Source organism: Lutimaribacter degradans, assembly GCF_023703375.1.
Classification (GTDB): domain Bacteria; phylum Pseudomonadota; class Alphaproteobacteria; order Rhodobacterales; family Rhodobacteraceae; genus Lutimaribacter; species Lutimaribacter degradans.
The window spans coordinates 1-54,910 of sequence record NZ_JAMQGO010000009.1; the positions used below are offsets into that span (position 1 = coordinate 1).

59 protein-coding genes and 1 pseudogene (1 of these 60 cut by a window edge) are annotated in these 54,910 nt (G+C 64.0%); 23 read left to right on the forward strand and 37 right to left on the reverse strand.

Annotated features, from left to right (window positions below):
* A pseudogene (locus M8744_RS12850) lies at positions 1–84 on the forward strand (IS5/IS1182 family transposase); the annotation flags it as partial.
* Here M8744_RS12850 and M8744_RS12855 read toward each other — a convergent pair.
* From M8744_RS12855 to M8744_RS12900, 10 genes are all read right to left on the reverse strand, one after another.
* On the reverse strand, positions 68–931 hold the full coding sequence (locus M8744_RS12855; RefSeq protein WP_251418289.1) for an amidohydrolase family protein: 864 nt from the start codon (positions 929–931) through the stop codon (positions 68–70). The pseudogene M8744_RS12850 and the gene M8744_RS12855 overlap by 17 nt on opposite strands.
* Positions 932–1,021: 90 nt before the next feature.
* A complete protein-coding gene (locus M8744_RS12860) occupies positions 1,022–2,803 on the reverse strand; it encodes a feruloyl-CoA synthase (RefSeq protein ID WP_251418293.1) in 1,782 nt (593 codons plus the stop codon).
* Between the two features lie 3 nt (positions 2,804–2,806).
* Positions 2,807–3,259 (reverse strand): MarR family winged helix-turn-helix transcriptional regulator, encoded by a 453-nt coding sequence (locus M8744_RS12865; protein WP_251418296.1) that lies wholly within the window; start codon positions 3,257–3,259, stop codon positions 2,807–2,809.
* 4 nt (positions 3,260–3,263) lie between these two features.
* Positions 3,264–4,028 (reverse strand): crotonase/enoyl-CoA hydratase family protein, encoded by a 765-nt coding sequence (locus M8744_RS12870; RefSeq protein ID WP_251418298.1) that lies wholly within the window; start codon positions 4,026–4,028, stop codon positions 3,264–3,266.
* Positions 4,029–4,114: 86 nt separating this feature from the next.
* On the reverse strand, positions 4,115–5,437 hold the full coding sequence (locus M8744_RS12875; protein ID WP_251418301.1) for a TRAP transporter large permease: 1,323 nt from the start codon (positions 5,435–5,437) through the stop codon (positions 4,115–4,117).
* On the reverse strand, positions 5,434–6,018 hold the full coding sequence (locus M8744_RS12880; RefSeq protein ID WP_251418304.1) for a TRAP transporter small permease: 585 nt from the start codon (positions 6,016–6,018) through the stop codon (positions 5,434–5,436). The genes M8744_RS12875 and M8744_RS12880 overlap by 4 nt, the downstream gene beginning before the upstream one ends.
* A gap of 76 nt (positions 6,019–6,094) precedes the next feature.
* Positions 6,095–7,135 carry a TRAP transporter substrate-binding protein gene (locus M8744_RS12885; RefSeq protein WP_251418307.1) on the reverse strand — a complete coding sequence of 347 codons (1,041 nt, stop codon included), beginning with the start codon at positions 7,133–7,135 and terminating at the stop codon, positions 6,095–6,097.
* A gap of 200 nt (positions 7,136–7,335) precedes the next feature.
* A complete protein-coding gene (locus M8744_RS12890; protein ID WP_251418310.1) occupies positions 7,336–8,028 on the reverse strand; it encodes a fumarylacetoacetate hydrolase family protein in 693 nt (230 codons plus the stop codon).
* Positions 8,029–8,276: 248 nt separating this feature from the next.
* On the reverse strand, positions 8,277–8,783 hold the full coding sequence (locus tag M8744_RS12895; RefSeq protein ID WP_251418311.1) for a MarR family winged helix-turn-helix transcriptional regulator: 507 nt from the start codon (positions 8,781–8,783) through the stop codon (positions 8,277–8,279).
* A gap of 179 nt (positions 8,784–8,962) precedes the next feature.
* Positions 8,963–10,219 carry a glycerate kinase type-2 family protein gene (locus tag M8744_RS12900; protein WP_251418314.1) on the reverse strand — a complete coding sequence of 419 codons (1,257 nt, stop codon included), beginning with the start codon at positions 10,217–10,219 and terminating at the stop codon, positions 8,963–8,965.
* Between the two features lie 179 nt (positions 10,220–10,398).
* Here M8744_RS12900 and M8744_RS12905 point away from each other — a divergent pair, with 179 nt between their 5' ends.
* A complete protein-coding gene (locus M8744_RS12905) occupies positions 10,399–11,790 on the forward strand; it encodes an aminotransferase family protein (RefSeq protein ID WP_251418317.1) in 1,392 nt (463 codons plus the stop codon).
* 90 nt (positions 11,791–11,880) lie between these two features.
* Here M8744_RS12905 and M8744_RS12910 read toward each other — a convergent pair whose 3' ends face one another.
* Positions 11,881–12,228, reverse strand: coding sequence for an antibiotic biosynthesis monooxygenase family protein (locus tag M8744_RS12910; RefSeq protein ID WP_251418672.1), 348 nt, complete (start codon positions 12,226–12,228; stop codon positions 11,881–11,883).
* A 171-nt stretch (positions 12,229–12,399) separates the two neighbouring features.
* Here M8744_RS12910 and pdxR point away from each other — a divergent pair, with 171 nt between their 5' ends.
* The 7 genes from pdxR to M8744_RS12945 all read left to right on the forward strand — a co-directional run bounded on the left by pdxR (position 12,400) and on the right by M8744_RS12945 (position 21,284).
* Positions 12,400–13,854, forward strand: a complete 1,455-nt coding sequence (gene pdxR / locus M8744_RS12915) for a MocR-like pyridoxine biosynthesis transcription factor PdxR (RefSeq protein ID WP_251418319.1) — start codon at positions 12,400–12,402, stop codon at positions 13,852–13,854.
* 141 nt (positions 13,855–13,995) lie between these two features.
* Positions 13,996–15,768: a sulfoacetaldehyde acetyltransferase gene (gene xsc / locus M8744_RS12920; RefSeq protein ID WP_251418322.1), complete on the forward strand. Its 1,773-nt coding sequence runs from the start codon at positions 13,996–13,998 to the stop codon at positions 15,766–15,768.
* 142 nt (positions 15,769–15,910) lie between these two features.
* Positions 15,911–16,660, forward strand: coding sequence for a TSUP family transporter (locus tag M8744_RS12925; protein ID WP_251418338.1), 750 nt, complete (start codon positions 15,911–15,913; stop codon positions 16,658–16,660).
* A 31-nt stretch (positions 16,661–16,691) separates the two neighbouring features.
* Entirely contained in the window at positions 16,692–19,502 is a 2,811-nt protein-coding gene (locus M8744_RS12930; protein WP_251418340.1) for a molybdopterin oxidoreductase family protein, read from the forward strand.
* On the forward strand, positions 19,499–19,651 hold the full coding sequence (locus M8744_RS12935; RefSeq protein WP_251418348.1) for a hypothetical protein: 153 nt from the start codon (positions 19,499–19,501) through the stop codon (positions 19,649–19,651). Before M8744_RS12930 ends, M8744_RS12935 begins: the two co-directional genes overlap by 4 nt.
* Entirely contained in the window at positions 19,648–20,409 is a 762-nt protein-coding gene (locus M8744_RS12940; protein WP_251418350.1) for a 4Fe-4S dicluster domain-containing protein, read from the forward strand. Before M8744_RS12935 ends, M8744_RS12940 begins: the two co-directional genes overlap by 4 nt.
* Positions 20,410–20,414: 5 nt before the next feature.
* Positions 20,415–21,284, forward strand: coding sequence for a dimethyl sulfoxide reductase anchor subunit family protein (locus M8744_RS12945; RefSeq protein WP_251418352.1), 870 nt, complete (start codon positions 20,415–20,417; stop codon positions 21,282–21,284).
* A 166-nt stretch (positions 21,285–21,450) separates the two neighbouring features.
* Here the strand turns inward: M8744_RS12945 and M8744_RS12950 are convergent, their stop codons facing one another.
* From M8744_RS12950 to M8744_RS12960, 3 genes are all read right to left on the reverse strand, one after another.
* Positions 21,451–22,095 carry a DUF1523 family protein gene (locus tag M8744_RS12950; RefSeq protein WP_251418354.1) on the reverse strand — a complete coding sequence of 215 codons (645 nt, stop codon included), beginning with the start codon at positions 22,093–22,095 and terminating at the stop codon, positions 21,451–21,453.
* Between the two features lie 13 nt (positions 22,096–22,108).
* Positions 22,109–22,375, reverse strand: a complete 267-nt coding sequence (locus tag M8744_RS12955; RefSeq protein ID WP_251418356.1) for a hypothetical protein — start codon at positions 22,373–22,375, stop codon at positions 22,109–22,111.
* A gap of 137 nt (positions 22,376–22,512) precedes the next feature.
* A complete protein-coding gene (locus tag M8744_RS12960; RefSeq protein WP_251418358.1) occupies positions 22,513–22,779 on the reverse strand; it encodes a hypothetical protein in 267 nt (88 codons plus the stop codon).
* A 189-nt stretch (positions 22,780–22,968) separates the two neighbouring features.
* Between M8744_RS12960 and M8744_RS12965 the strand changes: the two genes are divergently transcribed.
* On the forward strand, positions 22,969–23,961 hold the full coding sequence (locus tag M8744_RS12965; RefSeq protein ID WP_251418361.1) for a P1 family peptidase: 993 nt from the start codon (positions 22,969–22,971) through the stop codon (positions 23,959–23,961).
* A gap of 4 nt (positions 23,962–23,965) precedes the next feature.
* Here the strand turns inward: M8744_RS12965 and M8744_RS12970 are convergent, their stop codons facing one another.
* A complete protein-coding gene (locus M8744_RS12970) occupies positions 23,966–24,757 on the reverse strand; it encodes a hormone-sensitive lipase (protein ID WP_251418363.1) in 792 nt (263 codons plus the stop codon).
* 103 nt (positions 24,758–24,860) lie between these two features.
* Between M8744_RS12970 and M8744_RS12975 the strand changes: the two genes are divergently transcribed.
* Positions 24,861–26,342, forward strand: a complete 1,482-nt coding sequence (locus M8744_RS12975) for an NAD-dependent succinate-semialdehyde dehydrogenase (protein ID WP_251418365.1) — start codon at positions 24,861–24,863, stop codon at positions 26,340–26,342.
* Between the two features lie 92 nt (positions 26,343–26,434).
* Here M8744_RS12975 and M8744_RS12980 read toward each other — a convergent pair whose 3' ends face one another.
* The 6 genes from M8744_RS12980 to M8744_RS13005 all read right to left on the reverse strand — a co-directional run bounded on the left by M8744_RS12980 (position 26,435) and on the right by M8744_RS13005 (position 32,740).
* Positions 26,435–26,908: an Hsp20 family protein gene (locus M8744_RS12980; protein WP_251418367.1), complete on the reverse strand. Its 474-nt coding sequence runs from the start codon at positions 26,906–26,908 to the stop codon at positions 26,435–26,437.
* A 146-nt stretch (positions 26,909–27,054) separates the two neighbouring features.
* On the reverse strand, positions 27,055–27,882 hold the full coding sequence (locus tag M8744_RS12985; protein WP_251418369.1) for a trypsin-like serine peptidase: 828 nt from the start codon (positions 27,880–27,882) through the stop codon (positions 27,055–27,057).
* A gap of 1 nt (position 27,883) precedes the next feature.
* Positions 27,884–28,693 carry a trypsin-like serine peptidase gene (locus tag M8744_RS12990; RefSeq protein WP_251418378.1) on the reverse strand — a complete coding sequence of 270 codons (810 nt, stop codon included), beginning with the start codon at positions 28,691–28,693 and terminating at the stop codon, positions 27,884–27,886.
* A gap of 43 nt (positions 28,694–28,736) precedes the next feature.
* Entirely contained in the window at positions 28,737–30,080 is a 1,344-nt protein-coding gene (gene glcF, locus M8744_RS12995; RefSeq protein ID WP_251418380.1) for a glycolate oxidase subunit GlcF, read from the reverse strand.
* Positions 30,080–31,237: an FAD-binding protein gene (locus tag M8744_RS13000; RefSeq protein ID WP_251418674.1), complete on the reverse strand. Its 1,158-nt coding sequence runs from the start codon at positions 31,235–31,237 to the stop codon at positions 30,080–30,082. The genes glcF and M8744_RS13000 overlap by 1 nt, the downstream gene beginning before the upstream one ends.
* 69 nt (positions 31,238–31,306) lie before the next feature.
* Positions 31,307–32,740 (reverse strand): FAD-linked oxidase C-terminal domain-containing protein, encoded by a 1,434-nt coding sequence (locus tag M8744_RS13005; protein WP_251418389.1) that lies wholly within the window; start codon positions 32,738–32,740, stop codon positions 31,307–31,309.
* A 138-nt stretch (positions 32,741–32,878) separates the two neighbouring features.
* On the opposite strand from M8744_RS13005, the gene M8744_RS13010 reads away from it, so the two are divergent.
* Positions 32,879–33,598, forward strand: a complete 720-nt coding sequence (locus M8744_RS13010; RefSeq protein ID WP_251418391.1) for a DUF599 domain-containing protein — start codon at positions 32,879–32,881, stop codon at positions 33,596–33,598.
* A gap of 79 nt (positions 33,599–33,677) precedes the next feature.
* Entirely contained in the window at positions 33,678–34,004 is a 327-nt protein-coding gene (locus M8744_RS13015) for a hypothetical protein (protein ID WP_251418393.1), read from the forward strand.
* Here the strand turns inward: M8744_RS13015 and M8744_RS13020 are convergent, their stop codons facing one another.
* From M8744_RS13020 to def (M8744_RS13045), 6 genes are all read right to left on the reverse strand, one after another.
* The gene (locus M8744_RS13020; protein ID WP_251418396.1) at positions 34,005–34,247 is read right to left on the reverse strand and encodes a GlsB/YeaQ/YmgE family stress response membrane protein; all 243 of its coding nucleotides are present in this window, start codon (positions 34,245–34,247) and stop codon (positions 34,005–34,007) included.
* An 8-nt stretch (positions 34,248–34,255) separates the two neighbouring features.
* A complete protein-coding gene (locus tag M8744_RS13025) occupies positions 34,256–34,492 on the reverse strand; it encodes a hypothetical protein (RefSeq protein WP_251418398.1) in 237 nt (78 codons plus the stop codon).
* A gap of 4 nt (positions 34,493–34,496) precedes the next feature.
* Positions 34,497–35,408, reverse strand: a complete 912-nt coding sequence (gene fmt, locus M8744_RS13030; RefSeq protein WP_251418400.1) for a methionyl-tRNA formyltransferase — start codon at positions 35,406–35,408, stop codon at positions 34,497–34,499.
* A gap of 76 nt (positions 35,409–35,484) precedes the next feature.
* A complete protein-coding gene (def, locus tag M8744_RS13035) occupies positions 35,485–35,982 on the reverse strand; it encodes a peptide deformylase (RefSeq protein WP_251418402.1) in 498 nt (165 codons plus the stop codon).
* A complete protein-coding gene (def, locus tag M8744_RS13040) occupies positions 35,979–36,476 on the reverse strand; it encodes a peptide deformylase (protein ID WP_251418405.1) in 498 nt (165 codons plus the stop codon). The genes def (M8744_RS13035) and def (M8744_RS13040) overlap by 4 nt, the downstream gene beginning before the upstream one ends.
* Complete coding sequence (gene def / locus M8744_RS13045) at positions 36,473–36,991, reverse strand: peptide deformylase (RefSeq protein ID WP_251418415.1); 519 nt, start codon at positions 36,989–36,991, stop codon at positions 36,473–36,475. Before def (M8744_RS13045) ends, def (M8744_RS13040) begins: the two co-directional genes overlap by 4 nt.
* Before the next feature lie 259 nt (positions 36,992–37,250).
* On the opposite strand from def (M8744_RS13045), the gene M8744_RS13050 reads away from it, so the two are divergent.
* Positions 37,251–38,420, forward strand: coding sequence for a MalY/PatB family protein (locus M8744_RS13050; protein ID WP_251418417.1), 1,170 nt, complete (start codon positions 37,251–37,253; stop codon positions 38,418–38,420).
* 98 nt (positions 38,421–38,518) lie between these two features.
* Here M8744_RS13050 and M8744_RS13055 read toward each other — a convergent pair whose 3' ends face one another.
* Positions 38,519–38,878: a hypothetical protein gene (locus M8744_RS13055; RefSeq protein ID WP_251418419.1), complete on the reverse strand. Its 360-nt coding sequence runs from the start codon at positions 38,876–38,878 to the stop codon at positions 38,519–38,521.
* 78 nt (positions 38,879–38,956) lie between these two features.
* Positions 38,957–39,781, reverse strand: coding sequence for a molybdopterin guanine dinucleotide synthesis (locus M8744_RS13060; RefSeq protein WP_251418421.1), 825 nt, complete (start codon positions 39,779–39,781; stop codon positions 38,957–38,959).
* Between the two features lie 104 nt (positions 39,782–39,885).
* On the opposite strand from M8744_RS13060, the gene M8744_RS13065 reads away from it, so the two are divergent.
* From M8744_RS13065 to M8744_RS13085, 5 genes are read left to right on the forward strand one after another with little or no spacing between them, the layout of a single operon-like run.
* Positions 39,886–40,860 carry a glutathione S-transferase family protein gene (locus M8744_RS13065; protein WP_251418423.1) on the forward strand — a complete coding sequence of 325 codons (975 nt, stop codon included), beginning with the start codon at positions 39,886–39,888 and terminating at the stop codon, positions 40,858–40,860.
* 60 nt (positions 40,861–40,920) lie between these two features.
* A complete protein-coding gene (gene cobD, locus M8744_RS13070; protein ID WP_251418432.1) occupies positions 40,921–41,925 on the forward strand; it encodes a threonine-phosphate decarboxylase CobD in 1,005 nt (334 codons plus the stop codon).
* Positions 41,922–42,818, forward strand: coding sequence for an adenosylcobinamide-phosphate synthase CbiB (gene cbiB, locus M8744_RS13075; RefSeq protein WP_251418440.1), 897 nt, complete (start codon positions 41,922–41,924; stop codon positions 42,816–42,818). Before cobD ends, cbiB begins: the two co-directional genes overlap by 4 nt.
* Before the next feature lie 60 nt (positions 42,819–42,878).
* Positions 42,879–44,057 carry a lytic murein transglycosylase gene (locus tag M8744_RS13080; RefSeq protein ID WP_251418442.1) on the forward strand — a complete coding sequence of 393 codons (1,179 nt, stop codon included), beginning with the start codon at positions 42,879–42,881 and terminating at the stop codon, positions 44,055–44,057.
* Positions 44,054–44,602, forward strand: coding sequence for an MOSC domain-containing protein (locus M8744_RS13085; RefSeq protein ID WP_251418444.1), 549 nt, complete (start codon positions 44,054–44,056; stop codon positions 44,600–44,602). Before M8744_RS13080 ends, M8744_RS13085 begins: the two co-directional genes overlap by 4 nt.
* Here M8744_RS13085 and M8744_RS13090 read toward each other — a convergent pair.
* Positions 44,599–44,934, reverse strand: coding sequence for a hypothetical protein (locus M8744_RS13090; RefSeq protein ID WP_251418446.1), 336 nt, complete (start codon positions 44,932–44,934; stop codon positions 44,599–44,601). The genes M8744_RS13085 and M8744_RS13090 overlap by 4 nt on opposite strands.
* Positions 44,935–45,013: 79 nt before the next feature.
* Entirely contained in the window at positions 45,014–48,469 is a 3,456-nt protein-coding gene (locus tag M8744_RS13095; RefSeq protein WP_251418448.1) for a chromosome segregation SMC family protein, read from the reverse strand.
* A 207-nt stretch (positions 48,470–48,676) separates the two neighbouring features.
* Between M8744_RS13095 and M8744_RS13100 the strand changes: the two genes are divergently transcribed.
* The gene (locus M8744_RS13100) at positions 48,677–49,132 is read left to right on the forward strand and encodes a GNAT family N-acetyltransferase (protein WP_251418450.1); all 456 of its coding nucleotides are present in this window, start codon (positions 48,677–48,679) and stop codon (positions 49,130–49,132) included.
* A 56-nt stretch (positions 49,133–49,188) separates the two neighbouring features.
* On the opposite strand, the gene M8744_RS13105 is transcribed toward M8744_RS13100, so the two are convergent.
* Positions 49,189–49,542 (reverse strand): hypothetical protein, encoded by a 354-nt coding sequence (locus tag M8744_RS13105; protein WP_251418452.1) that lies wholly within the window; start codon positions 49,540–49,542, stop codon positions 49,189–49,191.
* A 183-nt stretch (positions 49,543–49,725) separates the two neighbouring features.
* On the opposite strand from M8744_RS13105, the gene M8744_RS13110 reads away from it, so the two are divergent.
* Together M8744_RS13110 and M8744_RS13115 are read left to right on the forward strand one after the other, a co-directional pair.
* Entirely contained in the window at positions 49,726–50,940 is a 1,215-nt protein-coding gene (locus M8744_RS13110; RefSeq protein WP_251418454.1) for a TsoY family (seleno)protein, read from the forward strand.
* Between the two features lie 276 nt (positions 50,941–51,216).
* Positions 51,217–51,984 (forward strand): FadR/GntR family transcriptional regulator, encoded by a 768-nt coding sequence (locus tag M8744_RS13115; RefSeq protein ID WP_251418456.1) that lies wholly within the window; start codon positions 51,217–51,219, stop codon positions 51,982–51,984.
* Positions 51,985–52,049: 65 nt separating this feature from the next.
* Here the strand turns inward: M8744_RS13115 and M8744_RS13120 are convergent, their stop codons facing one another.
* From M8744_RS13120 to M8744_RS13140, 5 genes are all read right to left on the reverse strand, one after another.
* The gene (locus M8744_RS13120; RefSeq protein ID WP_251418459.1) at positions 52,050–52,607 is read right to left on the reverse strand and encodes a F0F1 ATP synthase subunit B; all 558 of its coding nucleotides are present in this window, start codon (positions 52,605–52,607) and stop codon (positions 52,050–52,052) included.
* A 4-nt stretch (positions 52,608–52,611) separates the two neighbouring features.
* A complete protein-coding gene (locus tag M8744_RS13125; RefSeq protein WP_251418461.1) occupies positions 52,612–53,148 on the reverse strand; it encodes a F0F1 ATP synthase subunit B' in 537 nt (178 codons plus the stop codon).
* A gap of 92 nt (positions 53,149–53,240) precedes the next feature.
* On the reverse strand, positions 53,241–53,465 hold the full coding sequence (locus M8744_RS13130) for a F0F1 ATP synthase subunit C (RefSeq protein ID WP_090027589.1): 225 nt from the start codon (positions 53,463–53,465) through the stop codon (positions 53,241–53,243).
* 109 nt (positions 53,466–53,574) lie between these two features.
* Positions 53,575–54,330 carry a F0F1 ATP synthase subunit A gene (locus tag M8744_RS13135; protein WP_251418463.1) on the reverse strand — a complete coding sequence of 252 codons (756 nt, stop codon included), beginning with the start codon at positions 54,328–54,330 and terminating at the stop codon, positions 53,575–53,577.
* 2 nt (positions 54,331–54,332) lie between these two features.
* On the reverse strand, positions 54,333–54,665 hold the full coding sequence (locus M8744_RS13140; protein ID WP_251418465.1) for an AtpZ/AtpI family protein: 333 nt from the start codon (positions 54,663–54,665) through the stop codon (positions 54,333–54,335).
* Positions 54,666–54,898: 233 nt separating this feature from the next.
* On the opposite strand from M8744_RS13140, the gene M8744_RS13145 reads away from it, so the two are divergent.
* On the forward strand, positions 54,899–54,910 hold the 5' portion of the coding sequence (locus tag M8744_RS13145) for an ArsR/SmtB family transcription factor (protein WP_251418480.1). The gene runs 318 nt beyond the window's last position; the window shows 12 of its 330 coding nt (coding positions 1–12); its start codon is at positions 54,899–54,901; the stop codon falls past the right edge of the window.

Below are 54,910 nucleotides of genomic sequence, written 5' to 3' on the forward strand. Positions count from 1 at the left end.
CGTGTGGCGACCCGATACGACAGATGCCCAAAGGTCTTCCTCTCCGCCATCGCACTCGCGGCGCTCGTCATTTATTGGCTATGAGTCCTGAGCCTAGAATATCGGGGCGGATCTCTTCCTTGATATCGATCTTCTCGAAATCTGTCAGCCAACGCTCGGGCGTGATCATCGGCCAGTCTGACCCGAAAAGCACCTTTTTCTTAAGGATCGAGTTGCAGTAGCGCACGAGAATGGGCGGGAAATACTTGGGCGACCAACCCGACAGGTCGATATAGACATTCGGTTTGTGCTGGGCCACAGCAAGCGCCTCTTCCTGCCAGGGAAAGCTGGGATGCGCCATGATGATCTTCATGTCGGGGAAATCGACCGCCACGTCGTCCAGGTACATCGGGTTGGAAAATTTCAGCCGTATCCCGTTGCCGCCGCGCATACCGCTGCCCACGCCGGTCTGGCCGGTGTGGAACAAACCGATGCAACCGTGTTCGGCCAGCAATTCGTAGAACGGGTAGGCCATGCGATCGTTGGGATAAAAGCCCTGCATGGTCGGGTGGAACTTGAACCCCTTGATCCCGTGTTCCTCAATCAGGCGGCGTGCCTCGCGCACGGCCATCTTGCCTTTCCACGGGTCGATCGAGGCAAAGGGGATCAGCACGTCACTGTTTTGCTTGACCAGGTCGATCACCTCGTCGTTGGAATAACGGCGGTAGCCGGTTTCTCGCTCGGCATCGACGGGAAAGATGACCGCCGCGGTGTTCTGCGCACGGAAATGGGCGGCCGTTTCGGGGATGGTCGGCGGATGTTTCCACGGCGCCCCGAAATAGCTGGCCATGGTGGATTGCAGCTCGTCATACCCATCGTCGGAATGGCAGCCGCAGGGCTCCTCGGCATGGGTGTGGATGTCGATGGCACGGATCTTGTCCAGGGCGATCATGGGTTTCCTTTCAGGCGGTGCGCTGGTTGAGAGTGCGGAAGCGAGGGGCCAGCCCCTCGCACTCCCCGGGATATTTCGGGAGAGAGGAAATCATACGCGGATCACGGCCGGGTCGGTGTCGTCATGAAGCCGGGCCACCAGGCCGGCCCGGCGGGTCAGCACGCGGCGGGTGTTGAGGTTGCCCTTGGCCGTCATTTCCTGTGCTTCAAGGCTGGGCGGTTCGCTCAAGATCAAGGCGCGGCAAACGCGGGTGGACGAGCCGGTGGCATTTGCCGCCAAGGGCCCAAGACGGTTGGCGACGCTTTGCATCAGAACGGGGCCGACACAGGCGCCATCGCCGGCGACGGTTGCGGCAGGAAAGATCAGCACGCCCAGGTCGGCCCGGTCATGCCCGGTAATCACGATATCGGCGGCCAGCCCCTCAAGCGCCGTCATCAGCCGCCCACGCAGCGCGGCCACGCGCACCCATGTGCCCGAGGACAGCTTGAAATCCTCTGATATACGCCCATCGAAGCGCAGGCCACGGTCGGGCGCGTCCTCGTTCACGAAACGCACCGCGTCGCCGGTGATCAGGAAGCCTTCGGCATCAAAGGCGGCGCGGGTTTTGTCGTCGTCCTCGAAATATCCGGGCATGACGTTGGGGCCCTTCACGCGCAGCTCGAACCGGCTCTCGTCCTCGGGAATCAGCTTGACCGTCGTGCCTGCCACCGGCGCGCCGACAATGCCCGATTGGTCGATGCGTTCATGCGTCAGCAGGACGGCGGGCGCGGTCTCGGTCATTCCCCAGGAACTGACCATCAACGGCACCTCGCCCGTCACCGCGCGAGCCATGTCCCCCAGCGCATCCCAGATCTCTTGCGGCAGGGAAGCCCCGGCATAGAAGGTAAAGTGCAGCCCTTCAAAGAACCGCCGCCGCAGGCCGGCATCGGCACGCAGGGCGCTCACCAGACGCGCATATCCAACCGGCACGTTGAACGACAGCGTGCCGGTGTGCATGGACAGGTTTTCAAGCGTGCGGGCGAACAGCGCCTCGGTGGGTTTGCCGTCGTCAATGTAAAGCGCGCCGCCATGTGCCAGCATCATGTTGAAGTTATGCGACCCGCCGAACACGTGATTCCACGGCAGCCAATCCAGGATCCTTGGCCGTTCGGATCGCAGCACCGGAAAGGCATCGGCCAACTGTGTCTGGTTCACGCACATCATGCGATGCGTCGTCAACACCCCCTTGGGGTGGTCGGTCGAGCCCGAGGTGAACAGGATCTTGCCCACCGTGTCGGGCGTTACCCGCGCATGGGCAGTGGCCACGTCGCCGGTGCCCCCTGTCAGCGCCCTGGCCATCGGCATGACCGCGCGCGGGGCGCCTTCGGGCCGGCTGGCGAGCACCGGGATATCCGCCAGTTCCGGCAGGGCCAGCGCCTTTGCGTAGCGCGCGGCGTCGTCGACGTAGATCAGCGCGGGGCGCAGTTTCCTGACGATATGGATCAGCCGGTCTTGGGCGCCGGGTATCAACGAATACTGCTCGGCCACCGGCACGTTTGCGCGGCCTACATACTGCGCGGCCAACGCCAGCAACCCGTGATCGATCGAGTTGCCCGAGATCATCATGACCAGGCCCTGTTCGGGCTGGTCCAGCAACCACGCCGCCAAAGCCTGCACCTGCTCCAGCGCCTCGGCATAAGTCACCTCGCGCCAGCCGGCACCCGAACGTTCGGCCAGGAATACCGCCGCAGGCGTCTGCGCCGCCCAATCGTGCAGCCACGCGCCCGTGGTTTCAGCCACCGGCCCAAGCGTATGGCGCGAGGTCAGCAACACGGCACCATCCTCTCGGATGCTGCGGGCCACGGATTGCGGGGCGGTTTTCGCAACTGTCATGGTTCAGACCTCGATTTTCGACAGCAATTTCACAAGGTCACGCCGCTCTGCCGCAGTAAGCCCCGCGAAGAGCCTGTCTTCATGCGCCAGAAGGGCCAAGCGGGCCTGTTTCTGGCGCGCCAGCCCCACGGTGGTGGGCCGCAGCGCGATGGCGCGCCGGTCGGTCGATTTGCGTTCACGGGCGATCCATCCGGCCTTTTCCAGCTTGTCGATCACTGCCACGCTGTTCGACCGCTCCATTCCAAGGGCAGCGGCCAGTTCGGTCTGGCGTACGCCGGGGCTGTGACAGATCACGCTGAGCGCCGAGAAGGTCGTGATGCGCAGGCCCATCGGCTCCAGCACGCGGGCAGCATCGGCCGTAACGGCACTAGTGGCCCGTTTCATCGTGTACCCGACAAATTCGCGCAGGCCGGCATCCAGGCCGGCGGCGAACGGGCTGTCTGGCAAATCGTTCATGATGTCACCGGAACCGTGGTTGTCGTTTTTCAAGGAAGGCGCGCAGCCCCTCTTGCGCGTCGGGGCTGGTCTGGGTCAGCGCGGCGCAAAGCGACTCGGTGAACAGGCCGTCTGCCTTCGACATGTCCTCGATCCGGCTGAGCGCGTGGATCATCACGTAGTTCGAAAGCGACGCATTCTGCGCGATCTTGCCCGCAAGGTCCATTGCCAGGCCCAGGGCCTCGCCCTCATCCACGGCATAGTGGCACAAGCCCAAGCGCTCGCCCTGTTCGGCGTTGTACTTGCGGCCGGTCAGCATCATCTCGATCATACGGTCGGCGCCAAGGATGCGCCCCACCCTAACCGAGGCTCCGCCCCCCACGTAGATGCCGCGCCGGCCCTCGGGCAATTGAAAGATTGTGCTGGGCTCGGCAATGCGCACATGGGTGGCGGTCGCTAGTTCCAGGCCGCCCCCGATCACCGCACCGAACATGGCCGACACGACCGGCAGGCCGGAATACTGGATCTTGTCCATGACCGCGTGCCAGCCGCGGCTGTGACGCATAGTGCCCTCGGCATCGCGTTGCGCCTGTTCCGACAGGTCAAGACCCGAGCAGTAATGCCCCTCCGTGCCGGTCAGAACCACGACCTTAACCCCCTCTGGCGGGGCGGAAAAGAATGCGTCCAGCGCCGCCAAAAGCGCATCGTTCATGGCATTGCGCTTGTCAGGGCGGTTCATCGTCAGCACCGCGATCGGCCCGTCGATGCGGGTTTGCAGGATATCGGTCATCTTCTCTCCTCGGGCATTTTGTTATATGTCATAACAAAAATGGTGCAACGAAACCAGCCGCGAAATCCCCGGCGCCGGGGCACGTGTCAGTGCAGCAGGCGCAAAAGGCCCAGCGTTATCACCGGAAAGGCCACGAGGATCACCACGCGAATGATGTCGGAGGCCACGAAGTACAAGACCGCCTTGTAGGTCTCGACCATCGGGGTCATGCGATCCATCGAGTTGATGACAAACAGGTTCATCCCGACGGGCGGCGTGATCAGCCCCACCTCGACCACGATAAGAACGATGATACCGAACCAGATCGCCGTTTCCTCGGGCGTCAGGCCGAAATCCAGCATCGAGATGATCGGGAAAAAGATCGGAATGGTCAGCAGGATCATCGAAAGGCTGTCCATGACGCAGCCAAAAACAAGGTAGAGCGACAGGATGATCGCCAGGATAAGCCAAGGCGAATAGCCCAAGCCGCCGACCCATGCGGCCAATTCCTGCGGCACCTGGGTCATTGCCAGGAACCCGTTATAGAAGGCCGCCCCAAGCACGATGAAAAAGATCATCGCGGTGGAACGCGCGGTCGACAGGAAGCTCTCGGACAGGCTGCGCCGAGTCATGCCGCCGTTGAACAGCGCGATCAACCCGGTTCCCAGCGCACCCACGGCTGCGCCCTCGGTGGGGGTGAACCAGCCCAAGTAGATACCCAGAACCACCAGCAGGAACACGATCAGCACCGGCCACACCTTGAACAGCGCCGCGAAACGCTCGGAATAGGGCATGGGCGGGCGCACACCGGCGCTGTCGGGGTGCAGCCGCACATAGATCGAGATTGTCAGCATATAGCCGATGGCGGCCAGGATACCGGGGATGAACGCGGCCAGGAACAGCTTGGCGATGTTCTGTTCCGTCAGGATGGCATAGATCACCAGGATCACCGAGGGCGGGATGAGGATGCCCAGCGTGCCGCCCGCCGCCAGCGTGGCCGTGGAAAACCCGCCCGAATAGCCATAGCGGCGCAGCTCGGGCAGGGCCACCTGGCCCATCGTGGCGGCGGTGGCCAGGGAACTGCCACAGATCGCGCCAAACCCGGCACAGGCCCCCACCGCCGACATGGCAACCCCGCCACGGCGATGGCCCAGCCATGCCTCGGCAGCCTTGAACAATGCGGTGGACATGCCACCCAACGTGGCGAACTGCCCCATCAAAAGGAACATTGGCACGATAGACAGCGAATAGCTGGAAAAGGTGGAGTAGCTTTCGGATTTCAGCTTGGCCAGCGCCACGGTCCAGCCGTCCGTCACAAAGTAAAGCCCGCCAAGTCCCACCAGGAACATCGACAAGCCAATGGGCACGCGCAGAAAGATCATCAACAGCAGAACCGGAAAAGAGGTCAGCCCGATTTCAAGGTTGCTCAATGGTCGGCCCCCCCGGCGGGCACGATGATCACGCGGCCCGTGAAAAACTCGACCGTGCGCACCACGGCCATGTACACCCCGGCGACCGATGCCAGAAATGCCGCCACCAGCGACGCGGCATAGGCCCACCAGATCGGGAACTGGAGCAGAAAGGTCGTTTCGTTGTAGCGCATTTTCGACAGCATCCCGTCATACAACCGCCATGCGATCAGGATCAGCACCGCCGCGAATACGATTTCCACGACCATCTGGATGAACCTGTTGGCCCCAACGCCCAGTTTCGACGTGAAAATATCCACCGTCGCGTGACCATTCGTGATCTGGCAGAATGGCAGGAAGGCGAAGATCGCAAAGGCTATCCCAGCCTCGACCAGTTCGAAATCGCCCAGGATCGGCCCCACCCCGGTATCCAGCAGCGTCTTGGTCATGCCGCCCAGCAACGCCTCGCCCAGGCCACTATGCAAAAAAGTGTTCATGCCACGCCCGAAGACCGAAATGCAGGTCAACAGGATCAGCATGGTCAGAACGACCCCGCCGACAAGCGCCATGACGCGGGCCAGTTCGTTCATCAAACGATGCATGGGCACCCCTCGTACCGGGATTGAAACACAGGGCCGCGCGGGTTTCGCCGCGCGGCCCATCATACCAGTAATAGCCTTACTGGCTGTACTTTTCCATCAGCGCGCGGGCCTGGTCGATGCGGGCCTGGCCGTCGATGCCCAGCTCTTCCATTTCGGCGATCCAGTTGGCATAAACCGGATCCGCGGCTTCGCGCCAGGCGGCGGTCTGCTCTTCGTTCAGCGTGATGATGTTGTTGCCAAGGTCAATGGCGGCCTGCCGTGCGGGTGCGTCGGCCTCTTGCATGATGCGCCCGCCCATAGCTGAGAACTCCATGCCGGAATTGGCGTCGATCACCGCCTTCAGATCGTCGGGCAGGCTGTCATATTTCGCCTTGTTCATGGCAACGACGAAAGTGATGTTGTAAAGTGCGCCGCCCGTGAACTCGGTATGGTTATCGACCAGCTCCGCGACTTTCAGCGACGATGTCACCTCCCACGGGATGGTGGTTGCGTCGATCACGCCTTTCGAAAGCGCCTCGGACACCGCCGGAACCGGCATCCCGACAGGGGTTGCGCCCAACTGGCTGAGGAGCTGGTTGACCACGCGCGATCCGCCGCGGATCTTCACGCCGTTCATGTCAGAGGTCTCTGTGATCGGGTCCTTGGAATGGATCAGGCCGGGCCCGTGAACCCAGGTTCCCAGCACCTTTACGTCGCTAAACTCGGTGTCGCGCATATGCTCGTTGAACATGTCCCAAAGCGCGCGGCTAGCCGGTTCGGCCCCGTTCGTGATGAAGGGCAGTTCGAACACCTCGGTCGAAGGGAAGCGGCCGGGCGTGTAGCCCACCACGGTCCAGACAATATCTGCAACGCCGTCGATCGCCTGGTCGATCAGCTCGGGCGGGCGACCACCAAGTTGCATCGAGGGATAACGCTCGATCTTGATGCGGCCATCGCTTTCGGCCTCGATCTTGTCGGCCCAAGGGTCCAGCACCTGGCTGGGCACCGGGGCTTGCGCGGGCAGGAACTGGTGCAGCCGCAGCGTCACCTCCTGTGCATGTACCGGGCCTGCAACAAGGCCCATTGTGGTCATCGCCGCACCGGCGGCCAGCGCAAGGAACGCGCGTCTCTTGGTCATGGTCTTCCTCCCTGGAATCGGCACCCGCCCCTGGCGGCGGGCCTGAACGGTCATTCGTGGCAATATTCAGACATTAGCTGATTGGCTGCGTCAATCATTTCTTGGTCTTGCCCGCCCCCCGTGACGGCGCGGTGATCGGGCTGCCAAAGCCCCCGTGCGTTTGGTTCTTTCCTGCCCTTCAAGCCGCCACAAGGCACGTCCTATTCGGCATCCCCCAAGGTCAGGGCCACGGGCGGCAGGCCGTCGATTGTTCCCACGATCTGATCACCCGCGACGACGGGGCCAACACCCGACGGTGTCCCTGTATAGATCAGGTCGCCGGGTTCCAGGTGATAAAAACGCGACAGATGGGCAATGATTTCCGGCACCGACCAGATCATGTCTGACAGCGTGGCATCCTGCTTCGTCTCGTCATTCACGGCAAGCGCGATGTGCTGGCCCGCGATATCGAACTCGGCCGCCGGGGTGATGGGGCCAATGATGGCACTGTTCTCGACATCCTTGCCCAAGTCCCAGGGGCGTTGCTTTTCGCGGGCGGCCTGTTGCAGGTCGCGGCGGGTCATATCCAGGCCGCAGGCATAGCCAAACACCGCATCCATCGCGTCATCGGTGCTGACGCGGAACGCTGGCCTGCCAAGCGCCACCACGAATTCCATCTCGTAGTGATAGTTCGCCGTCTCCAGCGGATAGGGTATGGTTGCACCGCTATGGCAAATGGCCCAAGGCGTCTTGGTGAAATAAAACGGTGCCTCGCGGTCCACCTCGACACCCATTTCGGCGGCATGGGCGGCATAGTTGCGCCCGACGCAAAAGACGCGACGCACCGGGAAAGTCATGTCGCTGCCCGCCACCGGCACCTGCGGCAGGGGCGGAAGGTCAAAAAAGCTGCTCATCTTGCGATCCTCGTAGTATCCCAATGTTTCGTGCGGCGGCAGGCAGACACCCGAACCGGCAAGCCAGGGTCACCACCCATTCCATGCGCAATCCCGGCAAGGACAGTGGCCGCGAAAGTTACCCGCTTTTCCCATGTGACGGCATTTCCATCAATCATGGAATCACGCTGTCCCCGCTCAAGCGGGGCAAGGCACCCTCGCGTCTCGACAAAAGGTGCAACCGAGATTTGGCCCACAGGCCATCTGTGTCACGCGTGCTCTTGCGTGACCAGAAGCCGCTCGTTGTGGTCAATCAGACGGCCAAGCATATCCAGAAGGTCCGCACATTCCTTCGCGCTCAGAACTTCGGTCATCACTTCGTTGCGATAGGCGATGTAGGACAGCGCGCGATCATGAATCGCGCGACCCTCAGCGGTGGGAACGAGGTCAACCTGTCGTCCATCTTCAAGCGAGGGATAACTTTTCAGCAAACCACGCTCGACAAGGGTGCGCACGACGCGGCTCAATTGCCCCTTGTCGATCAGCAATTGTCCGCGGACCTCGGAAAATGCCGCGGTACCCGCAGCCGTGACAAGCCCAAGAACACGCCACTCGTTGACCCGCAGCCCAAGCTCTTCTTGAAAAAACAAGCTGCCCACGCGTTCATTGATCGCCGCCATCCGCGCAATGCGGAAACTCAACGCGTCACGGATAGACCGGATCGGGGGATGCAACCGCTTCGCCGCGATTCCTGACCTTGGGATCGTTTTCCGCATTCTTACCTTCCTTTTTCCGGCAAGGGATAGGCCAATTGTTGACCACGTCTACTATTTTTAATGATTATTAAAAATGGAATGAATGCATCAAGAAAAAATCACCAGCGCTGCGAGGCTCAAGGAATGATCCGCGCATGCCCGACGCATACTTTCAATGAGATAACCGAACGGGTCAGGGCCTATCGTACAAGGATGGCGCGGAAATCGTTCACATTCGTGCCCGTGGGGCCGGGGGCAAACAACGCGCCGATGGCCGCGAAGGCGCTGTAGGCGTCATTGTCGGCCAATGCCTGGGCCGGGTCGATCCCGGCCGCCCGCATGTCGGCAGCCGTGCGGCCATCGGCAAAGGCACCGGCGTTATCCTCCGAGCCATCGATACCGTCGGTATCGGCCGCCAGCGCGGTGAGTCCATCACAACCCTCTATCGCCATTGCAAAGGCGAGCAGAAATTCGGTATTTCGGCCACCACGCCCGTTGCCGCGCAAGGTGACGGTGGTTTCACCACCCGAAAGGATCAGCGCGGGCCGGGCAAAGGGGCGCCCCTTGCGCGCAACCTCTTTCGCGATGGCCGCATGAACTCGGGCCACCTCGCGCGCCTCACCCTCGATCGCATCAGACAGGATGTGCGCGGCAAGCCCGTGATCGGCGGCCAAGGCCGCCGCTTCAAGCGATTGCGCGGCGGAGGCAATCACCGTCACGCGGTCGCGCGCGAAAGCCGGGTCATCGGGCTGCGGGGCGTCTTCGGGCGACTCCGCGATAAATTTCGCCAGCCGGTCAGGCAGCGCGATGGAATAATCGCGCAGCGCCGCGCGGGCGCTGTCTCGGTTGGCGGTGTCGGGCACGGTGGGGCCGCTGGCCACCTGCGCCGGGTCGTCGCCCGGCACGTCAGACACGATCAGGCTGACAACCTGCGCGGGGTGGGCTGCCGCGGCAAGCCGCCCGCCTTTCAGGCGCGAAACCTGTTTGCGAATGGCGTTCATCGCGCCGATCGGTGCGCCGCTGCGCAGCAATGTCTCGTTCAGCGCCTGCTCGTCTTCCAGTGTCAGCCCGTCCGGCGGGGCCGGCAACAGGGCCGAACCGCCACCACAGATCAGCGCCACCACGAGGTCGTCAGGGCCAAGCCCCTGCACCGCGTCGAACAGCGCCTGGGCGGCCTTCATGCCGGCGGCATCGGGCACCGGGTGCGCCGCCTCCAACACGCGAATGGCCCGTGTGGGGCAGGCATAACCGTATCGGGTGACAACCACGCCTTCGCAGGGGCCATCCCATAGGGTTTCGAACGCCGCGGCCATCTGCGCGGCACCCTTCCCGGCGCCCACCACCACCGTGCGACCCCTTGGCGGTCGGGGAAGATGGGGGCGCAACGCGCGGGCCGGGTCGGCCGCGGCCACGGCTGCCTCGAAAAGGCGTGTCAGCAAAGCGCGATCATCTGTCATGCACGCACCCTAGCGGCATGGGCATCCAGGGGCCAGAACATGCGTAGACAAACAGAACTGGCTTCATGCGACAGGGCAATCTGGACCTATTTTTATCTGTCCGGGCAAGATGTGATACGATAAAGCCGAAAACGCGCGGATGGCGCGCGACCACCCTTCTGATATTGCCGGAGCGCCAAATGGACGGAACCTTTGACAACGACCTTTCGAAAATCGTCGACATGGATCGCGCCCATGTCTGGCACCACCTGACCCAGCACAAACCGTTCGAGACAGGCGCACCGCGCGTGATCGTCGAGGGCAAGGGCATCCATGTCTGGGACCAACACGGCAAGAAACATCTCGATGCCGTTTCGGGTGGCGTCTGGACTGTGAACGTCGGCTATGGCCGCGAATCAATTGCCGATGCCGTGCGCGACCAGCTGATCAAGATGAACTATTTCGCGGGCTCGACCGGCTCGATCCCCGGGGCGCTTTTTTCCGAGCGACTGATTGCAAAGATGCCGGGCATGAGCCGCGTGTACTACACCAACTCGGGCTCAGAGGCGAACGAGAAGGCGTTCAAGATGATCCGCCAGATCGCGCATAAGCGGTATGGCGGGAAAAAGCGCAAGATCCTGTATCGCGACCGCGATTACCACGGCTCGACCATCGGCGCGATGAGCGCGGGCGGCCAGGACGAGCGGAACGAACAATACGGCCCCTTCTCGCCCGATTTCATTCGCGTGCCGCATTGCATGGAATATCGCAAGCATGAACAGGATGGCGCCCCCGACGAGAACTATGGCGAATGGGCGGCCGAGCAGATCGAACAGGTCATTCTGCGCGAAGGCCCAGACACCGTGGGCGGACTGTGCCTTGAGCCGGTGACCGCCGGCGGCGGTGTCATCACTCCGCCCGAAGGGTATTGGCAGAAGGTGCAGGAGATTTGCCGCAAATACGACATCCTTCTGCATATCGACGAGGTGGTGTGCGGCGTGGGCCGGACCGGCACGGAATGGTTCGGCTATCAGCATTACGGGGTTCAGCCCGACCTGGTGACCATGGCCAAGGGCGTTGCCAGTGGCTATGCCGCCATCGCGTGCTGCGTCACCACCGAGGCGGTGTTCGAAATGTTCAAGGACGACGCTGCCGACCCGATGGATTACTTCCGTGACATATCCACCTTTGGCGGCTGCACGGCCGGGCCCGCCGCGGCGCTGGAAAACATGCGCATCATCGAGGACGAGGGCCTTTTGGAAAACACCACAGCGATGGGCGACTACATGCTGGACCAGCTTAACGTGCTGAAGGAAAAGCACAAAGTGGTCGGTGACGTGCGCGGCAAGGGCCTGTTCTTGGGCGCCGAACTGGTGGCCGACCGTGACACGAAAGAGCCGGTGGATGAAAAGCTGGCGCAAAAGGTGGTGGCCGAATGCAACGCCCAGGCGGTGATCATCGGCGTGACAAACCGCTCGATCCCCGGCAAGAACAACACGCTGTGCTACAGCCCGGCGCTGATCGCCACCAAGGACCATATCGACGAAATCATCGCCGCGACTGACACGGCGCTGACCCGCGTTTTCGGCTGAGACTTTACCTCTTCCAGCCATCCTGCCCGCCGTGCCACTGCACGGCGGGCTTTTTCTTGCGCGACCTCAACCAACTGTTTTCAAACAGATCTACACACCATGCGCTTCGCGGCTGTCTGCGGGGGCCTGTGCCCGCTCTTCCATCCCGTAATCTCGGATGACACCGGCCACGCGCAGGCGGTAGCCCGCGAACATCACGTCGCGCCCGGCCTGCTGTGCGCCGCGGTGCTGCGGCAGGTTGCGCCATGCCTCAAGCGCTGCCTCGTCTTCCCAAAAGGATAGTGACAGCAACTTGCCGGGCGTGGTCAGGCTTTCGAACCTTTCGACGCTGATGAAGCCCGGGATGCTCTCTGCCAGGGGCCGCATCTTGGCGGCCATGTCCAGGTATGGGTCGAGCTGGTTTTCGGCGGGGTGTACTTCGAATATGACGGCGATCATGTGTCCCTCGGGGTTGGTGGCAGTGCCAGTGTGGGAAAGGGCCACCTGATCAGCAACCATATATTTATACAACTCGTAAATATGCAGAAACCGCGCGTTTTCCGGCACAAACCGCGCACCGTGTTATAATGCCAGTTTACCGCACGAATATATCCAGTTAGCGTGCCACGCATGGCGATCTCGGTGGAAAATTTCTTTCTTGATCCGCGCAGCGACGCGACGCTGCAATCGCGCATCCAGCAGATGATCGCGCAAGGCATCCTGTCGGGCCGGTTCCGGCGCGGCGAAAAGCTGCCGTCAAGCCGCAAGCTGGCCGCCCACCTGGGCGTGAGCCGGATCACCGTTACCCTGGCCTATACCGAGCTTGTCGCCTCGGACTACCTGACCGCGCGGGGGCGTTCGGGCTATTACGTGTCGGAGAACGCGCCCGAGCCACTGCCCCCCACCCAGTCAATGGTGGTCGAGGATCGTGTTGACTGGGTGCGCGCCATCGGCCAGCGGTTTACCGGCGGGGCAGCCCCGGAAAAACCGCAGGACTGGGCGCGCTACCGCTATCCGTTCATCTATGGGCAGACGGATTCCACGCTGTTCGATCACGCCAACTGGCGTCTTTGCGCGGTGCAGGCGCTGGGGCAAAAGGATTTCGCCGCCCTGACGGCAGACCAGTATGACCAGGACGATCCGAAACTGGTCGAGTTCATCGCCCGCCACACCTTGCCCCGGCGCGGCATCATCGCGGAACCTGCACAGATTCTTGTAACGATGGGCGCGCAGAACGCGCTGTGGCTGGCGGCCCAGGTGCTGCTGACGCAGCGCCGGCGCGCCGCGGTCGAAGACCCCTGTTACCCCGCCCTGCGCGATGTGCTGATGCAGTCACGTTGTCACATGTCGCCGGTGCCGGTCGATGCGGACGGGTTGCCGCCCGACCGCGTCCCCGACGGCACCGACGTGATTTTCACCACGCCCTCGCACCAGTCGCCCACGTCGGCAACCATGCCGCTGGCCCGCCGCCACGCATTGCTGGAACGTGCCCGCGCGATGGACGCGCTGATCGTCGAGGATGACTACGAGTTCGAGATGGCCTTTCTGCGCAAACCTTCGCCCGCGCTCAAGTCGCTGGATCGCGACGGGCGCGTGATCTATGTCGGCAGCTTTTCCAAGTCGCTGTTTCCGGGGTTGCGGCTGGGTTATCTTGTGGGGTCGGCCCCGTTCATCCGCGAAGCACGCGCCCTGCGCGCAAGCGTGCTGCGCCATCCGCCGGGGCTGATGCAGCGCGCGGCGGCCTATTTCCTGTCGCTGGGCCATTACGACGCGCTGATCCGGCGCACCGCCCACGCCTATGCCGAACGCCGCCGCGTGATGGAGGCGGCGATGGCCGAGCATGGCCTGTCTATCGCCGGGCGCGGCGCGCATGGCGGATCTAGCTTCTGGATGGAGGCGCCCGACGGGGTGGACACCGCCCGGCTGGCCGCAAGGTTGCGTGACAATGATGTGCTGATCGAACCGGGGCAGCCCTTTTTTGCCAGGGATGACCCGCCGCGCAACTTTTACCGGCTGGCCTATTCCTCGATTCCCGCGGCGCGCATCCCCGAGGGCGTGGCACGAATTGCCGCAGCCATAAGATAGGCCATGCCAGTACCGGCGCCCGCCCGATCTGGCCATATCCCGCCACACCATCTGGCCCTATCACACCCCCCGCCAGCCGTTACCCTGTGCGCCAGCCGGGCGCAGTGCCCGAATCCCACGACCCCAGCCGGAGACCAGCCGATGAAGATGACCACCGAAGAAGCCTTTGTGAAAGTGTTGCAGATGCATGGGATCGAACATGCGTTCGGCATCATCGGCTCGGCCTTCATGCCCATTTCCGATCTCTTCCCACGCGCCGGCATCACCTTCTGGGATTGCGCGCATGAAGGCTCGGGCGGGATGATGGCCGATGGCTATACCCGCGCATCTGGCAAGATGAGCATGATGATCGCCCAGAACGGCCCCGGCATCACCAATTTCGTGACCGCCGTGAAAACCGCCTACTGGAACCACACGCCGCTTTTGCTGGTCACACCGCAGGCCGCCAACAAGACCATCGGCCAGGGCGGGTTCCAGGAGGTCGAACAGATGAAACTGTTCGAGGACATGGTCGCCTACCAGGAAGAGGTGCGCGACCCGTCGCGCGTGGCCGAGGTGCTCAACCGCGTGATTCTCAATGCCCGCCGCGCCAGCGCGCCCGCGCAAATCAACATGCCGCGCGATTTCTGGACCAGGGTGATCGATATCGACCTGCCCGAGATCGTCGAATTCGAGCGGCCCGCGGGCGGTGAAACGGCGCTCGAAAAAGCGGCCGCGCTGCTGGAGGGAGCGAAATTCCCGGTGATCCTGAACGGCGCGGGCGTGGTACTGGGCGGCGCGATCCCCGCCACCATCGAACTGGCCGAGAAACTGGGCGCGCCGGTTTGCGTGGGCTACCAGCACAACGACGCCTTTCCCGGCAGCCACCCGCAATTTGCCGGGCCGCTGGGGTATAACGGGTCGAAGGCTGGGATGGAACTGATCGCGCAGGCCGATGTCGTGCTGTGCCTTGGCACCCGGCTCAACCCGTTTTCGACCTTGCCGGGCTATGGCATCGACTATTGGCCCAAGAAGGCCGAGATCATCCAGGTCGATATCAACCCCGACCGTATCGGCCTGACGAAAAAGGTTGGCGTGGGTATCGTGGGTGACGCCAAGAAGGTGGCCGAGGCGCTGAACGCCAGGCTGCCCGAGGCCGACGACGCCGCGAAACGCGACAGGCTGGCGCTGATCGGCAAGACGAAATCGGCCTGGGCGCAGCAACTGGCCAGCATGGACCACGAAGAAGACGACCCCGGCACCACCTGGAACCAGCGCGCCCGAGATGCGAAACCGGACTGGATGAGCCCCCGCATGGCGTGGCGGGCGATACAGTCGGCGCTGCCGCGCGAAGCGATCATTTCCAGCGACATCGGCAACAACTGCGCCATCGGCAACGCCTACCCCGCCTTCGAGGAGGGCCGGAAATACCTGGCGCCCGGCCTGTTCGGCCCCTGCGGCTATGGCCTGCCGTCGATCGTCGGCGCCAAGATCGGCTGCCCCGACGTGCCGGTGGTGGGCTTTGCGGGCGACGGCGCCTTTGGCATCGCGGTGACCGAGCTGACGGCCATCGGCCGCCCCGAATGGCCCGCGATCACGATGGTCGTGTTCCGCAACTACCAGTGGGGCGCGGAAAAGCGGAACTCGACCTTGTGGTATGACGACAATTTCGTGGGCACCGAGTTGGACGACACCGTGAGCTATGCCGGAATCGCCACGGCCTGCGGCCTGCAAGGCGTGCAGGCGCGCACGATGGACGAGCTGCAGGCGGCATTGTCAAAGGCCATCGACAACCAGATGAACCATGGCAAGACCACGTTGATAGAAGCGTTGATCAACCAGGAACTGGGCGAGCCGTTCCGCCGCGACGCGATGACCAAGCCGGTTGAAGTGGCGGGCATCGACCCCGCCGACATGCGCCCGCAAACGGTTTGAGGGGGGCAAACTCCATCAGGATGGAGTTTGCGCGCGTTTCCTTGAAAGAAACGCGCGTTTTCGCCGTTTCCAGCGTCAATGGCCAGGCTCCCAGGGTTTGGGTGGCCCGGAGCACGCGGCTGGAACGGCGGGGCATTGCGCGATGATGGCGCAGCTTGATCTTTCAAGCGGGTTGCTGACCTGGTTGGTGGTGGTCGTGTTTCTTGCCGGCATGGTACGCGGGTTCACGGGCTTTGCCGCCTCGGCCACGATCATGGCGTTGGCGACCGTCTGGATCGCGCCGATCGACCTTATTCCGATCTGCCTGCTGCTGGAGCTGACGGCCTCGGCGTTGCTGATGCGGGGCGGGTTTGGCGATGCCGACAAGCCGCTGGCCCTGACGCTGGTGGGCATGGGCCTTGTGGGCGTGCCGCTGGGGCTGGCGCTGACAAAGACGCTGGACCCGGATGTTTCACGCATGATCGCGCTGGCGCTGGTGGCGGTGCTGGCCACGATGCAACTGCTGCGAATCCCGTTGCCGATTGGCCGGGGCCGCGCGGGCGCGGCGGCGGTGGGCCTGCTGGCCGGCGTGGTAAACGGGCTGGCCTCGATCGGCGGGCTGGTGCATGCGCTATACATCATGGCGCGCAACCTGCCGCCCCGCAGCATGCGCGGCACGATGATCGTGATCATCACCATCGGCGGGACGATCACGTTTTTCTGGCAGGTCGTGCTGGGCATCCTGACGACACAGGCAACGCTGCGCTACGGCGTGCTGCTGGTGCCGTTCGTGGCCGGTCTGGCGCTGGGGCGGCATTATTTCACACCCGAGACCGAACAGCATTACCGGCCCGTCTGCCTGACCCTCCTGGTGGTTTTGGCAGCACTCGGGCTTGTTCGCCAGGTCATGTGACGCGATAGTGCCGGGGAACAGGGAGAACATCATGAACCAGCCCAAACTTGATACCTCGCCAAAGGTATCGGACGAGGTGCGCCGGACCACCTGCTACATGTGCGCCTGCCGTTGCGGCATCAATGTGCACATGAAGGATGGCAAGGTTGCCTATATCGAGGGCAACCGCGACCACCCGGTGAATCGCGGCGTTCTGTGTGCCAAGGGCAGCGCGGGAATCATGCAGGTCAACGCGCCCTCGCGTCTGCGCGCGCCGCTGAAACGCGTGGGGCCGCGCGGCTCGGGCGAGTTCGAGGAAATCTCGTGGGACGAAGCGTTGGAGATGGCGACGGGCTGGCTGAAGCCGCTGCGCGACAACGCCCCGGAAAAGCTGGCCTTTTTCACGGGCCGCGACCAGTCGCAATCCTTCACCGGCTGGTGGGCGCAGCAATTCGGCACGCCGAATTTCGCCGCGCATGGCGGCTTTTGCAGCGTCAACATGGCGGCGGCGGGCATCTACACGATGGGCGGCGCATTCTGGGAGTTCGGCCAGCCCGACTGGGACCACACCAAATTGTTCATCCTGTTCGGCGTGGCCGAGGACCATGACAGCAACCCCATCAAGATGGGTATCGGCAAGATCAAGGCCCGCGGCGCGCGGGTGGTGGGGGTGAACCCCATTCGCACCGGCTATAACGCCGTGGCGGACGATTGGCTGGGCATCACGCCGGGGACCGATGGGCTGCTGATCCTGTCGCTCGTGCACGAGCTGCTCAAGGCGGGCAAGATCGACCTCGATTACCTTGCGCGCTATACCAACGCGCCCGTGCTGATGAACAGCGATCCACGGTCGGACGAATACGGGCTGTTCCTGCGCGACGAGCAGGGGCGCGAACTGGTGATCGACCGCGGAACCGGGCAACCGACGCCCTTTGACCAGCCCGGCGTGCGGCCCGACCTTGCCGGCACCCATCGCCACGCCGGCGTGACCCACCGCCCGGTGTTTCACCTGCTGGCCGAGCGCTACCTTGACGAGCGTTACGCCCCCGAGGCCGTGGCCGAGGAAACCGGCATCAAGCCCCAAAAGATCCGCGCGCTGGCCCACGAGATTGCCCGCGTCGCCTTTGACGAGGCGGTCACGCTTGACCGCGAGTGGACGGATTTCCGCGGCGAGACACACAAGACGATGACGGGCCGGCCTGTCAGCTTTCATGCCATGCGCGGCATCAGCGCCCATTCCAACGGGTTTCAGACGGCGCGCGCGCTGCATGTGCTGCAAATCCTGATCGGGGCGGTCGAAACGCCGGGGGGCATGCGGTTCAAGCCGCCCTACCCCAAACCCGCCACTGCGCATCCGAAACCCCATTGTGGCGTCACGCCCGGCGCGCCGCTGGATGGCCCGCACCTGGGCTATGTCCAGGGGCCCGACGATTTGTGCCTGAAGGATGACGGCACCGCCGCGCGGATCGACAAGGCTTATACCTGGGAAAACCCGATGTCGGCCCACGGGTTGATGCACATGGTGATTTCCAATGCCCATGCGGGCGACCCGTACAAGATAGACACGCTGTTCATGTACATGGCCAACGTGTCGTGGAATTCGTCGATGAACACGGGCGGCGTGATGAAAATGCTGACCGACACCGATGAGAACGGCGATTACGTTATTCCGCACCTCATCTATTCGGATGCGTATAGTTCCGAAATGGTCGCCTATGCCGACCTGGTTCTGCCCGACACCACCTATCTTGAGCGGCACGATTGCATCAGCCTGCTTGACCGTCCGATCTGCGAGGCCGACGCCGCCGCCGACGCGATCCGCTGGCCGGTGGTCGCGCCCGACCGCGATGTGCGCGGGTTCCAGTCGGCACTTCTGGACCTGGGCGCGCGGATGGGCCTGCCGGGAATGGTGGATGACGACGGCGCGCCGAAATACGCCGATTATGCCGATTACATCGTCAACCACGAACGCAAACCCGGCATCGGACCGCTCGCGGGGTGGCGCACGGGCGGTGACGGGCGCGGCGCCCCGAACCCCGACCAGATGCAACGCTATATCGACAATGGCGGGTTTTGGGTCGGGCATATTCCCGAAGATGCCGCCTATTACAAACCCTGGAACGCGGCCTACCAGGATTGGGCGGTCGAGCTGGGCCTTTACGACAGCCCGCAACCTTACCTTTTCCAGCTATATGTCGAGCCCTTGCGCCGGTTCCAACTGGCGGCCGAGGGACATGGCGACCGCCAGCCGCCCGATCACCTGCGCGAGCAGATCAAGACCACGCTCGACCCGCTGCCCATCTGGTATCCGCCCTTCGAGGACGGCCATGCCGACCCGGTGGAATACCCGGTTCACGCGCTTACGCAGCGACCGATGGCGATGTATCACAGCTGGGGCACGCAGAACGCGTGGCTGCGGCAATTGCACGGGGTCAATCCGCTGTATCTGCCCACGAAACTTTGGCAGGCGCATGGTTTCGAAGATGGCGACTGGGCGCAGGTCAGCTCGGTGCATGGCACGATCACGGTGCCGGTGGCGCATATGGCCGCGCTGAACGAAAACACGGTCTGGACGTGGAATGCCATCGGCAAGCGCAAGGGCGCCTGGGCGCTGGATGAAAACGCCCCCGAGGCGCGCAAGGGCTTTTTGCTGAACCACCTGATCCACGAATTGTTGCCCGCGCGCGGCGACGGGATGCGCTGGTCGAACAGCGACCCCGTCACCGGCCAGGCCGCATGGTTCGATCTGCGCGTCAAGATCGAAAAGGTTCCTGCCCCGGACCAGGCGCAACCGGCCTATCCGCCGATCAAGTCGCCGGTGGGCCAGGGCCCTGAAACGCTGGCATGGAAGGTGGGCAAATGACACGGGCCATGAAGTTGACCCTGGCGGCCATCGCCTGCTTTTTCCTTGCCGTGGCGGGCAGTTTCATCTGGTTCGTCGCGACCTGGGACAGGGATGCCGAACAGCAGGTCGGACAGATCACGCAGCAACAGAAGGACCGTCTTGCATGACCGAGCTTCCTACCGCGACAGACCGCAAGCTGGGCCTGGTCATCGACCTTGATACCTGTGTCGGCTGCCATGCCTGCGTGATTTCCTGCAAGGGCTGGAACACCGAGAATTACGGCGCGCCGCTATCCGATACGGACCCGTATGGCGCCGACCCGTCGGGGACGTTCCTGAACCGCGTTCACAGCTACGAAGTGCAGCCCGAGGACGGCGCGGCGCAGCTTGTGCATTTCCCGAAATCCTGCCTGCATTGCGACAACGCCCCCTGCGTCACCGTCTGCCCGACCGGCGCCAGCTACAAGCGCGTCGAGGACGGTATCGTTCTGGTCAACGAATCCGACTGTATCGGCTGCGGACTTTGCGCCTGGGCCTGCCCCTACGGCGCACGCGAAATGGACGCGGTTGAAAAGGTGATGAAGAAATGCACGCTATGCGTCGACCGGATCTATAACGAGAACCTGCCGGAGGAAGACCGCGAGCCCGTCTGCGTGCGCACCTGCCCCGCCGGCGCACGGCATTTCGGCGATCTTGGCGACCCGGACAGCGAGGTAAGCCAATTGGTGGCCGCGCGCGGTGGGATGGACCTGATGCCCGAGCAGGGCACCGCCCCGGTCAACAAGTACCTGCCGCCCCGCCCCCGCGACCAGCTGGACCAGGTCGATGTGCTGGCGCCCTACCTGGAGCCCGTCGCGCAAGAGCCGCGCGGCTTTCTGGGCTGGCTCGACCGCGCGCTCGATCAAATGCCTGGCGGCAAGGAGTAACGCCGATGCACCCTGCCCCCTCTATCATCCTGTTCACCACGCTGTCCGGGCTTGGCTTTGGCTTGCTGGCCTTTCTCGGCCTCGGCATGCCGGGCGCGACCGGCTGGGTGGCATTTGCCTTTTTCGCGATCGGGTTTGCGCTGGCGGGGGGCGGGCTCGTTGCCTCGACCTTTCACCTGGGCCACCCCGAACGCGCGCTCAAGGCGTTCACCCAGTGGCGCACAAGCTGGCTGAGCCGCGAAGCGTGGACCAGCCTGGCCACCCTGTCGGTGATGGGCCTTTATGCGATCGGGCGGGTATTCTTTGACGCCAGCTGGCAACCGCTGGGCTGGCTGGGCGCGGCATTGTCGGTGGCGACGGTCTATTGCACGGCGATGATCTACACCTCGATCAAGGCCGTGCCGCGCTGGAACACGGGGCTGACCCCGCTGCATTTCCTGACCCTGTCGGCCGGCGGCGGCGCCCTTCTGGCCGGGGAGGTCAGCCTGGCCGCGCCACTGCTGGCGCTGGCCGCGGCGGTGCAGGTGCTGGTGTGGATGCAGGGCGACGGCGCGCTGGCCCGATCGGGCACGACAATGGCCAGCGCCACGGGGCTGTCATCGGGTGCGGCGCGGGCCTTTGAGCCACCCCATACCGGCACCAACTACCTGTTGCGCGAAATGGTCCACGTGGTGGGCCGCAAACACAGCCGCCGCCTGCGCGTATTGGCGCTGATCCTGGGCTATGGCCTGCCGATCCTGCTGCTTTTGCTGCCCTTCACTCACTGGTTGGGGTTGCTCGCGATGCTGACGCATATCCTGGGCATCCTTGCCGCGCGCTGGCTGTTCTTTGCCGAGGCCGAGCATGTCGTGGGGCTTTATTACGGCAAGCGCTGAACCAGCGGCCGCGCCTGCGGCGCGACAGGGTGTCATGCGCTCGGGCCGCGCAGGCCTTGGGGCGCTGCCCCAAACCCCGGGGTATTTCCGGCAAGAGGAAAACAAGGCCCTTCTTGCCGGGCATGGTGACCGCCTGCCGGGCGCGGCGCAGGCGGGCCCATTCGGGCTACTTGCGTTTCCAGCTGTCGCGCCAGCGGCGAAACCGGCCCCGCGTGTCGGAGAAACTGTCGCCGGCCGCGTCGAAACCTTCGCCGATATCTTCGAGCATCGGGTCGATCCGCGCCGCGCGGAAACGGCGCCAGCGCACCCAGATGGCCCAGCTCACCGCGGCGACGATCGTGAGGATCACGATGTTCAGCCAAGGGATGATCCGCACGTCGGGCCCGTCTACCGCGCGCACGCTGATGGCGTTGGGATAGATCGACAGGAATTCGTTGCGCCAGCCGTAATGCGTGATCACCGCCCATTGCGGGTCGTTCGGGGTTGAGCGCAGGTTGTTCGCCTCGGCCTGCAAGTTCGCCGTGTCGAACTTGAAATAGGGCGGCCAGCCCCAGCCGGTATCCTCGTTGCGGTAGATCATCGGGCGATCGTCGGTGCGGAATGCCTGGATGAAGAACACGTCACGGTTCACCGTGCCTTCGGCATCGCCGGTGCCCTGGTTGGTCCAGAAGATCGAGTTTTCGCCGAAATCTATCCGCTTTTCATACGTGTCTGCGATGCGCGCCACGTCATGCTGCGGCAGCGTGTAGTGAAAGAACGCCACGACCAGCACCCAGAAGGTGATCACAAACGCCCATTTGACATAAAACATTATGCGGCCCCGCTTAGTGGAAATTCGTCAGGTAGATGATGATCGTCACGGTGACCAGGGGCAAGACATAGACGCCCAGGATCAGTTTCTTGCGCAGCGATCCGTCATAGGCGCGCATGCCCTCTTCTATGAAGGCATCACGGTCGCCGGTGTGGATCTCTTCATCCCATTCGCGTTCCAGCTTGCCCCGTCGCACGCTGCGTGAATAAAGCGACAGCGAGAGGTAGATCACCGTCAGGACAACAAAACCGATAATCAAAAGCCGTGCCAGTGCCAACATCGTCAGCGCCCCCTTTTTCGCAAACCGCCAAACCGGGCGCGGGGTTGCCGCGCCTTGCAAGGTCAAGGCCCGCTTTGTCCTTGCGCCGTGCCCAGGCAGGCCGCGCATGTGCAGGTTTGTCTACCTGATAATCGCGCTCAAGAAAATCGGTCACCCGGGTTTTCCGGGTTTTCGCCCTTCTCGCGTTCCGGCGCAGCACCGGCCTGGTCATCGCGTTTCCTGTCCATCAAGTAGGCCGCGCCACCGATTGCACAGAACAGGATCAGCCACAGGCCCTTGGGCACAGCGCCCAGGCCTAAGCTGTCGAACCATGCCCAGGCATCAAGGCCAGCCAGGTCACCAAGGCTGAGCACCACCGCGCCGGTGATGCACAGGCCGATGAACAACATCCAGAGCAGTCTCATACATGCGCCTTTCATGCGATCCCTTGCCGGATGGCCCCGGTGTGCAATTCCTGTCGTGCCATTCCATGCGCCATCGCGCCGAGTGTCGCAAAGCGGGGGCTGGAATGAAAGCCGCTATGCGGGGGGGGGGCGGCGCTTGCCTATCGCGCACGATCTGGCAATGTGCCCGCGAATCCAAGGAGGCAGAGCATGAACACACCGGGCAAGCGCAACCTGATCACCGATGTCGCGGGCCTGCGCGTGGGCAACGCGCAGGATCTTGCCATAAACACGGGGGTGACGGTTCTGACGGCCGATGCGCCCTTTACATGTGGTGTCAGCGTGATGGGCGGTGCCCCCGGCAGCCGCGAGACCGAACTGCTCGCCCCCGACAAGACCGTGGCGCAGGTGGATGCGCTAGTGCTTTCGGGCGGCTCGGCCCTGGGGCTGGATGCCTGTTCGGGCGTGGCCAACGCCCTGCGCGCGCAGGGGCGCGGCTTTGCGGTGGGGGGCCAGAACGTGCCCATCGTGCCCGGTGCGATCATCTTTGACCTGAACAATGGCGGCGACAAGGCCTGGGCTGAAAACCCCTATCCGCTTTTGGGTGCGCAGGCGCTGGCCGCCGTGAGCGACAAGTTCGACCTGGGCAGCAGCGGCGCGGGCACGGGCGGCACGACCGCGACGCTGAAAGGCGGGTTGGGCTCGGCCTCGGTCACGTTGCCATCCGGGCACACGGTCGGCGCGCTGGTGGTGGTCAACGCCCTCGGCTCGGCCACGGTGGGCGATGGCCCGCATTTCTGGGCCGCCCCGTTCGAGATGGATGACGAGTTCGGCGCGCGCGGCGTGGCGGCCGAGTATCCGGACACGCATGTGCCCAGGACGAAACTGGCAGCCCATGCCAATACCACCATCGGCATCGTGGCAACGGACGCGGCGCTGGACAAGGCACAGTGCACGCGGTTGGCGACGGCGGCGCAGGATGGATATGCCCGCGCGCTGGTGCCCGCCCATACGCCGATGGATGGTGACCTGATCTTTGCGGTCTCGACCGGCGCGCGCGCGCTGCAAAGCCCCTTGGCCGACACGCTGACGCTGGGCCACGCGGCGGCCACCTGCATGGCGCGCGCGATTGCCCGCGCCGTTTATCATGCCAGCGCAACCCCGAATGACACGCAGCCCTCATGGGGCGACCGCTTCGGCTGAACGGTCACGTCAGAAGGGTTTGCACCATCTTGCTATCGGCATCGGCCAGCGCGTCTATCACGTCGAAATGGTGCTTGCCCGGGTCAACCACATGATCGCAGCCCCAGGCATCGGCCAGCCATTGCGCCTGATCGAGGAAGGCGGGGCGCTCGTCCCCGCCGACCCAGACCGTGACCGGCAGCCCCTTGACCGGCCGTTGCAGAACCGGGCTTTCGGCGGCGGCACCGGCCTCGTCGAGACGGAATTGCGCGTTCATCGAGGTTTTCAGCATGGGCCGCAGGTCGGCCACCGGCGAGATGGGCATGACGTGGGCCAGGCGCTCGGCCAATCGGCGCGGCAACACGCCGGGCACGGCCATGCGCGCGACCAGGTGCCCGCCTGCAGAATGGCCCGCGAGCCGGATCGGCCCTGCCACCATCTGGCCCGCCACTTCGCAGAACCGCGCGATTTGCCAGGTGATCCGCGCGATTTCCACCTGCGGCGCCAGGTCGTAGGACGGCATCGCCACCGCCCAGCCGTTATGCAACATGCCGCCCGCCAGGTGCGACCAGACCGATTTGTCAAAGCGTAGCCAATAGCCCCCGTGCACGAAGGCAAAAAGCCCCTTTGGCGTCTCACGCGGGAGGAACAGGTCAAACCTCTGCCGCGGAGTGTCGCCATAGTCCACGTCCAGCTCGGCCAGGCCCTGTTCGATCACGCCCTCGCGAAACGCGGCCGCCTGCCGCGCCCATCGGTCAGGGTAGGCATCCGACCCGGGAATATGGGCCGCATTGGCGTAGGCATCATCGAGTTCCATCCTGCTCTCCTTAACATGGCAACAAATTCGGCCGCTTTGTCTGGACAAGACTAACGCAGAGTGCTTTGCCTGTCCCGGACCCATTTTCCGAGGAGGGGATATCATGCCCAAGACCGAAACCGACCTGAAATCGCTGCTGAAAGATCCCGGCCTGCTGGCGCCCCGCGCCTATGGCAACGGCACATGGATGGAAGGCGAGGGCGGCGCGACCTTTGACGTGACGAACCCCGCCCGCGGTGACGTGATCGCGCAGGTTGCCGACCTGAGCCGCGAACAGGTTTCAAGCGTGATCGACGCCGCGCACGCCGCGCAAAAGGACTGGGCCGCCTGGACCGGCAAGGAACGCGCCGCGGTGCTGCGCAAGTGGTTCGACCTGATGATGGAAAACGCCGACGACCTGGCCACCATCCTGACCGCCGAGCAGGGCAAACCCCATGCCGAGGCCAGGGGCGAGATCGTCTATGGCGCGTCCTTCATCGAGTTTTTCGGCGAAGAGGCCAAGCGCATCTATGGGGAAACCATCCCCGGCCACCAGCGCGACAAGCGTATCATGGTGATGAAACAGCCAATCGGTGTCGCAGCAAGCATCACGCCCTGGAACTTTCCCAACGCGATGATCACCCGCAAGGCCGGGCCGGCGCTGGCGGCGGGCTGCAGCTTTGTCGGGCGTCCGGCGGCGGAAACGCCCTTGTCGGCCACGGCGATGGGCGTGCTGGCCGAACGCGCGGGTATTCCGGCGGGCGTGTTCAACATCGTCACCTCGTCGCGCAGCAGCGAAATCGGCAAGGAGTTCTGCGAAAACCCGAAGGTGCGCAAGCTGACTTTCACCGGCTCGACCGAGGTGGGCCGGATCCTGCTGCGCCAGGCCGCCGACCAGGTGATGAAATGCAGCATGGAGCTGGGCGGCAATGCGCCGTTCATCGTGTTTGATGACGCCGACCTGGATGCCGCCGTGGAAGGCGCAATAATGTGCAAGTTCCGCAACAACGGGCAAACCTGCGTCTGTGCGAACCGCATTTACGTACAGGCTGGCGTCTATGACGCCTTTGCCCGGAAGCTGGCCGATCGCGTCAGCCAGATGAAAGTGGGCGACGGGCTGGACGAAGGCACAGACCTGGGCCCTCTGATCAATACCGATGCCATTACCAAGGTGCAGGAACATGTGGCCGACGCCACCGCCAAGGGCGCGACGGTCCTGCTGGGTGGCGGCGAGCCGATGCAGGGGCCGGGCAACTTCCTGCCGCCAACCATCGTTACCGGCGCCACGCAGGACATGCTGTTTTCCAAGGACGAAACCTTTGGCCCGCTCGCGCCGCTTTTCAAGTTCGAGGATGTGGACGACGTGATCGAAATGGCAAATGACACGATCTTTGGCCTGGCCAGCTATTTCTACGCCAAGGATCTGAGCCGCGTCTACAAGGTGGCCGAAGAGCTGGAATATGGCATCGTGGGCGTGAATACCGGGATCATCTCGACCGAGGTCGCCCCCTTTGGCGGGGTCAAGCAATCGGGCCTGGGCCGCGAGGGCAGCCACCACGGAATCGAGGAATTCATGGAAATGAAATACGTCTGCATGGCGGTCTGATCCGGCACGCGCGGGCAACCGCACGAACGAGAAACGCCCCGGCACGGGCTGCCGGGGCGTTCATGATCATCCCTGTAGGGACGCGAGGATGATCAGTTGACGGTTTCGGCATCCAGCATGTTGTGCTGTTGCGCGGTGCCATCGGCGCTGGCAATCGCGATACGCCGCGGTTTCAGCGCCTCGGGAATTTCGCGCTCAAGCTCGATATGCAGCATACCGTCAGCATGGGTGGCACCTGTCACGCGCACGTGGTCGGCCAGGTGGAACCGGCGCTCGAACGCGCGGGTGGCGATGCCCCGGTGAAGGTAGGTGCGCTCGGTCTCGTCCTCGGCCTTGCGGGCGGTGACGATCAGCGCGTTTTCCTTGACTTCAACGCCCAGGTCGTCGGCGGCAAAGCCGGCCACCGCGATCGAGATGCGATAGGCGTTTTCGTCGGTCTTTTCGATATTGTAGGGTGGGTAACTGGATTGGCTCACGTCGTTGGCAAAGACGCGGTCCATCATGTCTGCGATCTGGTCGAACCCGACAGTCGCACGATAAAGCGGTGCAAGATCAAAACTTCGCATTGGGTTATCCTCCTTCTGAGCGATACCGATCAGTGCTGGCCTTCCCGAGGGACAGGCCCGTTGATGCCGGGCCCCGTTGACGGCGACCCGGACATGCCTGATGTGGGAAAGCGGGTGCAGGGTTTCAAGACCCGGCGCGCACCGGCCTAGCCGCCCGGCCGAACGAATTTCGCCCCCGTTCCGCCGCGCCCGGCGCCGACGGTTATCCGGCGCGCGCCATCGCTGGTCGTGCCGGTCAGGCTGCGGCTGGGCAAGCTGCGCAACTGTTGCTTGAGATCGGCCACGACCGGCCCCAGCTCCATGCCGAAGGATCGTTTTTCCGCGCCTTCGACCACTCCGGCCGAAACGAGCGACAGGATACGCGCCCGGTTGCCCTCTTTCACGAAAACCGGCGCCCCCGATGAACCGAATGTCACGTCGCAATCAAAGGCCATGACCCCCTGTGCCCGTTGCAGCAGTGTGCAGGCGCGCTGCCACGAAGGCGCGTCTGCACGGTCCCGGCCATAGGACACGACGCTGACCGTGCCCCCGCGCACCCCGCCGTCGTGAATTGCAAACGGCGCCGCCGTCATGGCGGGTATCGTGCGCGACAATTGCAGCAATGCCGCGTCAAAGCGGATATTGCGCATCTTGTCGGCGCCATTCGGATCGAACCCGTTATGCGCCACAACGCGCAGAACACCGGATTGCGCCACCGACACACCGTCGCGAAACCCGGCACGAAAGGTTATCATGCCCGGGTCGAGCACCGCCCCGGTTGCGCGGTCAAAGACGCAATGCGCGGCTGTCAGAACAAGGTCAGGCGAGATCAGAACGCCGGTGCACATGCCCGCGCCCAAGTCGACGCGGCCCACGGCCTCCCATCCCAGCACTTCGCCGCGCTGGGACAGCCGGTCAAGCCCGGTCGATTGTGCCTGGGCCCAACCCGCGGCCAGCACCAGCGCCGCGCACAGGATATGGCGTACCGCGCCCATCTTATGGCCTGACGAATTTCGCGCCGCCCGGCTGCGTCTTGCGCGGGCCGTTCAGCGCGCCGGGCCGCGCGCGCAGGAAATGCCCGGCGTCATTTTCCAATGCCTTTTGCAAATCGGCAAGCGGGCGCGACAGTTCGGTGCCAAGGGCAACAGGACGGTCGTTCATCAGGGCCTTGGCCGACACCACCGACACGATCCGCGCGGTGCCCCCCTCGAAGCTGAAGATCGGAGAGCCGCTGGACCCGAAATCGACATCGCACGAGGTAACAAGCACTCCGCCCTCGTGGCCGATCACATGGCACATTTCCTGCAATGACGGCGCATCGGCCCGGTCATGCGCATATGACACGATGCCAACCGCCTGGCCCGCGCCGCGCCCGGCCACCGTGGCAAAGGGCGTGACCGCGGTGGTGCGGATAGGGCGGCCCAGCAGCAAAAGCGCCAGGTCGTTGCGCACCCGGTCGGTCGCGACCTCGCCGTCATAGTCGTAGTCGGGGTGCACGACGGCGCGCTTGATGGTGCGATACGCCTCGGCCCGGCCATTGCGCCAACCGGCCCGGAATTCTATGCCCGCGGGATCGACCCGTTCACCGTTTGCCTTGTCATAAAGGCAATGCGCGGCGGTCACGACCAGGTCATCGGCGATCATCGCGCCGGTGCAAAACCCGTGCCCGTCGATTTCGAGCCGGCCAACCGCTTCCCATCCGCGCCCCTGGTCGCCGGTGTCCAGCCGCAAAAGCGGGGTGTCGCCCGCCCCTGGCTGTGGGGCGAGGCCCAAGATCATCGTGCAAAACAGGAGTGAACGTAGCATGGCCCGCCTATCGGTCAGTGTCGGCACTGGTGATACGCGGGTTTTAGGGCGAAAGTTTGGCGTTCTGGCGCAAAACCGGCACTGGCGCGGGGCCGGGGGCCTCGCCCTTCATGGCCGTTGGTTTGGGCCCGCCGGTGGCCCAATCCAGCAATTCGACGGTGTGCACGATGGGCAGGTTGGTGCCACTGCCGATCTGCATCATGCACCCGATATTGCCAGCCGCGATCACGTCGGGCTTTTTGGCCTCGATCGTGCGGATCTTGCGATCTTTCAGCTTGGCGGAGATTTCGGGCTGCATCAGGTTGTAGGTGCCCGCACTGCCACAGCACAGGTGGCTGTCGGCAGGCTCGACCACGGCAAAACCGGCGCGTTTCAACAGCTCCTTGGGGTAGGTCTTGATCTGCTGTCCGTGCTGCAACGAACAGGCCGCGTGATAGGCCACCGTCATGTCCGAGGCCGGCCCCTCGGGCAGGTCGAGCTTCATCAGAAGCTCCGACACGTCCATCGCGATGGCGCTGACGCGGGCCGCATCATCGGCCAGCGGGCCGCCCCTGAACATATGGCCGTAATCCTTGACGGTGGTTCCGCAGCCGCTGGTGTTTATCACGATGGCATCCAGGCCCTGGCCATCCAGTTCCGCCGTCCATGCGCCGATATTCGCTGCCGCCGAAGCATGGCTTTCCTGCGTTTTGCCCATGTGGTGGGTCAGCGCACCGCAGCAGCCCGCCCCCTCGGCCACCACCACCTCGCAGCCCAGCCGCGTCAGCAGGCGGATCGTGGCGTCGTTGATATCGGTGTTCAGCGCCTTCTGCGCGCAGCCCGTCATCAGCGCCACGCGCATCTTCTTTTCCGTCCGTGGCGCGAAACTTTGCGGGTCGTCGTTGCGGCTGACTGGCGGAACATGTTTCGGCGCCATTGCCAGCATCGCGCGCAGCCGCGCATCGGGAATGAGCGGCGCAAGGGGTTTGCCGATCCGGGCCAGCAGTAGCGCCATCCGGAACCGCATGGGGTAGGGCAGAATCCGCGCCAGCGCCCAGCGCAACGCCCGGTCGTGCCAGGGCCGGTCGTAATGCTTTTCGATATAGTCCCGGGCGTGATCGACCAAGTGCATGTAGTGGACGCCGCTGGGGCATGTCGTCATGCAGGCAAGGCATGACAGGCAGCGGTCGATATGCTTGACGGTTTTTTCGTCCGGCACCCGCTCGTTCTCAAGCATGTCCTTGATCAGGTAGATGCGCCCGCGGGGGCTGTCGAGCTCGTCGCCCAGAACCTGGTAGGTCGGGCAGGTTGCCGTGCAGAACCCGCAATGCACGCAGGCCCGCAGAATCTCGTTTGCCCGCGCGGTGCCCGGGTCTTTCAACTGGTCTTCGGTAAACGTCGTCTGCATCAGCCCATCAGCCCCGGATTCAAAATGCCTTTCGGATCGAATTTTTCGCGCAGGCCACGCGTCAGCGCTGCAACCGGCGCGGGCTCGGGCTGGAAGACGGGCACCGCCGCGCGCAGGGCTGCGTCGCCCTTGACCAGCGTGGCATGCCCGCCCCCGCCACCGTTCACCGCGCGATCGGCCACCAGCGCCTGCAAGCGCGCGTGCATGTCTGCCGCGCCGGCATCGCCGCCAAGCCAGCAAAGCCCCCCTGCCCAGTCCAACTGGTAAGGGCCCGGATCGTCCCCCAGCGCGGGCAGCAACCCCTTGACCATGGCACCGGGCGTCATCGACACGCGCCAAACCGTCGGGCAATCGGCCAGCGTATCGACATCGCGGACCGCCTGCCAGATCGCGGCGCTTTGTTCAGGCGTGTCGGTCTGGGTAATCTCGCCCAGATCGGCCAGCAGGGTTTTCAAACGCTCCACGCGATACCCGACCGACCCGGCGAATCCTTCGATCCGCAGAAGCGCACGGGGGGCATCACCGGGCAGGTAGGCCGCGCCCGACACCTCGAACGGGCTGGTGATGGCGCGCGTCATCGCCTCCAACGCGCCCGACGCATCGACGCCATGCAGGGTCAGCGTTGTCACGGTTTCGGGGGCGGGCAATACTTTCAGGCTCAGCTCGCTCAACACGCCAAGAGTGCCGTAACTGCCCGCAAGCAGCTTGACGAGGTCATAGCCCGTGACGTTCTTCATCACCCGGCCACCATTCTTGAGCACCCGACCCGTCCCATCGACAAACCGCACGCCCAGCAGAAAGTCACGGCACGCCCCGACGGCCACGCGGCGCGGGCCGCTGACATTCGCGGCCACCACGCCGCCGATGGTTGGTGTGCCGGCCGTGCCCAGTAGCCCGCGGTGATCCATCGGCTCAAAGGCCAGACGCTGGCCTTCGGCGGCCAGCGCCGCCTCGATCTCGGCCACCGGCGTGCCTGCGCGCGCCACCATGGTCAGCGCGCCAGGTTCATATGCAACGATGCCCGACAGGGCCGACAAGCTAAGCGCCTCACCCGCAGCCGGCGCGCCAATGGGCCGGGTGCCGCCACCGAACAGGTGCAACGGGCCCTGTGCCGAGGCAATGATCTGGGCCAGGTCGGCCTCGGTATTCGGTGTCATCATCTTCATTTTCGCAGGAGAAACCTCAAAAGGGGATTGGAGAGCAGGCACAGGGGCAGGCAGCCCGCGTCAGGCGGCGCGGCGCGCGGCCGAGGCGGCCAGCGGGAACACCTTGGCCGGGTTCAGCAGCCATTTCGGGTCGAACACATCCTTCACCGCCATCTGGATGTCCAGGTCGTGTGGCGCGAACTGATCGACCATCAGATCGCGCTTTTCGATGCCCACGCCATGTTCTCCGGTCAGGCAGCCGCCCACCTCGACGCACAGGCGCAGGATGTCGGCGCCGAACGCCTCGCAGCGCTCCAGGTCGCCCGGCTTGTTCGCATCGAACAGGATCAGCGGATGCATGTTGCCGTCGCCCGCGTGGAACACGTTGCCCACGTCCAGCCCGTAATCTTTCGACATCTCGCCGATGCGGCGTAACACGTAAGGCAACTGGCTGACCGGGATCGTGCCGTCCAGGCACATGTAATCGTTGATCTGCCCCATCGCGCCGAACGCGGATTTCCGGCCGAGCCAGATACGGGCGCTTTCCTCGGCGCTGGTGCTTTCGCGCAGTTCGACAGGGTTGTGCTTTCGCGCGATCTGCGTGATCAGGCCAAGCTGCTCGTCGATTTCCGCATCCGAGCCTTCGACCTCGACGATCAGCAACGCCTCGCAATCGGGGTACCCCGCCTTGGCGAAGGCCTCGGTCGCGCGGATGCAAGGGCGATCCATGAACTCGATCGCCACGGGCAACACGCCTGCCTTGATGATGTCGCTGACGACCTGGCCCGCCACCTCGTTGCTGTCATACCCCATCAGAACCGGGCGCGCGCCCTCGGGCTTTGGCAGGATGCGCAATGTCGCCTCGGTCACGACACCCAGTTGCCCTTCTGAGCCGCAGACAAGGCCCAGCAGGTCAAGCCCGCCGGCATCCATATGCGCGCCGCCGATCTCCACCACGGTCCCATCCATCGTCACCATGGTGACACCCAGCAGGTTGTTCGTCGTCACCCCGTATTTCAGGCAATGCGCCCCGCCCGAGTTCATCGCGATATTGCCCGCGATGGCACAGGCAAGCTGGCTGGACGGGTCGGGCGCGTAGAAAAAGCCATCCTCTTCGACCGCGCCGGTCACGCTCAGGTTGGTGCGCCCGGTCTGCACCCGGATAACGCGGTTGACATAGTCGGTTTCCAGCACGTCGGTCATCCGTGCCACGCCCAGGATCACGCTGTCGGCGGTGGGCAGCGCCCCCCCGGCCAGCGATGTGCCCGATCCGCGCGGCACCACAGGCACGCCCATTTCGTGGCAGATACGCAGCACCTCCGACACGTCTTCGGTGGTGGCCGGCAGAACCGCGGCCAGCGGCGGGCACTTGTAGGCCGTCAGCGCATCACATTCATAGGCGCGTGTCTCGGCCTCGTCATGTATCACGGCATCGGTCGGCAGAACCGCCAGCAAGCGCGCCACCAGCCTGTCTTTCAGACCCATGATCGCGGGGTTGGGGGCTGGCATATCCATCGCGTGTCCTCCGACGCCATAATTGGTCAGATTTTTAGACCAATCGCAGGATTCGCGCAAGCAACGCGGCAGCACACTTGCGCGGCGACGCATGACGCGGCAGGACATCGGGATAGGTTTCTCAATCACGGCTTGCCCATGCGCGACACGCTTGACCTTTTGCGCCTGTTTACCCCGCTCGATTTCGCGGCGGTGGCCGGGATTCTGCTGGCATGGGCCGGGATCGGTTGGCTGATCGAGAACCCGCCGGCCAGCCGCCCCTCGGTTTCGCGGCTGATGGCGCGGTACAGGCGCGAATGGATGCGCGTGATGGTCACGCGACAGCCGCGTATCTTCGATGCGCAAGCGCTTGGAACGCTGCGGCATGGCACTTCGTTCTTCGCCTCGGCCACGATGATCGCCATCGGCGGTGCGATGGCACTGATCGGCAATGCAGATCGGTTGCAGGGCATCGCCCATGACCTGACGCTTGGCGCCGACCCCCGGATCGTGTGGGAGATGAAGCTGTTGCTGGCGGTGTTTTTCCTGGCCAATGCCTTTCTGAAATTCGTCTGGTCGCACCGTCTGTTCGGCTATTGCCTGGTGTTGATGGGGTCGGTCCCGAACGACCCCGAAGATCCGGCCGCCTTGCCCCGCGCGGCACAGGCGGCCGAGATCAACATTACCGCGGTGCGCGGGTTCAACCGCGGGCTGCGATCGGTCTATTTCGCCTTTGGCGCCACGGCCTGGATGCTGGGCGCGATCCCGCTGCTGGCGGCCACGGCCATCACGCTGGGCGTTCTGTGGCGGCGCGAATTCGCCTCACAATCGCGTGCGGTGTTGCTGCGCGATGCCGCCGAAACCGACACGCCAACGTGATGGCAATGTGACGGGCCGGGCTGTTATGAACGAGACCATGAAACATCTCGGTCTCTCCTGCGTGATTCTTCTATGCCTGATGTCCCCTGCCCGCGCCGAAGGGCCGGTGATCGAGCGGGCTGAAGCCGCCCGAAGCGGCATGGGGTGGCGATTTGACGTAACACTTTCGCATCCCGATTCCGGCTGGGACCATTTCGCCGACGGGTGGGAGGTTCTGACACCCGATGGCACCCGCCTGGCGATACGCGTATTGCACCACCCGCACGTGAAAGAGCAGCCCTTCACGCGGTCGCTGTCCAACGTGATGCTGCCCGATGGCCTGCGAGAAGTGCAGATACGCGCGCGCTGTTCCGTTGATGGATGGGTTGGCAAGCCAGTGACGCTGACACTCAGCCCCGGAGGCTGATCACTTTCGCTTTTGGACGTAGGTCTGCCAAAGCCAGATCAGCACCATGGCGCCCAGAACCGCCCCGATCAGCCCGGCAAAGGCGCCCATCACCGTAAGTAACACCTGCAGGACAAGCCCGCCGACAATCGCACCCGCCACGCCGATGGCGACGGTTGTGATGATATCCGTCTCAAGTCGCATCAGCCGTGTCGCCAGGAACCCGGCCGCCGCCCCGATGATGATCAGCAAGACAACATTCATGCGCTCTCCTATTTCCGCCAATGGGTCGGCACGATGATCAGCGCCCCGATAGACGACAGGATCGCATCGAACCCCGCGCTGCCGAATTTCAGCCCGAACATGATGCGTACGAAATAGAACAGGAACGCGCCACCCACGCAAATGATGATGGATTGCAGGTATCCGTTATGGGTAAACCCGGTCTTTTCCGCAGCGTAACCCACGATCCCCGCGATCACCACCGTGCCCATCAGCGTCGGAAACATGCCGTCACTCTCCCAACCGGGTGCCCTTCGGCACCGCCCTGCCGCGCAGCGCCTCGGCCACGTCCTGCGCCGCGCGCCCCGCGCGTTGCACCCGCGTGATCTGCACCGCGCCGTCGCCGCAGGCCACGCGCAGCCCGTCATCAAGCGTCTCGCCCGCGCTACCCTGCCCGTCGGCCAGCCGGCTCGCAAGCAGTTTCACCCGCTCACCCTCGATCAGCGTCCAGGCCCCGGGAAAGGGCGACAGGCCGCGTATCTGGCGATCGACCTCGACGGCGGGACGGGTCCAGTCGATCACGGCCTCGGCCTTGTCTATCTTGGCGGCATAGGTCACGCCCTTGGCGGGCTGCGGCTCGGGCTGCAAGTCGTCCAGCCGCGCCAGCGCCTCGACGATAAGCCGCGCGCCCATCGCGCTCAGCCGGTCATGCAACTGGCCGGTGGTCTCTTCCCCCCCGATCTCGGTGGCCTCGCGCAACAAGACGGGCCCGGTATCCAGGCCGGCTTCCATCTGCATGATGCAAATACCAGTCTCGTGATCGCCCGCCATGATCGCACGGTGAATTGGGGCCGCCCCGCGCCAGCGCGGCAACAGGCTGGCATGAATGTTCAGGCAGCCATGCGCGGGCGCCTCCAACACCGCCTGCGGCAGGATCAGCCCATAGGCCACCACCACCGCCACATCCGCCTCAAGCGCGGCGAACGCCGCCTGTTGATCGGCATCTTTCAGGCTGGTGGGGTGGCGCACGTCCAACCCCAGGTCCATCGCGCGGGCATGGACAGGAGCCGGGCGATCCTTCTTGCCGCGACCGGCGGGGCGCGGCGGCTGGCAATAGACGGCCGCCACCTCGTGCCCGGCCGTCACCAGTGCCTCGAGCACCGGCACCGAGAACTCGGGCGTTCCCATGAAAATCAAGCGCATATCCGCTTCCTCTTGCCCAAAATACCCCGGGGAGCGCGAGGGGCTGGCCCCTCGCTCCCGCATGCAACCAGCCAGGTCATCGCCCGCCTTTCCTGGCCTTTCTCAGCAACATGTCGCGTTTCACCTTGCTCAGCCGGTCAAAATACATCCGCCCGTCCAGGTGATCGATCTGGTGCTGCACGCTGGTGGCCCAAAGCCCGACGAAATCCCGCTGGTCGGGCGCGCCTTCTGCGTTCAGAAAGGCCACCGTCACCGCGCGCGGGCGGCTGATTTTCGCGGACACCCCCGGCAGGTTCGGGCTGGCCTCTTCATGATCGCGAAGTTGCACGCTCGCATGCAGGATCTCGGGGTTTGCCATGCGCACGGGCTGGCCGCGTTCGGCGCTGGCATCGACCACCACCAGCCGCAGCCCGATCCCGATCTGCGGGGCCGCCAGGCCCACGCCCGGCATCGCCTCCATCGTGTCGATCATGTCGTCCCAGGTCGCGCGCATCTCATCGGTGATGTCGTCAACAGGGGCGGCCGGCATGCGTAGGCGCTTGTCAGGCCAAGGGATGCAACGGCGAACGGTCATGGCTGGCCCGCGTAATCGGCTTCCAGCGCGGCGCGCAGATCGGGCGCCAGCCGGTCGAACGTCACGCGCCCTTCCAGGTGGTCGAACTCGTGCTGGGCGCAGCGCGCCTCGAACCCGTCCAGCCGCCGTTCCTGAACGGCGCCGGCCAGGTCGGTCCAGCGCATCACCACCCAATCGGGCCGCACAACGGGGGTAACCACACCGGGAATCGACAAGCAGCCCTCGTCGCCCGTGCTTTCGGTCTCGGCGCTGTCGATGATTTCGGGGTTTATGCAAAGCTCGGGCGTCATGTCGCCCTCTTTCCAACCGCAATCCATTACGAACAACCGCTTCATGACGCCAATTTGCGGCGCAGCCAGCCCTCGGCCCGGGGCCGCGTACATGGTTTCGAACATGTCCGTCACCAGTTCTTCAAGCGCCTCGTCCGGTGCGACCGGATCGCAGGGCCGCGACAGGCGTGGATCGGGCCAGCGCAGGATGGGCAGAACGCTCACGCCCTGGCCTGCTCGCGCTTGAGCTTTTGCATCTTGCGCGTGATCATCTGCCGCTTGAGCGGCTTTAGATGGTCAATGAAAAGCTTGCCGTTCAGGTGGTCGATCTCGTGCTGGACGCAGGTCGCCCACAGTTCGGCGAAATCTTCCTGCTGCTCGTTGCCGTTACGGTCGATCCAGCGCACCGTCACCTCGGCGGGGCGGGTCACGTCGGCATATTGATCGGGGATCGACAGGCAGCCCTCTTCATAGACGTTCAGATCGTCCGAGGCGGCCACGACCTCGGGGTTGAACATAACCAGCGGGCGCGGCGTCGCGCCCTCGTCCTTGACGCAATCGAGCACGATCAGACGCTCAAGCACACCCACTTGCGGCGCAGCCAGGCCGATTCCCGGCGCATCGTACATGGTTTCCAGCATGTCATCGGCCAGCATGCGCAGGTCGTCCGACAGGTCGGGCACGGGCGCGCAGACCTTTTTCAGCCGCGGGTCGGGGTGTATGAGAATGGGCCGTTTCATGGGCTGGGATTTAGGGCAGCCCGGCGCAGGGCGCAATGGGCCAATGGTTTCGCCGCAAGTGTGAAGGCAGAAGGGTCACAAAAACAACACCCTGTCTTGGCGGCGCTTTATGGAACATTCTCCCATTTCGGGAATATTACGTGGAACTTGCTTCCATTTTTGCGCCAAATGTCGGAAATACAGCCTATCACACCGGGCGCCCTACCGCTTTGCCGCGCCGGTGGCTAGTCTTTGCACAAACGCGACCAGGGAGACAGGGATGAGCTTTGACGACATCATCGACCGACACGGCACCCATTCTGTGAAATGGGACATGATGGAAAAGATTTTCGGCGTACCGGCCGAGGATGGTATTCCCATGTGGGTGGCCGATATGGATTTTCGCGCGCCCGATTGCATCCAGAACGCGGTGCAGAAAATGCGCGATCACGGCATCTACGGGTATTACGGCGATGACGCGTCGTACCGCGCGGCCATCTGCTGGTGGATGGAAAACCGCCACGGGTGGCAGGTTCAGCCCGAATGGATCTTTACCACCCACGGCCTGGTGAACGGCACCGCGATGTGCGTCGACACCTTTACCCAACCGGGTGACGGCGTGGTGCTGACAACGCCTGTCTACCATGCATTCGCAAAGGTCATCAAAGCCAACAACCGCCGCGTCATCGAATGTGACCTCGTGAACAACGACGGCCGTTATGAAATGGATTTCGAGGCCTGGGACGCCCAGATGGACGGGTCGGCGCGCATGTTCATCCTGTGCTCGCCCCACAACCCGGGCGGCCGGGTCTGGACGCAGGCCGAACTGGAGGGCGTCGCCGATTTCTGCCGCCGGCACGACCTGATCCTGGTATCAGACGAAATACACCATGATCTCGTGTTCCCCGGCCAGAAACACACGCCCATGGCCCTGATCGACGGAATCGAGGATCGGCTGCTCATGATGTCGGCCACCACCAAGACCTTCAACATCGCCGGCAGCCATTCTGGCAACGTGATCATCCCCGACGAAAAACTGCGCGAGAAATTCCACGCGCGGATGATGGGGCTGGGCCTGTCGCCCAACTCGTTCGGGCTGTTCATGGCCGAGGCCGCCTATTCCCCCGAGGGCGCGGCATGGGTCGATGACCTGGTGGCTTATCTCGATGGCAACCGCAAACTGTTCGACGCGGGCGTGGCAAAGATTCCGGGGGTGAAATCCATGCCCCTCGAGGCGACCTACCTGGCCTGGGTCGATTTCGCGGACACCGGCATGAGCCGCGAAGATTTCACCGCCCGAGTCGAGCGTGACGCGCGTATCGCAGTGAATTACGGCACCGACTTCGGTTCGGGCGGAAACAGTTTCCTTAGGTTCAACCTGGCGACGCCGCGGCCGTTGATTGAACAGGCGGTGGAGCGGCTGCAAAAAGCCTTTGCCGACTTGCAATAAAAGCTGTCGAATCCCCCAGATATGCGCCACCTGCTTGCCCGGGTGTGCGCAGCGAAAACCACGCAAGAAGCGGCCAAGCGGCCGCTTCGCCACCCAAATCACTCGGGCGTGTCGTGGGCCAGCAATGCAACCGGCGCGTTTTCGGCCCGGGCGAAATCCAATGGCTGCTCGGTGCTGATTTCGGTCATGCGCTTGTAATCGTATCGGGTTTCACCGTCCTCTTCGGCCGCGGCGACGATCAGGCAGCGGCGCAAATGCACTGCCCCATCGTAAAGATCCACCAGACCGCGCAGCAGGGGCACTTGCTCCGGATCGACGGAAAAGCCGTTATCCCACGTCCGCAGCACCGGATGGCGCGTGCCATCCACCTCGACCCGTAGCCGGTTGCGTTTGCGTGCAGCCTGCCGGCGCGCGGCGTCCAACCCGGCCTGAACGTCCTTGGGCAAAAATGTCGACATGAGAATCCCCTGCTACCAGTCACCTAGCATGACCTGCCAAAGCTTCACGTCAAGTAAATGACAAAAACAAAAATGCCTTCAGGTCGGGCTCACCCCAAGTATCCACCCCTCGTCTTGGCATACGCGTGCCGGCTGCGCCAAGGGCACCTCCAGCGCGGCGAGCAGGTGCCCCGTCCCATCCCACGCAGCCAACCTTTCGGCGGTCTGGCGCACCTGCTCGGCATCGCGTATTTGCCCGACCGGCACGGTTAGCGGCCAGAGCGAGGGGAACACCTCGGCCAGCACGATGCCTGAAGTGCCGGGCCATTCGAAGGGCCAGACCGCCGCGCCGGTGGCGTGCCGCAAACGCTCCAGCATGGCGATGCCCGTCAGGGCCTGCCCGCCGACCGACCCTGCGCCGGAAAGTTTCCATACCTCCTGCGCGCCGGGTGCCAGCGCATCGCAGATACGGCGGTTCTCCGGCAACGCGGTTCCCCAGCCACCCGGCTTCTTGCGGGGCAGGCCGGGGATATCGCGTTGCAACCCGTTGCCCCAGAACGGCCCCGGCGCATCGAACAGCGCGTTCAGTGCGCCACCCACGTCGAATCGGTTGTTGGCGTTCTTCGCTCCGTCCACGATTCGCGCAGCCAGCGCCGACCAGACCGACCGCCACCCAGCCGCCCCCAGTCGCGCCGACAAGCCCGGCGGATAACCAAAGGCGAAATCGAACCCCGCAAGCACCCGCCGGCCTGCAGCTTGCTCATCCAGCAAAAGGTGCCGCAGCGCATCCTCGGCCTCGGCCCGCGTGGGCGGGTTGTGCTGGTTCAGCCCGCCATCGCGCAGCACCGCCAGCCAGATGCTATCTGCCCCGGTGCGAGGCGCGCCCGCGGCCGACCAATCCACCATCACGAAACTATCGAACATTCCGCCCCCTTTGTGCACGCACGCAGCCTGGGTGCGCGCCTATCCCGGTTTGCGTGCGCGCCGCCAGCGCCTAACTTGCAAAGGAACAAGCAAAGGAGGCCGCAATGGGCCAGTTGGTCAATGGCGAATGGCACGACACATGGTACGACACCTCGAAAACCGGGGGCAAATTCGTACGTTCGACCGCCGGTTTCCGCAACTGGATCACCCCGGATGGCAGTGCCGGCCCCTCGGGTGAGGGCGGCTTCAAGGCCGAGGCCGGGCGCTATCATCTTTACGTATCCTACGCCTGCCCTTGGGCACACCGCACGCTGATCTTTCGCAAGCTCAAGGGCTTGGAAGACATGATCGACGTTTCGGTGGTGCACCCCGACATGTTGTCGGATGGCTGGACGTTCGACACCGGGTTCGACGGCGCCACCGGCGACCGGCTGTTCGACCTGCCGTTCATGCGCGACATTTACTTGCGTGCGAACCCGGAAATCTCGGGCCGCGTGACCGTGCCCGTCCTGTGGGACAAAGAGCGCGAAACCATCGTCTCGAACGAATCGGCCGAGATCATCCGCATGTTCAATTCGGCCTTCGACGGGTTGACCGGCAATACCGACGACTACTGGCCCGCCGATCTGCACGAGGCGATCGAACCAGTCAACGAGCGTATTTACGACACCGTCAACAACGGCGTCTACAAATCCGGTTTCGCAACCAGCCAACACGCCTATGACGAGGCGGTGAGCGCCCTGTTCGACAGCCTGGACTGGCTTGAAACCCGCCTGTCGGAAAACCGCTACCTGATGGGCGACCGCCTGACCGAGGCCGACTGGCGCCTGTTCACGACGCTGATCCGGTTCGATCCGGTCTATCACGGGCACTTCAAATGCAACCGCCGCCGCCTGGTCGACTATCCCAACCTCTGGGCCTATACGCGCGAGTTGTACCAATGGCCCGGCGTGGCCGAGACAGTGCATTTCGACCATATCACGCGCCATTATCACTATAGCCACGACACGATTAACCCGTATCGGATCATCCCGATCGGGCCCGAACTGGACTATGATGAACCACATGGGCGCGGATAAGCTCTTGTGATTCCCTAGGCTCTACGTTTCATGGGGAAAAGCCCATCATGACGCAAGCCCATGACCCATGACCAGAAAACCCCGCGCGATCATGGTGGCGGCCTCGACGCCGCCATCACACGCTTTGGCGGCGCGCGGGCCGATTGGCTGGACCTGTCGACGGGCATAAACCCGGTGCCCTACCCTCTGCCAGTTCTTCCCGCCGACGCCTGGACGGCCCTGCCCGATCAAGCCGCCCAGCAGCGCCTGCGCGACGCCGCCAAAAAACACTGGCACGTGCCGGCGGGCGCACAGGTTCTGGCGGCGCCCGGCGCCTCGGCGCTGATCGCGCAATTGCCCCGGCTGGCGATGCCGGGCCGTGTGCATGTTCCGCACCCCACCTATAACGAACATGCCGCCGCCTTTCTCGCGCAGGGCTGGCAACTGGCCGACAGCACGGCAGGGGCCGATGCGCAGGTGATCGTTCACCCCAACAACCCCACCGGGCAATGGCACGACCCCGACTGCCTGACCGCACCGCTGGCCATCATCGACGAAAGCTTTGCCGACGTGGCCCCCGACCGCTCGCTCGTGGCGCAGGCCGCACGGCCCGGGCGCGTGGTTCTGAAAAGCTTTGGCAAGTTCTGGGGGCTGGCGGGGCTGCGGCTGGGATTTGCCATCGCGCGGCCCGAAACCATCGAACAACTGGCCGAGTGGCTGGGCCCCTGGCCCGTGTCTGGCCCGGCACTGGCAATCGGGACGGCGGCACTCGACGACTCCGGCTGGGCATCCGGCACCCGTGCGCGCCTGAACGCGGACGCCGCATACCTTGATACGCTGATGCTGCGGGCGGGGGCGCGGTTGCACGGCGGAACATCGCTCTTTCGCCTCTACGAGGTGCCCGACGCCGCCCTATGGCAGGCCCATCTCGGCCATCACCACGTCTGGAGCCGCATATTTCCCTGGTCTGGCACGTTCATCCGCCTCGGCCTGCCCTGCCCCGACCGCTGGGCGCAACTGGAGCACGCCCTCGGGACGTTGTTGGGTGGGGCGATGCCGCAGGCGAGCGTCACACAACGTCCATGACCCTGACATTGGCCCTGATCCTCGACGCCCTGCTGGGCGAGCCCCGCTGGCTCTGGTCGCGCCTGCCGCATCCGGCCGTGTTGATGGGCCGCGCCGTGGGTTGGTGCGACGCGCGGCTGAACCGGGGTAACGCGCGGCGCCTGAAAGGTGTCGCCGCCTTGGCGCTGCTGGTTGCGGGCGCGGCACTGCTGGGCAGCGCGCTGGCCGCGCTTGGCCCAGTGGTCGAGGTAATCGTGACGGCCATCCTGCTGGCACAAAGATCTCTTGTGCAACACGTCGCCGCCGTGGCTTCCGGCCTGCGCGCGGGCCTGCTGCAAGGGCGCGCCGCCGTTGCCATGATCGTCAGCCGCGACACCGCCACGATGGATGAAAGCGCCGTGGCCCGATCGGCCATCGAAAGCGCGGCGGAAAACCTTTCCGACGGGGTGATCGCCCCGGCATTCTGGTTCGCCGTCGGGGGCTTGCCCGGGCTCTTGATCTACAAGATCACCAGTACCGCCGACAGCATGGTGGGTTATCGCACGCCGCGACATGAACGGTTCGGGTGGGCGGCCGCGCGGTTCGATGACCTGCTGAACCTGGTCCCCGCGCGGCTGACCGCCTTGCTGATCGCCCTGCCCACCGGCCTTTTGCGCACCCTGCCCGCGATACGGCGCGATGCGCGGCTGCACCGTTCGCCTAATGCCGGCTGGCCCGAGGCCGCGATGGCCCGCGCGCTTGGCGTGGCATTGGCAGGTCCGCGCGCTTATGATGGCAAACCGCGCGATTTTCCCTGGGTGAACACGGATGGCCGACGCCCGCTGATGGCCAGCGATATCGACGCGGCGATCCGCGTGCTCTGGCTGGCCTGGGCCGTGGCGCTGGCACTTTGCGTCGGCCTAGCGATTGCATGATTTGCGTCGCTGGCGCGGGCTGATACTGTCAGTCTGACGCTATTGAACAGGACAGCATTGATGCGAACGACACTTCTTGCCGCCGCCCTTTCCCTTGCCGCCGCCTTGCCCGCCGCCGCCCAGCAGGCGCAATGCGGCGGCAGCTGGTCGGATTTCGTTGAAGGGGTCGCGCAAGAGGCGATCGCCCAGGGCCGCGATCCGGCGGCGGTGCAACGATTTACCGCGAGCCTGCGCCAGGATCAAAAGGTGCTGGCCGCCGACCGCCGACAGGGCGTGTTCCAGCTTGATTTCACAACCTTTGCCCGCCGGCTGATCTCAACCAGCCGGCTGCAAAAGGGCCAGCAAATGGCACGCGAATGGGCCAGTACCTTTGACCGCGTGCAAGCACGTTTCGGCGTGCCACCCGGTGTGCTTCTGGCCTTCTGGGCGTTCGAAACCGATTACGGCGCCTTCCAGGGTGATTTCAACACCGCCAACGCGCTCGCAACCCTGGCCCATGACTGCCGCCGCCCCGAGCTGTTCCGCCCGCAACTGCTGGCCGCGATCCAGCTATACGAGATGGGTGATTTCGACCCCGCCCGCACCACCGGCGCATGGGCCGGAGAAATCGGCATGGTCCAGATGCTGCCACGCGACATCATCGAGAACGGCGTTGATGGTGATGGCGACGGGCATGTCCGCCTGAAAACCTCGGCACCCGATGCGTTGATGTCGGGCGGCAAGATGCTGCAACACCTGGGCTGGCGCGCCGGCGAGCCGTGGTTGCAAGAGGTGCGGTTGCCCGCACAGATGGACTGGTCGCAATCGGGGCTGAACACCACGCTGCGCCCCGACCAGTGGCAGGCCATGGGCGTGCGTCCACGTTCCGGGCAATGGCAGGCCGAATTGCCCGCAAGCCTGATCCTGCCGCAGGGGCACAAGGGGCCGGCCTTTATCGCCTATCCCAATTTCAACGTCTATTTCGAATGGAACCAAAGCTTTACCTACGTGCTGACCGCCGCCTATTTCGCAACGCGCCTGTCCGGCGCGCCGGTGTTTGAGCCCGGCACCCCCGATACCGGCCTGTCGGGCGAGCAGATGAAAGAGCTGCAACGCAAGCTTGAGGCGCGCGGCCATGACGTGGGGGGCATTGACGGCATACTGGGCGCGGGCACCCGTGCTGCCGTGCGCGCCGAGCAGGCGCGTCTTGGCCTGCCTGTCGATGCCTGGCCCACACGCGAATTGGTGAACCGCCTATGACACATCGTACACCCGAGCAGTTGCAGGCCGCGCTGGCCCATATCCGCGCCGCGCCCACCGACAACGCACCGATCGAGATGCTGTGCTTTCGCCCCGGATATGGCCAACGCCAGATCGTTGACCGGCTGGAACTGACCGTTGACAGGGGCATCCCCGGCGAACGCTGGCTGACCGCGCCGTGGCTGAAAATGCCCGATGGCCGCCCCGACCCGCGCATCCAGGTATCGATCCTGCCGAAACGGGTAATGGATACCGTTTGGCAGGATCGCAGCGGCACCGTTCATCCGGGCGACCCGATCGTGGCGGATATCGAAACCTCGGTCGACAGCCTGCCCGTTGGCACGCGCCTGCAGGCCGGTACGGCCGTGCTCGAAGTATCTGACGCCTTCAACGAGGGCTGCGTGAAATGGAAAACCCGCTATGGGACAGCCGCCAAGGATTGGATCGTCACCCCCGAAAACCGCCCCCTGCGCCTGCGCGGGCTTTTGTGCCGGATCGTGCAGGATGGCGTGGTGCGCGTAGGAGACCGGCTGCATCGGGTCTAGGGTGAACTGCGCACCGGGAACCTGTGGCCCGCCTCGGTCAGCAAGACGAGACGCTTGTCGTTCTGGACAATCTTGTCGCAGCGCGCGGCACCGTGCACGAATTCGACGCAAACAATGCTGTCGTTGGTGATTTCCCAATACCCGTAGGCGGTGCCGCCATCATCGGCGTAAGTATAGGTGTACCGACCATCATCGAAGTAGCGCGACCGCCCGTCGTCATGAAATGTTAGCACCTCGCCGCGCAGCCGCGCCTCAAGCTGCGCCGCTGGAATGGTGCGGTCGCCCGCACGATCCGGCCATTCCTGTGCCAGCGCCGGAACGGCCGTGACCAATGCAACAATAAAGCAGCACCTTTTCATGCCGCCAAGCATAGCACCGGTTGTAGCGGCCCACACATCACGTTGGCGTGGATTACGCCACCATCTGCTCGGCCTTCTTCAGGTCCACGCTGACCAGTTGGCTCACGCCCTGCTCTTGCATCGTCACACCGAACAGCCGGTCCATCCGGGCCATTGTCACCGCGTGGTGGGTGATGATCAGGAACCGGGTTTCGGTGCGGCGGCACATCTCGTCCAACAGGTCGCAGAACCGCGTGACGTTGGCATCGTCCAGCGGCGCATCAACCTCGTCCAGCACACAAATGGGCGCGGGGTTGGCAAGGAACACCGCGAAAATCAGGGCCAGCGCGGTCAGGGTCTGCTCGCCCCCCGACAACAGCGACAGCGTCGACAGCTTCTTGCCGGGCGGCTGGCACATGATCTCCAGCCCCGCCTCCAGCGGATCGTCGGATTCGACCAGAACGAGGTTCGCCTCGCCACCGCCGAACAGATGGCGGAAAAGCATGGAGAAATTGCTGTTCACTTGTTCAAAGGCGGTCAGCAACCGCTCTCGTCCCTCGCGGTTCAGGCTGGCAATGCCCGAACGCAGGGTCTTTATGGCCTCTTCAAGGTCGATCTTCTCCGAGGCCAGCGTGCCGTGCTCTTCCTCGACCTCGCGCTTGTCCTCTTCGGCGCGCAGGTTCACCGCCCCCAGCGCGTCGCGCTGGCGTTTCAGGCGGTTCACATCCGCCTCGATCTTGTCCGAGGGTGGCATTGCATCCGCGTCGGCGCCCAGCTGTTCCAGCAGGTTTTCGGGCGTGGATTCCATGTCTTCCGCGATCCGCGCAACGGCGTAATCGACCGTCTCGCGCGCCGCATCCAAACGTGCCTCGGCGCGGGCGCGGGCCTCGCGGGCCTCGCCGGCCGCGCGTTCGGCATCCCGCTCTGCCTCGGTTGCGGTGCGCAACGCGCCCTCGGCCTGTGACAGCGCATCGGCGGCGGCGGCCTTGCGCGCCTCGGCCTGGGTGATCGCCTGGCCCAATTCATCACGCTTGGCGGCGATCTCCTCGGGTGCGGCGCTGGCCTCTTTCAGCTCTGCCTCGGATTGCGCCTTGCGCTGGACCAGCTCGGCGCTGCGGGTTTCGGCGGTTTGCAAGCGGTGCTTCCAGCCGCTGATTTCCTTGGTCACCTCTTGCGCCCGGCGGGTGCGGGCCTCGCCCTCGCGGCGCAGTTCGTCATGCGATGAGCGTTTGGTCATCATGGTCATCCGCGCCGCCTCGACCGTCATCTTGATGTCTTCGACGGCGGCGCGCGCGGCATCCAGATCTTCCAGTTCGGCCACGGCGCGCTCGGCCTCGGCCAGTTGCTGGCGCGCGGCGGTGGCCTCGTCCTCGTGCCGGGTGACGGCCAGGCCCAGGGATTCCAGCTTGGATTGCGCCAGGTTGCGGTCGGCCTCGGCCCGGCTGAGACGTCGGTTGGCCTCGTTCACCAGTCGATCGGCATCGCGCCGCGCCTGGCGCGCGGCCTGATCGGCAGCGGTCAAATCAGCCAGCCTGCTGGCCAATGCCTGGTGTGCCTGCCGCGCGGCATCGGCGCGGGCGGTGGCCTGCTCCATCTGCTGCTTCAACTCTTCCAGCCGGTTAAGCTGCTGCAACCGCAACGCCGCGGCACTTGGCGCATCCTCGGCCCAGGCGCGGTAGCCATCCCAACGCCACAGGTCGCCCTCAAGCGTCACCAACCTCTGGCCGGGTTTCAACAACGGCTGCAGGCGCGGCCCGTCATCGGGGCCAACCAGGCCGATCTGCGACATGCGTCGTTCCAGTACCTCGGGCACCGAGACGTGACGCGACAGCGCCGTGATTCCCTCGGGCAGGGGCTGCACCTCGGCATAGGCCGGCAACACCATCCAGCCCGAAGGCCCGTCGCCGCCCACCTCGGGCGCGCGCAGATCATCGGCCAGCGCGGCCCCCAGCGCCTTTTCGAAACCCTGTTCCACCTGCAACCGGTCCATGATCTGTCCGCCTTCGGCGGTGTCACGCTCCAGCAGCTTGGCCAGTGCCGTCACCTCGGCACGCAACGCGTTCAACTCGCCCTCGGCCTCCGAGCTTTCGGCGCGCACGTCGGCCTCGCGCTCTTGTGCCTCGGCGCGGGCGGCCTCGGCCTCTTTCAACGTGGCATCGGCATTGGCGGCGGTCTCGGTCGCCTCGGCCTCGGATTTTTGCGCAGCCTCGAAATCCGCGTCGGCGGCCTGCAACGCCTCTTGCGAAGCACGCACGGCAGCGCGCGCCTTTTCCGCCTCGCCCTCTGACCGGACCAGCATCTTGCGGGTATCATCAAGATAGCGCGTCGCAGACTGGTGCCGCGCGGCCAGGCGGGCCACGTCCTCGGTGCGGGTGGCCAGGTCGCTTTCACGCTCTTGCAGAATACTGGCCGCTTCGCGCGCGGCCTGCGCGGCCTCTTCCAAACGCTCGGCATGGCCATCGCCCGCCTTGGCCAGTTCGGCCTGCTCCCATTCAAGGCGCTCGATGGTGTCGCCGGCGTCGCGGTTCAGCCCGGCCTCGCGGTCGATATCCTTGCCAAGCTGCGCGATGCGGTTCTGCAAGGTCTCGATGGTTTGCAGGGCGCGCTCTTCCTGGTCGGCCAGCGCATCGCGCTGCACCTGCAGTCGTTGCAGGATCGCGGCGGCCACCGCTTCTTCTTCGCGCCTGGGGGGCAGGGCGTCCTCGGCGGCCTCGCGCGCCTTGGCGGCCTGGCGCGCTGCGGTTTCGGCCTGTCCCGCCGCAGTCACCCGTTCGCGCAGCTGCGCATCGGCGGTCAACCGCGCCTCGTCAGCCTCTTTCCAGCGGCGATAGAGCAACATGCCTTCGGCCCGGCGCAACTCCTCGCCGATGCTGCGATACCGCGCGGCCTGACGAGCCTGGCGCTCGAGCTGCGCCAACTGGCTGGCCAACTGCTCGATCACGTCATCGACGCGGGCCAGGTTCTGCTCGGCGCCCTTCAGCTTCAACTCGGCCTCGTGCCGCCGCTGGTAGAGCCCGCTGATTCCCGCCGCCTCTTCCAATATGCGGCGGCGCGCCTTGGGCTTGGCGTTGATCAACTCGCTGATCTGACCCTGCCGGACAAGCGCGGGCGAATGTGCCCCGGTCGAGGCATCGGCAAACAACATCTGAACGTCACGCGCGCGCACGTCCTTGGTGTTGACCTTGTAGGCGCTGCCCACGTCGCGGGTGATGCGGCGAACGATTTCCAGCGTATCGTCATCGTTGAAACCAGGTGGCGCCAATCTGTCGGAATTATCCAGGATCAGGCTGACCTCGGCGAAATTGCGCGCGGGCCGGGTGGCGGCACCGGCAAAGATCACATCTTCCATGCCGCCGCCACGCATCGCGGTGGGGCGGTTTTCCCCCATGACCCAGCGTAGCGCCTCAAGCAGGTTCGATTTGCCGCAGCCGTTGGGGCCCACGACCCCGGTCAGCCCGTCCCGGATCAGCAGATCGGTCGGGTCGACAAAGCTTTTGAAGCCGGTCAGCCTGAGCTTGGAAAAACGCAACGCGGCGCCCCTTGATTCTGGTTATCGCCCGATTTTGGGGGGTGAGGAGCACGCGAGTCAACGAAAACACCCACGATATGGGGGCGCAAAGGCAGTTATCCACAATATATCGCGGCTTTTTGCCGATACTGCGGGCGCCACGATGCTTGACGCGGGCACGGGCACAGGGCACCACTTTTGCAATACCCGCTTGGAAGGACCTGCCAGATGCCCACAATCGCCGCCGGCGACCCGACAGATCCGCAGGCGCGGGCGTTGTTGCGCTCCAGCGCCGCCCTGATGGAAGAGTTGTTCGATACCGAAGACAACCATTTCCTGTCGCCCGAGGAATTGTCGGCCCCCGACATACATTTCTTTACCGCGCGCGGCGATGACGATGCGCTGCTGGGCACTATCGCGCTGGCCGAGAAAGACGGCTATGGCGAGATAAAAGCCCTGTTCGTCGATGCCGAGGCCCGTGGGCAGGGGGTGGCTCGCGCTCTTGTCGACAAGGTCGAGGAAAAGGCCCGCGATCTTGGGTTGACCTGGCTGCGGCTGGAAACCGGCGACCAGCTTTTTGCCGCGATCAACCTCTATCGCCGGGCCGGTTTCACCGCCTGCGGGCCTTTCGGCGATTACGGCGAAAACGAAACAAGCGTGTTCATGGAAAAGCACCTGGCCTGAAAGCCGACGCGCCTCGGGCAGGCGACCGCAGCGCGCCCGATCTTTGGGGCCGGTTGTTACTGAGGGTCGCAGATGATTTCCTCGATCCGGGAACCTGGGCCACCTGAAACGGGCCGCGTGATCACCCCGCAACTGTAACTGGGCGACGTCAGCCGCGGTTTTGCCTTGCGCCCGCCGCAATTCAACGAAGCGCGGATCATGGCCTGGTCGCCGCCCTGGCGGCGCACGGTGCAGCCGCTGACCTGCTCAATCGCCAGAACGGCCCGCGGCCCGATCGGGCCCATGCGCGGCGCGTATTCGACATTCAGGCGGATCGCCTCGGCCTGGCTGCCCTGCACCCGTACATCGAACACCGATGGTGGAACAGTGACTCGCACGGGATCGACCCCGCGAAACCCCGGGCTGGGCATATTGCAGCCCGCAAGGGCGCAAAGGGCAAGGTAAAATGCAAAGCGCATGACCTCACTGAAGGCCCAACGGGTTAACACCTGGTTAACCCACACGCATTTCGCTGCGACAATCCGTACCTTTATATTCGATATTTCGAATGTTATGTGTTTCGCAACCTTGGAATACAGAAAAGGAGTCGCGCGATGGCTGACACCACGACTAGACCCGCAGACACCTATTCACCGCTTTACTTCCTGGCGTCGCTGGGGGCGGGCGGCTTGGCCGTGACATTTTTCATGTACCTGATGTTCTGGGTGCCGCACGAAGGCCGCCCCGTCCCCACGTTCGAGGATATCTCGGCCGCCTTCGCCACTGGCGGGCTGCCAATGCAGACCGCCATCATCGTGGCCGTTCTGGGCATCGCCTTTTTCACGGTTCTGAACGTCAAATCGCTGATCTGGAACTTTGGCGCGCTCGCCGCTTTCAAGAAAACCGATCGCTATGCCGAGCTACGCAATTCAAACGCTGAAACCACGCTTTTGGCCGCGCCACTGGCCACGGCGATGACGATCAATGCCATGTTCATTGTCGGCCTTGTGTTCGTGCCCAGACTTTGGAACGTCATCGAATACCTGTTCCCGTTGGCGCTGATCGCCTTTCTGGGCCTCGGCGTCTGGGCCTTTCGGACCATCGGCGATTTCCTGGGCCGCGTGTTGACGCAAGGCGGCGTGTTCGACGTGACCGCGCATAACAGCTTTGCCCAGCTTCTGCCGGCCTTTGCCATCTCGATGGTCGCCGTGGGCCTTGCCGCCCCCGCCGCGATGAGCGGCAACACCCTGACCGTTGGCCTGTCGTTGGTGCTGTCGACCTTTTTCGGCTTTGCCGCCATCACCTACACGGTCGTCGCCGCGATCACGGCGTTCAACTCGATGCTGCATCACGGCACGGCCCGCGAATCGGGGCCGACGCTGATGGTGATCGTGCCGATCCTTACCGTGCTGGGCATCATGTTCATGCGCCAGACGCACGGGCTGCACACGTCGTTCGGCGCGGAAGAAACCGATGGCGAGACCATGGTTTTCCTTGCCCGCCTGCTGACAGTGCAGATCCTGTTCCTGCTGCTGGGCATGGTGGTGTTGCGCCGGCAGGGTTATTTCACCGACTACGTATTTGGCAGCAAGACATCGCCAGGTTCCTACGCGCTGGTTTGCCCCGGTGTGGCGCTAAGCGTGATGCTGCAATTCTTCATCAACAAGGGCTTGGTGGCAGCCGGTGTAATCGGTGAATTCGGTATTGCCTACTGGGTGCTGACCGGCATCGCGTTGGCTTCGCAATTCGCGATGATCGGCCTGGTGCTTCGCCTGAACCGCCAACATTTCGGCAAGGCGCCCCAACGGGCGACCATGCCCGCGGAATAGCCAACCTCCCATTGGCTGACCCTGGGGCGTGCGGAGAGATCCGCGCGCCCCTTCTTGTTCCAACGGCAGGCCCGCGCACCGTCGATGGGATGGCGCAATCGGCTTGTTCCTTCTGCCGCCAAGCCTGGCCGCCGGGGTTTTGCCCGCAAAATGGCGGCGGCCGTCCTTGGCCCCGCCCCTATCCAGACAAGTTCGCGCCCGGCACGAAACCGCCTTGACCTTGTGGCATCGTTGGCGCGGTCATATGTTCTGACCAATTCACAGCGCGAGTCCCCGATGCCCTTTCAACCCGTGCAGCCCGAGAAACTGTCCACCGTTGTCACCCGCCAGATCGAAAAGCTGATCTTGCGGGGCATCCTGCGACCGGGCGAGCGCCTGCCATCCGAAAGGGAACTGGCCGAACGGCTGGGCGTCTCGCGGCCCTCGCTGCGCGAAGCGATTGCAGAGTTGCAAGACAAGGGCCTGCTCAGCACCCGCGCGGGGGCGGGTATCTACGTGGCCGACGTGCTGGGGAGCGCCTTTTCCGACGCACTCATCCAGCTATTTGCCGAACATGACGAGGCGGTTTTCGATTATGTCTCGTTCCGCCGCGACATGGAGGGGCTGGCCGCCGAACGAGCAGCGCGGTTTGCATCGGATACGGACCTGAAGGTTATCCAGACCATTTTCGACAAGATGGAAGCGGCCCACCAGCATCGCGATCCGACGATCGAGGCGCGGCTGGATGCCGATTTTCACCTGTCGATCATCGAGGCCAGCAATAACGTCATCATGCTGCACATGATGCGCTCGATGTATCAACTGCTTCAACAAGGTGTGTTCTACAACCGCCAGACCATGTTCAAGCAGCGCACCACGCGTGACACCCTGATAGACCAGCACCGCGCCATCAATGACGCGCTGCAAAAGCGCGACGGCGCCGCTGCGCGCGCCGCCGTCGAGGCGCATCTGCGCTATGTTGAACGCGCCCTGCATGATCAGCAACGCACCGACCGGAACGAAAAGATCGCCCGCCTCCGGTTGGAGCACGAACAGGCCCGGTAGCCAAAAAACGAAACGCCCGCTGATGGGCCAGCGGGCGTTTCCAACTATTGGCGGGTCTGAGTGGCTTAGTGCAGCTTTTCACCCACGTCGCCAATGGCCGCGTCGATCAGCTTGTTGCCCTCGGTCGCGGTCATCTGCTTGGCGATAACGTCACCCGCCGCCGCAATGGCAATGCGTGCGGCAGTGTCGCGCACCTGTTTGACAGCGTTGGCCTCGGCCATCTTGATCTGGTCTTCGGCGGCGACCATGCGGCGTTCGATGGATTTCTGCAGATCGGCCTTTGCTTGCTCGGCGGCCAGCGTGGCCTCTTCCTTGGCGTGTTTCACGATGCGGTCGGCCTGTTCCTGCACTTCTTTCTGCTTGCGCTCGTAAGAGGCCAGGATGGTCTGGGCCTCTTCACGCAAGGCGCGCGCTTCGTCCAGTTCCGACTGGATGCCATCGGCGCGCTTGTCCAGCATACCGATCACCAGCGTTGGCACCTTGAAATAGAACAGCACCGCGATGAACAGCAAAAAGCCCAGGGTCACGATGAAATCGGTGTTGCCCAGCGAAAAGAACGGGCCGCTTGCCGCGGCGGCGGGGCTTGCGGTTGTCAGGGCAATCAGAATGGCAATCTTGCGCATGGTCTTACCCTTTCATCCGGTTCGCGACAGCCGCGTTTACGGTCTTGGCGTCGGCTTTTCCACCCAGCGCAGCCACGATCTCGGCCGCGGTGTCCTTGGCGACGACCTGCACGCTTTCCATCGCGCTCGCCTGAATCTCGGCGATCTTCTTTTCACCTTCGGCGGTTTTTTCCGCGATCTCAGCGTCGGCCTTGGCAGTCGCTTCGTCCAGCTCTGTCTGGATTTCGGCTTTCGCCTCGGAGATGATGCGCTGAGCCTCGGCGCGGGCATCGGCCAGCGCCTTGTTGTAAGCCTCTTCGGCCTCGACAGCCTTGGCCTTCAACTCGTCGGCGGCGGCGATGTCGTTGGTGATGGTCCCCTGACGCTCGGCCAGAACGGCCGCGATGCGCGGCAGCGCGATGCGCGACAGGACGAAATAGATCACGACCAGCGTGACCATAAGCCAGAAAATCTGGTGGTCCCAGTTCGAGAAATCCAGCTGCGGCATGCCGGGTGCGGCTGCCCCTTGCGCGGCGTCAGCGGCGTTGGTTTCGGTCGCCATATCGTCCTCCTTGGGGAACTTTCCGGTTACACCGGGCAGTCACGCGGCGAAAGCGGTGACTGCCCGGCCGTAAGGATCAGGTTCCGTAAGGTTCAGACGGCGAACATCAGCAGCAGAGCAACCAGGAACGAGAAGATGCCCAGGGCTTCTGCGAATGCGATGCCGATGAAAAGGGTCGCGGTCTGCGACGCGGCGGCCGAGGGGTTGCGCAATGCGCCGGCCAGGAAGTTGCCCGCGACGTTGCCCACACCGATTGCGGCTGCGCCCGAACCGATTGCTGCCAGGCCTGCGCCGATATGTGCCAGTTGACCTTCCATTGGTGTATCTCCTTACGATTGGAAGTTGGAATTCAGTGTTTCTCGTGGGGAAAGCGCAGGATGCGCTCCCCCGTCTGCGTAAGGTGGGCAGTGCTGCCCACCATGCTCCTTAGTGCGACGGGTGCAATGCATCCTTCAGATACACGCAGGTCAGGATGGTAAAGACATAGGCCTGGATAAAGGACACCAGCACCTCGAGCCCGTACATCGCGGTAATGGCCACGACTGAAACCGGGCTGACCACGGCGATTGCGGCGAACCCCGCGAATACCTTGATCACCGCGTGCCCCGCCATGACGTTGCCTGCCAAACGAATGGAGTGGCTGACCGGGCGCACGAAGTAGGAAATGATCTCGATGATGGCCAGGATCGGGCGCAGCGCCAGCGGCGCCGAGCTGACCCAGAACAGCCCCAGAAACTTGGCGCCGTTCTTGACAAAGCCCACGATGGTGACGGTGACAAAGACCAGCAGAGCCAGCACCACCGTCACGGCGAAATGCGACGTGGTTGTAAATGCCATCGGGACGAGGCCCAGGAAGTTCGCGAAGACGATGAACATGAACAGCGTCATGATGTAGGGGAAGAATGCCAGCGCATCCTTGCCCGCCACGTCTTCAACCATCTTGTAGATGAACCCGTAGGCCAGTTCGGCCACCGATTGCGTGCGCGACGGGATGACCGCGCGGCGCGACGTGCCCAAGATCATCAGGGCGGCCACTGCGGCAATCGCCAGCGCCATCCAAAGCGTCACGTTGGTGATGGTGAAAAGGCCGACCGGCCCGTCGCCAAACAGCGGCTTGACGATGAACTGATCCATCGGGTGGAAAACCAGACCGCCCTCTTCGGCACCTTTTTCCGTCGCCATGTTCAACCCTCTTTGTCGTTCTCGGCCCGGTTGGCCGCGATTTCCTTTGCCTGGAACTCTCCTGCCGAGCGGATCATCGTCTTGATCCCGGCGGCAAGCCCCAGAAATGTAAACACCACCATCAGGAACGGCAGAGTGCCAAACACGCTGTCCAGTCCGTACCCGATGCCGAAACCGATCCCCAGACCGGCCACCATCTCGATCACCATCCGCCAGGCAAGCTGCGCCTGGGAATAATGCTCTTCCATGTGGTCCTTGGGCTGATGGGCCGCTTTCGCGGCTTCAATCTTTGCCTCAAGCTCGGCCAGACGGCGCTGCTTTTCGGGATCGTCCACGCCAAGAACCCCCATGGGTTTGCTTGGCGCTTTGCTACGGCGCGGCACCCGATGAGTCAAGCGCCCGTTCGCAACCGGCGAAAACACGGCAACCTGTTGATTTAATTTCATTTATGGGAAAACGCTCAAACGCCAAACCTGCCCGCGTGCCACTTGTTTGCGCCAACAGGGGCGGAAACCCATATTCAACCAAATGGTTGACGATCATCCACCCCCGCGCGATAGCAACAGGCATGACACAAGAC

Coding starts and splice junctions, on each gene's coding strand:
- M8744_RS13025 (WP_251418398.1), bottom strand. CDS start 34,492: ATGTTTCCGACGCTGATGGGCACGGTGGTGATCGCGGGGATCGTGGGT.
- M8744_RS12905 (WP_251418317.1), top strand. CDS start 10,399: ATGGACGGAACCTTTGACAACGACCTTTCGAAAATCGTCGACATGGAT.
- M8744_RS13065 (WP_251418423.1), top strand. CDS start 39,886: ATGGGCCAGTTGGTCAATGGCGAATGGCACGACACATGGTACGACACC.
- M8744_RS13005 (WP_251418389.1), bottom strand. CDS start 32,740: ATGGATATGCCAGCCCCCAACCCCGCGATCATGGGTCTGAAAGACAGG.
- cbiB (WP_251418440.1), top strand. CDS start 41,922: ATGACCCTGACATTGGCCCTGATCCTCGACGCCCTGCTGGGCGAGCCC.
- M8744_RS12970 (WP_251418363.1), bottom strand. CDS start 24,757: ATGGAACTCGATGATGCCTACGCCAATGCGGCCCATATTCCCGGGTCG.
- def (WP_251418415.1), bottom strand. CDS start 36,991: ATGAAACGGCCCATTCTCATACACCCCGACCCGCGGCTGAAAAAGGTC.
- M8744_RS12940 (WP_251418350.1), top strand. CDS start 19,648: ATGACCGAGCTTCCTACCGCGACAGACCGCAAGCTGGGCCTGGTCATC.
- M8744_RS13110 (WP_251418454.1), top strand. CDS start 49,726: ATGGCTGACACCACGACTAGACCCGCAGACACCTATTCACCGCTTTAC.
- M8744_RS12985 (WP_251418369.1), bottom strand. CDS start 27,882: ATGGGCGCGGTACGCCATATCCTGTGCGCGGCGCTGGTGCTGGCCGCG.
- M8744_RS12865 (WP_251418296.1), bottom strand. CDS start 3,259: ATGAACGATTTGCCAGACAGCCCGTTCGCCGCCGGCCTGGATGCCGGC.
- M8744_RS12880 (WP_251418304.1), bottom strand. CDS start 6,018: ATGCATCGTTTGATGAACGAACTGGCCCGCGTCATGGCGCTTGTCGGC.
- M8744_RS13055 (WP_251418419.1), bottom strand. CDS start 38,878: ATGTCGACATTTTTGCCCAAGGACGTTCAGGCCGGGTTGGACGCCGCG.
- M8744_RS13100 (WP_251418450.1), top strand. CDS start 48,677: ATGCCCACAATCGCCGCCGGCGACCCGACAGATCCGCAGGCGCGGGCG.
- M8744_RS13010 (WP_251418391.1), top strand. CDS start 32,879: ATGCGCGACACGCTTGACCTTTTGCGCCTGTTTACCCCGCTCGATTTC.
- M8744_RS12945 (WP_251418352.1), top strand. CDS start 20,415: ATGCACCCTGCCCCCTCTATCATCCTGTTCACCACGCTGTCCGGGCTT.
- M8744_RS13120 (WP_251418459.1), bottom strand. CDS start 52,607: ATGCGCAAGATTGCCATTCTGATTGCCCTGACAACCGCAAGCCCCGCC.
- M8744_RS12930 (WP_251418340.1), top strand. CDS start 16,692: ATGAACCAGCCCAAACTTGATACCTCGCCAAAGGTATCGGACGAGGTG.
- M8744_RS13000 (WP_251418674.1), bottom strand. CDS start 31,237: ATGACACCGAATACCGAGGCCGACCTGGCCCAGATCATTGCCTCGGCA.
- M8744_RS13020 (WP_251418396.1), bottom strand. CDS start 34,247: ATGAATGTTGTCTTGCTGATCATCATCGGGGCGGCGGCCGGGTTCCTG.
- M8744_RS12900 (WP_251418314.1), bottom strand. CDS start 10,219: ATGACAGATGATCGCGCTTTGCTGACACGCCTTTTCGAGGCAGCCGTG.
- M8744_RS12975 (WP_251418365.1), top strand. CDS start 24,861: ATGCCCAAGACCGAAACCGACCTGAAATCGCTGCTGAAAGATCCCGGC.
- M8744_RS12890 (WP_251418310.1), bottom strand. CDS start 8,028: ATGAGCAGCTTTTTTGACCTTCCGCCCCTGCCGCAGGTGCCGGTGGCG.
- cobD (WP_251418432.1), top strand. CDS start 40,921: ATGACCCATGACCAGAAAACCCCGCGCGATCATGGTGGCGGCCTCGAC.
- M8744_RS12980 (WP_251418367.1), bottom strand. CDS start 26,908: ATGCGAAGTTTTGATCTTGCACCGCTTTATCGTGCGACTGTCGGGTTC.
- M8744_RS13050 (WP_251418417.1), top strand. CDS start 37,251: ATGAGCTTTGACGACATCATCGACCGACACGGCACCCATTCTGTGAAA.
- M8744_RS12860 (WP_251418293.1), bottom strand. CDS start 2,803: ATGACAGTTGCGAAAACCGCCCCGCAATCCGTGGCCCGCAGCATCCGA.
- M8744_RS13080 (WP_251418442.1), top strand. CDS start 42,879: ATGCGAACGACACTTCTTGCCGCCGCCCTTTCCCTTGCCGCCGCCTTG.
- M8744_RS12955 (WP_251418356.1), bottom strand. CDS start 22,375: ATGTTGGCACTGGCACGGCTTTTGATTATCGGTTTTGTTGTCCTGACG.
- M8744_RS12855 (WP_251418289.1), bottom strand. CDS start 931: ATGATCGCCCTGGACAAGATCCGTGCCATCGACATCCACACCCATGCC.
- M8744_RS13115 (WP_251418456.1), top strand. CDS start 51,217: ATGCCCTTTCAACCCGTGCAGCCCGAGAAACTGTCCACCGTTGTCACC.
- pdxR (WP_251418319.1), top strand. CDS start 12,400: ATGGCGATCTCGGTGGAAAATTTCTTTCTTGATCCGCGCAGCGACGCG.
- M8744_RS12965 (WP_251418361.1), top strand. CDS start 22,969: ATGAACACACCGGGCAAGCGCAACCTGATCACCGATGTCGCGGGCCTG.
- fmt (WP_251418400.1), bottom strand. CDS start 35,408: ATGCGCTTGATTTTCATGGGAACGCCCGAGTTCTCGGTGCCGGTGCTC.
- M8744_RS12925 (WP_251418338.1), top strand. CDS start 15,911: ATGATGGCGCAGCTTGATCTTTCAAGCGGGTTGCTGACCTGGTTGGTG.
- M8744_RS13125 (WP_251418461.1), bottom strand. CDS start 53,148: ATGGCGACCGAAACCAACGCCGCTGACGCCGCGCAAGGGGCAGCCGCA.
- M8744_RS12960 (WP_251418358.1), bottom strand. CDS start 22,779: ATGAGACTGCTCTGGATGTTGTTCATCGGCCTGTGCATCACCGGCGCG.
- M8744_RS13015 (WP_251418393.1), top strand. CDS start 33,678: ATGTCCCCTGCCCGCGCCGAAGGGCCGGTGATCGAGCGGGCTGAAGCC.
- M8744_RS12935 (WP_251418348.1), top strand. CDS start 19,499: ATGACACGGGCCATGAAGTTGACCCTGGCGGCCATCGCCTGCTTTTTC.
- M8744_RS13130 (WP_090027589.1), bottom strand. CDS start 53,465: ATGGAAGGTCAACTGGCACATATCGGCGCAGGCCTGGCAGCAATCGGT.
- M8744_RS12885 (WP_251418307.1), bottom strand. CDS start 7,135: ATGACCAAGAGACGCGCGTTCCTTGCGCTGGCCGCCGGTGCGGCGATG.
- xsc (WP_251418322.1), top strand. CDS start 13,996: ATGAAGATGACCACCGAAGAAGCCTTTGTGAAAGTGTTGCAGATGCAT.
- M8744_RS12910 (WP_251418672.1), bottom strand. CDS start 12,228: ATGATCGCCGTCATATTCGAAGTACACCCCGCCGAAAACCAGCTCGAC.
- M8744_RS12870 (WP_251418298.1), bottom strand. CDS start 4,028: ATGACCGATATCCTGCAAACCCGCATCGACGGGCCGATCGCGGTGCTG.
- M8744_RS13135 (WP_251418463.1), bottom strand. CDS start 54,330: ATGGCGACGGAAAAAGGTGCCGAAGAGGGCGGTCTGGTTTTCCACCCG.
- M8744_RS13060 (WP_251418421.1), bottom strand. CDS start 39,781: ATGTTCGATAGTTTCGTGATGGTGGATTGGTCGGCCGCGGGCGCGCCT.
- M8744_RS12895 (WP_251418311.1), bottom strand. CDS start 8,783: ATGCGGAAAACGATCCCAAGGTCAGGAATCGCGGCGAAGCGGTTGCAT.
- M8744_RS12990 (WP_251418378.1), bottom strand. CDS start 28,693: ATGCTACGTTCACTCCTGTTTTGCACGATGATCTTGGGCCTCGCCCCA.
- M8744_RS12950 (WP_251418354.1), bottom strand. CDS start 22,095: ATGTTTTATGTCAAATGGGCGTTTGTGATCACCTTCTGGGTGCTGGTC.
- def (WP_251418402.1), bottom strand. CDS start 35,982: ATGACCGTTCGCCGTTGCATCCCTTGGCCTGACAAGCGCCTACGCATG.
- M8744_RS13105 (WP_251418452.1), bottom strand. CDS start 49,542: ATGCCCAGCCCGGGGTTTCGCGGGGTCGATCCCGTGCGAGTCACTGTT.
- M8744_RS13085 (WP_251418444.1), top strand. CDS start 44,054: ATGACACATCGTACACCCGAGCAGTTGCAGGCCGCGCTGGCCCATATC.
- glcF (WP_251418380.1), bottom strand. CDS start 30,080: ATGCAGACGACGTTTACCGAAGACCAGTTGAAAGACCCGGGCACCGCG.